The 56,116-nt window shown below is 64.9% G+C and carries 57 protein-coding genes and 2 pseudogenes (2 of these 59 only partly in view); 35 read left to right on the forward strand and 24 right to left on the reverse strand.

Annotation, left to right across the window (positions count from 1 at the left end):
* From G7044_RS14495 to G7044_RS14525, 7 genes are all read left to right on the forward strand, one after another.
* Positions 1-54, forward strand: the final stretch of a protein-coding gene (locus G7044_RS14495) for a siderophore ABC transporter substrate-binding protein (protein WP_166330108.1). Its footprint begins 846 nt before the window's first position; the window shows 54 of its 900 coding nt (coding positions 847-900); its start codon lies beyond the left edge, outside the window; its stop codon occupies positions 52-54.
* Positions 51-1,007, forward strand: coding sequence for an ABC transporter permease (locus tag G7044_RS14500; RefSeq protein WP_328803861.1), 957 nt, complete (start codon positions 51-53; stop codon positions 1,005-1,007). The genes G7044_RS14495 and G7044_RS14500 overlap by 4 nt, the downstream gene beginning before the upstream one ends.
* Positions 1,000-2,010 (forward strand): iron chelate uptake ABC transporter family permease subunit, encoded by a 1,011-nt coding sequence (locus G7044_RS14505; protein WP_407947412.1) that lies wholly within the window; start codon positions 1,000-1,002, stop codon positions 2,008-2,010. Before G7044_RS14500 ends, G7044_RS14505 begins: the two co-directional genes overlap by 8 nt.
* On the forward strand, positions 2,007-2,762 hold the full coding sequence (locus G7044_RS14510) for an iron ABC transporter ATP-binding protein (RefSeq protein WP_166330110.1): 756 nt from the start codon (positions 2,007-2,009) through the stop codon (positions 2,760-2,762). Before G7044_RS14505 ends, G7044_RS14510 begins: the two co-directional genes overlap by 4 nt.
* Positions 2,763-2,877: 115 nt before the next feature.
* Positions 2,878-3,987, forward strand: coding sequence for an ABC transporter ATP-binding protein (locus tag G7044_RS14515; RefSeq protein ID WP_235931328.1), 1,110 nt, complete (start codon positions 2,878-2,880; stop codon positions 3,985-3,987).
* 74 nt (positions 3,988-4,061) lie between these two features.
* On the forward strand, positions 4,062-5,084 hold the full coding sequence (locus G7044_RS14520; protein ID WP_166330112.1) for a Fe(3+) ABC transporter substrate-binding protein: 1,023 nt from the start codon (positions 4,062-4,064) through the stop codon (positions 5,082-5,084).
* 39 nt (positions 5,085-5,123) lie between these two features.
* Positions 5,124-6,809, forward strand: a complete 1,686-nt coding sequence (locus G7044_RS14525) for an ABC transporter permease (protein ID WP_166330114.1) — start codon at positions 5,124-5,126, stop codon at positions 6,807-6,809.
* On the opposite strand, the gene G7044_RS14530 is transcribed toward G7044_RS14525, so the two are convergent.
* Together G7044_RS14530 and G7044_RS14535 are read right to left on the reverse strand one after the other, a co-directional pair.
* The gene (locus G7044_RS14530; protein WP_166330116.1) at positions 6,806-7,174 is read right to left on the reverse strand and encodes an HAD-IA family hydrolase; all 369 of its coding nucleotides are present in this window, start codon (positions 7,172-7,174) and stop codon (positions 6,806-6,808) included. The genes G7044_RS14525 and G7044_RS14530 overlap by 4 nt on opposite strands.
* 2 nt (positions 7,175-7,176) lie before the next feature.
* The gene (locus tag G7044_RS14535) at positions 7,177-7,410 is read right to left on the reverse strand and encodes an HAD family hydrolase (RefSeq protein WP_166330118.1); all 234 of its coding nucleotides are present in this window, start codon (positions 7,408-7,410) and stop codon (positions 7,177-7,179) included.
* Positions 7,411-7,557: 147 nt separating this feature from the next.
* On the opposite strand from G7044_RS14535, the gene G7044_RS14540 reads away from it, so the two are divergent.
* Positions 7,558-9,636: an FAD-dependent oxidoreductase gene (locus tag G7044_RS14540; protein ID WP_166330120.1), complete on the forward strand. Its 2,079-nt coding sequence runs from the start codon at positions 7,558-7,560 to the stop codon at positions 9,634-9,636.
* A gap of 26 nt (positions 9,637-9,662) precedes the next feature.
* On the opposite strand, the gene G7044_RS14545 is transcribed toward G7044_RS14540, so the two are convergent.
* From G7044_RS14545 to maiA, 8 genes and pseudogenes are all read right to left on the reverse strand, one after another.
* The gene (locus G7044_RS14545; RefSeq protein ID WP_166330122.1) at positions 9,663-10,397 is read right to left on the reverse strand and encodes a sulfite exporter TauE/SafE family protein; all 735 of its coding nucleotides are present in this window, start codon (positions 10,395-10,397) and stop codon (positions 9,663-9,665) included.
* Positions 10,398-10,591: 194 nt separating this feature from the next.
* Positions 10,592-11,256: pseudogene (locus G7044_RS14550) on the reverse strand (3-keto-5-aminohexanoate cleavage protein).
* 239 nt (positions 11,257-11,495) lie between these two features.
* Complete coding sequence (locus tag G7044_RS18045) at positions 11,496-11,780, reverse strand: peptidase associated/transthyretin-like domain-containing protein (RefSeq protein ID WP_235931329.1); 285 nt, start codon at positions 11,778-11,780, stop codon at positions 11,496-11,498.
* Positions 11,728-12,015: a hypothetical protein gene (locus tag G7044_RS18050; RefSeq protein WP_235931330.1), complete on the reverse strand. Its 288-nt coding sequence runs from the start codon at positions 12,013-12,015 to the stop codon at positions 11,728-11,730. The genes G7044_RS18045 and G7044_RS18050 overlap by 53 nt, the downstream gene beginning before the upstream one ends.
* 20 nt (positions 12,016-12,035) lie before the next feature.
* Positions 12,036-12,161, reverse strand: a pseudogene (locus G7044_RS18055) (IS3 family transposase); the annotation flags it as partial.
* 295 nt (positions 12,162-12,456) lie between these two features.
* A complete protein-coding gene (locus G7044_RS18210; RefSeq protein ID WP_328803863.1) occupies positions 12,457-12,642 on the reverse strand; it encodes an FAD-dependent monooxygenase in 186 nt (61 codons plus the stop codon).
* Positions 12,643-12,652: 10 nt separating this feature from the next.
* Positions 12,653-12,829 (reverse strand): hypothetical protein, encoded by a 177-nt coding sequence (locus tag G7044_RS18065; protein ID WP_235931331.1) that lies wholly within the window; start codon positions 12,827-12,829, stop codon positions 12,653-12,655.
* Between the two features lie 272 nt (positions 12,830-13,101).
* Positions 13,102-13,743 carry a maleylacetoacetate isomerase gene (gene maiA, locus G7044_RS14565; protein ID WP_166330124.1) on the reverse strand — a complete coding sequence of 214 codons (642 nt, stop codon included), beginning with the start codon at positions 13,741-13,743 and terminating at the stop codon, positions 13,102-13,104.
* 193 nt (positions 13,744-13,936) lie between these two features.
* Between maiA and G7044_RS14570 the strand changes: the two genes are divergently transcribed.
* Positions 13,937-14,566, forward strand: a complete 630-nt coding sequence (locus G7044_RS14570) for a glutathione S-transferase family protein (RefSeq protein WP_166330126.1) — start codon at positions 13,937-13,939, stop codon at positions 14,564-14,566.
* Positions 14,563-16,098, forward strand: a complete 1,536-nt coding sequence (locus G7044_RS14575; RefSeq protein ID WP_166330128.1) for a VOC family protein — start codon at positions 14,563-14,565, stop codon at positions 16,096-16,098. The genes G7044_RS14570 and G7044_RS14575 overlap by 4 nt, the downstream gene beginning before the upstream one ends.
* Before the next feature lie 248 nt (positions 16,099-16,346).
* On the opposite strand, the gene G7044_RS14580 is transcribed toward G7044_RS14575, so the two are convergent.
* The 3 genes from G7044_RS14580 to G7044_RS14590 form a co-directional block, all read right to left on the reverse strand.
* Positions 16,347-16,886: an NADPH-dependent FMN reductase gene (locus G7044_RS14580; protein ID WP_166330130.1), complete on the reverse strand. Its 540-nt coding sequence runs from the start codon at positions 16,884-16,886 to the stop codon at positions 16,347-16,349.
* Between the two features lie 154 nt (positions 16,887-17,040).
* Positions 17,041-18,231, reverse strand: coding sequence for an MFS transporter (locus G7044_RS14585; RefSeq protein ID WP_166330132.1), 1,191 nt, complete (start codon positions 18,229-18,231; stop codon positions 17,041-17,043).
* 31 nt (positions 18,232-18,262) lie between these two features.
* A complete protein-coding gene (locus tag G7044_RS14590; RefSeq protein ID WP_166330134.1) occupies positions 18,263-19,087 on the reverse strand; it encodes an aldo/keto reductase in 825 nt (274 codons plus the stop codon).
* A 130-nt stretch (positions 19,088-19,217) separates the two neighbouring features.
* On the opposite strand from G7044_RS14590, the gene G7044_RS14595 reads away from it, so the two are divergent.
* On the forward strand, positions 19,218-20,120 hold the full coding sequence (locus G7044_RS14595; protein WP_166330136.1) for a LysR family transcriptional regulator: 903 nt from the start codon (positions 19,218-19,220) through the stop codon (positions 20,118-20,120).
* A 184-nt stretch (positions 20,121-20,304) separates the two neighbouring features.
* On the opposite strand, the gene G7044_RS14600 is transcribed toward G7044_RS14595, so the two are convergent.
* Both G7044_RS14600 and G7044_RS14605 read right to left on the reverse strand, forming a co-directional pair.
* A complete protein-coding gene (locus tag G7044_RS14600; RefSeq protein WP_166330138.1) occupies positions 20,305-20,967 on the reverse strand; it encodes a YggS family pyridoxal phosphate-dependent enzyme in 663 nt (220 codons plus the stop codon).
* Between the two features lie 68 nt (positions 20,968-21,035).
* Positions 21,036-22,094 (reverse strand): porin, encoded by a 1,059-nt coding sequence (locus G7044_RS14605; RefSeq protein WP_166330140.1) that lies wholly within the window; start codon positions 22,092-22,094, stop codon positions 21,036-21,038.
* Between the two features lie 311 nt (positions 22,095-22,405).
* Here G7044_RS14605 and G7044_RS14610 point away from each other — a divergent pair, with 311 nt between their 5' ends.
* The 5 genes from G7044_RS14610 to G7044_RS14630 all read left to right on the forward strand — a co-directional run bounded on the left by G7044_RS14610 (position 22,406) and on the right by G7044_RS14630 (position 28,211).
* Positions 22,406-22,888 (forward strand): DUF3576 domain-containing protein, encoded by a 483-nt coding sequence (locus G7044_RS14610; RefSeq protein WP_166330142.1) that lies wholly within the window; start codon positions 22,406-22,408, stop codon positions 22,886-22,888.
* 63 nt (positions 22,889-22,951) lie between these two features.
* Positions 22,952-25,492 (forward strand): leucine--tRNA ligase, encoded by a 2,541-nt coding sequence (gene leuS, locus G7044_RS14615; RefSeq protein WP_328803864.1) that lies wholly within the window; start codon positions 22,952-22,954, stop codon positions 25,490-25,492.
* The gene (lptE, locus tag G7044_RS14620) at positions 25,479-25,961 is read left to right on the forward strand and encodes an LPS assembly lipoprotein LptE (protein ID WP_166330146.1); all 483 of its coding nucleotides are present in this window, start codon (positions 25,479-25,481) and stop codon (positions 25,959-25,961) included. The genes leuS and lptE overlap by 14 nt, the downstream gene beginning before the upstream one ends.
* Positions 25,958-26,986 (forward strand): DNA polymerase III subunit delta, encoded by a 1,029-nt coding sequence (gene holA, locus G7044_RS14625; protein WP_166330148.1) that lies wholly within the window; start codon positions 25,958-25,960, stop codon positions 26,984-26,986. The genes lptE and holA overlap by 4 nt, the downstream gene beginning before the upstream one ends.
* 10 nt (positions 26,987-26,996) lie before the next feature.
* Positions 26,997-28,211: a BaiN/RdsA family NAD(P)/FAD-dependent oxidoreductase gene (locus G7044_RS14630; protein WP_166330150.1), complete on the forward strand. Its 1,215-nt coding sequence runs from the start codon at positions 26,997-26,999 to the stop codon at positions 28,209-28,211.
* On the opposite strand, the gene G7044_RS14635 is transcribed toward G7044_RS14630, so the two are convergent.
* A complete protein-coding gene (locus tag G7044_RS14635) occupies positions 28,184-28,774 on the reverse strand; it encodes a glutathione S-transferase family protein (protein WP_166330152.1) in 591 nt (196 codons plus the stop codon). The two genes, G7044_RS14630 and G7044_RS14635, sit on opposite strands and share 28 nt — an antisense overlap.
* 137 nt (positions 28,775-28,911) lie before the next feature.
* Here G7044_RS14635 and G7044_RS14640 point away from each other — a divergent pair, with 137 nt between their 5' ends.
* Positions 28,912-30,159, forward strand: coding sequence for an MFS transporter (locus G7044_RS14640; RefSeq protein WP_166330154.1), 1,248 nt, complete (start codon positions 28,912-28,914; stop codon positions 30,157-30,159).
* Between the two features lie 85 nt (positions 30,160-30,244).
* Here G7044_RS14640 and G7044_RS14645 read toward each other — a convergent pair whose 3' ends face one another.
* Complete coding sequence (locus G7044_RS14645; protein WP_166330156.1) at positions 30,245-30,679, reverse strand: PaaI family thioesterase; 435 nt, start codon at positions 30,677-30,679, stop codon at positions 30,245-30,247.
* Between the two features lie 117 nt (positions 30,680-30,796).
* Between G7044_RS14645 and G7044_RS14650 the strand changes: the two genes are divergently transcribed.
* From G7044_RS14650 to G7044_RS14680, 7 genes are all read left to right on the forward strand, one after another.
* A complete protein-coding gene (locus tag G7044_RS14650; protein WP_166330158.1) occupies positions 30,797-31,423 on the forward strand; it encodes a LysE family translocator in 627 nt (208 codons plus the stop codon).
* Positions 31,420-32,067: an RluA family pseudouridine synthase gene (locus G7044_RS14655; protein ID WP_166330160.1), complete on the forward strand. Its 648-nt coding sequence runs from the start codon at positions 31,420-31,422 to the stop codon at positions 32,065-32,067. The genes G7044_RS14650 and G7044_RS14655 overlap by 4 nt, the downstream gene beginning before the upstream one ends.
* A gap of 227 nt (positions 32,068-32,294) precedes the next feature.
* Positions 32,295-33,674, forward strand: a complete 1,380-nt coding sequence (locus G7044_RS14660) for an L-serine ammonia-lyase (RefSeq protein ID WP_166330162.1) — start codon at positions 32,295-32,297, stop codon at positions 33,672-33,674.
* Positions 33,675-33,881: 207 nt separating this feature from the next.
* On the forward strand, positions 33,882-34,667 hold the full coding sequence (gene lepB, locus G7044_RS14665) for a signal peptidase I (RefSeq protein ID WP_166330222.1): 786 nt from the start codon (positions 33,882-33,884) through the stop codon (positions 34,665-34,667).
* 10 nt (positions 34,668-34,677) lie between these two features.
* Entirely contained in the window at positions 34,678-35,361 is a 684-nt protein-coding gene (gene rnc, locus G7044_RS14670) for a ribonuclease III (protein WP_166330223.1), read from the forward strand.
* Positions 35,362-35,443: 82 nt separating this feature from the next.
* Positions 35,444-36,361, forward strand: a complete 918-nt coding sequence (gene era / locus G7044_RS14675) for a GTPase Era (RefSeq protein ID WP_166330164.1) — start codon at positions 35,444-35,446, stop codon at positions 36,359-36,361.
* 4 nt (positions 36,362-36,365) lie between these two features.
* Positions 36,366-36,698 carry a DUF1491 family protein gene (locus tag G7044_RS14680; RefSeq protein WP_166330166.1) on the forward strand — a complete coding sequence of 111 codons (333 nt, stop codon included), beginning with the start codon at positions 36,366-36,368 and terminating at the stop codon, positions 36,696-36,698.
* Positions 36,699-36,802: 104 nt separating this feature from the next.
* On the opposite strand, the gene pheS is transcribed toward G7044_RS14680, so the two are convergent.
* The 5 genes from pheS to G7044_RS14705 form a co-directional block, all read right to left on the reverse strand.
* Positions 36,803-37,885: a phenylalanine--tRNA ligase subunit alpha gene (gene pheS / locus G7044_RS14685; protein ID WP_166330168.1), complete on the reverse strand. Its 1,083-nt coding sequence runs from the start codon at positions 37,883-37,885 to the stop codon at positions 36,803-36,805.
* A 114-nt stretch (positions 37,886-37,999) separates the two neighbouring features.
* Entirely contained in the window at positions 38,000-39,415 is a 1,416-nt protein-coding gene (locus tag G7044_RS14690) for an alanine/glycine:cation symporter family protein (protein WP_207630310.1), read from the reverse strand.
* A 96-nt stretch (positions 39,416-39,511) separates the two neighbouring features.
* Positions 39,512-40,333 carry a hypothetical protein gene (locus G7044_RS14695; RefSeq protein WP_166330170.1) on the reverse strand — a complete coding sequence of 274 codons (822 nt, stop codon included), beginning with the start codon at positions 40,331-40,333 and terminating at the stop codon, positions 39,512-39,514.
* Positions 40,334-40,422: 89 nt separating this feature from the next.
* The gene (locus tag G7044_RS14700; RefSeq protein WP_166330172.1) at positions 40,423-41,526 is read right to left on the reverse strand and encodes a pyridoxal phosphate-dependent aminotransferase; all 1,104 of its coding nucleotides are present in this window, start codon (positions 41,524-41,526) and stop codon (positions 40,423-40,425) included.
* Positions 41,523-42,536, reverse strand: a complete 1,014-nt coding sequence (locus G7044_RS14705) for a zinc-ribbon domain-containing protein (RefSeq protein ID WP_166330174.1) — start codon at positions 42,534-42,536, stop codon at positions 41,523-41,525. Before G7044_RS14705 ends, G7044_RS14700 begins: the two co-directional genes overlap by 4 nt.
* A gap of 124 nt (positions 42,537-42,660) precedes the next feature.
* On the opposite strand from G7044_RS14705, the gene G7044_RS14710 reads away from it, so the two are divergent.
* The 4 genes from G7044_RS14710 to G7044_RS14725 all read left to right on the forward strand — a co-directional run bounded on the left by G7044_RS14710 (position 42,661) and on the right by G7044_RS14725 (position 45,466).
* A complete protein-coding gene (locus G7044_RS14710) occupies positions 42,661-43,338 on the forward strand; it encodes a cell division ATP-binding protein FtsE (protein WP_166330176.1) in 678 nt (225 codons plus the stop codon).
* On the forward strand, positions 43,335-44,261 hold the full coding sequence (locus G7044_RS14715) for a cell division protein FtsX (RefSeq protein ID WP_166330178.1): 927 nt from the start codon (positions 43,335-43,337) through the stop codon (positions 44,259-44,261). Before G7044_RS14710 ends, G7044_RS14715 begins: the two co-directional genes overlap by 4 nt.
* Complete coding sequence (locus G7044_RS14720) at positions 44,258-45,091, forward strand: lysophospholipid acyltransferase family protein (protein ID WP_166330180.1); 834 nt, start codon at positions 44,258-44,260, stop codon at positions 45,089-45,091. Before G7044_RS14715 ends, G7044_RS14720 begins: the two co-directional genes overlap by 4 nt.
* A gap of 90 nt (positions 45,092-45,181) precedes the next feature.
* The gene (locus tag G7044_RS14725; protein ID WP_166330182.1) at positions 45,182-45,466 is read left to right on the forward strand and encodes a hypothetical protein; all 285 of its coding nucleotides are present in this window, start codon (positions 45,182-45,184) and stop codon (positions 45,464-45,466) included.
* A 168-nt stretch (positions 45,467-45,634) separates the two neighbouring features.
* Here the strand turns inward: G7044_RS14725 and metH are convergent, their stop codons facing one another.
* Entirely contained in the window at positions 45,635-49,369 is a 3,735-nt protein-coding gene (metH, locus tag G7044_RS14730; protein WP_166330184.1) for a methionine synthase, read from the reverse strand.
* A 127-nt stretch (positions 49,370-49,496) separates the two neighbouring features.
* Positions 49,497-49,754, reverse strand: a complete 258-nt coding sequence (locus G7044_RS14735) for a hypothetical protein (protein WP_166330186.1) — start codon at positions 49,752-49,754, stop codon at positions 49,497-49,499.
* 159 nt (positions 49,755-49,913) lie between these two features.
* On the opposite strand from G7044_RS14735, the gene metG reads away from it, so the two are divergent.
* The 7 genes from metG to G7044_RS14770 all read left to right on the forward strand — a co-directional run.
* Positions 49,914-51,620, forward strand: coding sequence for a methionine--tRNA ligase (metG, locus tag G7044_RS14740; RefSeq protein WP_166330188.1), 1,707 nt, complete (start codon positions 49,914-49,916; stop codon positions 51,618-51,620).
* A 3-nt stretch (positions 51,621-51,623) separates the two neighbouring features.
* Positions 51,624-52,382 carry a sulfite exporter TauE/SafE family protein gene (locus tag G7044_RS14745; RefSeq protein ID WP_166330190.1) on the forward strand — a complete coding sequence of 253 codons (759 nt, stop codon included), beginning with the start codon at positions 51,624-51,626 and terminating at the stop codon, positions 52,380-52,382.
* Between the two features lie 60 nt (positions 52,383-52,442).
* On the forward strand, positions 52,443-53,363 hold the full coding sequence (rocF, locus tag G7044_RS14750; RefSeq protein WP_166330191.1) for an arginase: 921 nt from the start codon (positions 52,443-52,445) through the stop codon (positions 53,361-53,363).
* Positions 53,364-53,518: 155 nt separating this feature from the next.
* A complete protein-coding gene (locus tag G7044_RS14755) occupies positions 53,519-54,478 on the forward strand; it encodes a 5-bromo-4-chloroindolyl phosphate hydrolysis family protein (RefSeq protein WP_166330193.1) in 960 nt (319 codons plus the stop codon).
* On the forward strand, positions 54,478-55,254 hold the full coding sequence (truA, locus tag G7044_RS14760) for a tRNA pseudouridine(38-40) synthase TruA (protein ID WP_166330195.1): 777 nt from the start codon (positions 54,478-54,480) through the stop codon (positions 55,252-55,254). The genes G7044_RS14755 and truA overlap by 1 nt, the downstream gene beginning before the upstream one ends.
* A 125-nt stretch (positions 55,255-55,379) precedes the next feature.
* Positions 55,380-55,880: a BrnA antitoxin family protein gene (locus G7044_RS17890; RefSeq protein ID WP_207630311.1), complete on the forward strand. Its 501-nt coding sequence runs from the start codon at positions 55,380-55,382 to the stop codon at positions 55,878-55,880.
* Between the two features lie 207 nt (positions 55,881-56,087).
* On the forward strand, positions 56,088-56,116 hold the 5' portion of the coding sequence (locus G7044_RS14770) for a PIN-like domain-containing protein (protein WP_166330196.1). Its footprint extends 1,414 nt past the window's final position; 29 of the gene's 1,443 nt are visible here — the first part of the coding sequence; it begins with the start codon at positions 56,088-56,090; its stop codon lies beyond the right edge, outside the window.

The raw sequence follows: 56,116 nt of genomic DNA on the forward strand, positions 1-56,116 counted from the left end.
TATGGCTCGTTGGTCGCTGTGGTCGACACCCTGACCGAGGCGCTGTCGAAGTGAAACACCCGCTCGGCGTGACGGTGGCGGCCCTGGTGCCGCTGACGCTGGCCAGTCTGATGACCGGGGCCGCCAGCATCGACGTCTTCGCCGCGCCGAGCGACCCATGGGCCATGCTGGTCCTGATGGAATCGCGCCTGCCGCGTACGCTTGCGGTGCTGCTGACCGGCGCGGCGCTTGGCGTCGCGGGTATGCTGTTGCAGGCGTTGGTGCGCAACCGTTTCGTCGGCCCCGACACCGTCGGCACCGGCGAAAGCGCGGCACTCGGCCTGCTGGCGATCACGCTGCTGGCACCCGCCGCGCCGATCTGGCTGAAGATCCTGACCGCCGCCGCCGCCGCCATGGCCGGCACGGCGCTGTTCGTCGCGGTGATCCGCCGCCTGCCCCCGCGCGAGGTCATGCTGGTCCCGATCACCGGCATCGTGCTGGCCGGGGTGATCGGATCCATCGTGACCTATATCGCCTGGCAGACCGACCTGATCCAGCTGATCACCACCTGGCTGATGACGGGCGAGTTTTCCGGCGTCATCGCCGGACGCTATGAGGTGCTGTGGATCGCCGGGGCGGCAGCCGGGCTGGCATGGTTTGCCGCCGACCGCTTCGCCATTCTGGGTCTGGGCGAGGAGGTTGCGACGGGGCTTGGCCTCGGCACAAAGGGCATCATGCGGCTGGGCTTGGCGGTGGTGTCGCTGGTCACCGCGATGGTCGTCACCACGGTCGGCATGATCCCCTTTATCGGGCTGGTGGTGCCCAACATCATCTCGCGGATCATGGGCGACAATCTGCGCCAGTCGCTGCCCATGGTCGCCGCCGCCGGTGCGGCGCTGCTGATGGCCTGCGACCTGATCGGGCGGCTGGTGCGTTACCCGTTCGAGATTCCCGTCGGCACCATCATGGGCTTTGTCGGCGCCGGTATCTTCCTGATCCTTCTGTATCGCAAGCCCGCCCATGGCTGACACGGCGCTGCATCTGACCGCGATGCCCGCAGGCCGCCGCAAGACGCGGATGCTGCTGGCGCTGTCGGTCCTGCTGGCGGCAGCTTCGGCGCTGTGGCTGTTTCAGGGTCTGGGCGAGGGCAACCGCGCCTTCATCCTGCAATTGCGCGCGGTCAAGCTGGGCGCGCTGCTTGTGGTGGCGGCGGCGGTGGCTGTGTCCACGATGCTGTTTCAGACGGTAGCGGCAAACCGGGTGCTGACGCCGTCGATCATGGGCTTCGATTCGCTGTATGTGCTGCTTCAGACAGCCATGGTCGCCGGGCTGGGTGTCGCAGGATTTGCTGCGATCCCGCAGCTGACGAAATTCCTGGCCGAGCTGGTGCTGATGTGCGGCCTTGCGGTGCTGCTGTTCGGCACGCTGCTGGGGCGCGGAACCCGCGACATTGGCCGGACCATCCTGACCGGGGTGATCCTGGGTATCATGTTCCGATCTGCCGCCGGCCTGCTGGCGCGGCTGATCGACCCCAATGAATATGCCGTGGTGCAGGCTGCCAGCACCGTCAGCTTTACCCGCGCCGACCCGGTGCTGCTTCCGATCGGGGCCGGGTTGACGGCGGCGGCGATCGGCGTCGCGCTGTGGCTGGCGCCGCGGCTGGATGTGCTGGCACTTGGCCGCGATACCGCCGTGTCGCTGGGGCTGCGCCATGGCCGCATGGTGGTGGTGACACTGGCGCTGGTGGCGCTGCTGGTATCCGTCGCAACGGCGCTGGTAGGGCCCCTGTCTGTCTTCGGCTCACCCGCGTTTTTCGGGCTGGTTATCGCCGGTCTGGCCCATGCGCTGGCGCGCAGCCATCGCCATGACGTGCTGCTGCCCGCGGCGGTGCTGATCGCGGCGAATATCCTTGTGATCGGACAAATGGTGTTCGAGCGCCTGCTGGGCCAGCAGGCGGCGCTGTCGGTGGTGATCGAGTTCGCCGGCGGGCTGTTCTTCCTGTATCTTCTGTTGAAGGGTCGCATCCGATGATCCAGCTGTCCGGCATCAGTCACCGCATCGGCGGCGCTCCGATCCTGAACGACATCACGGCCGAGCTGCCGCGCGGCAAGCTGACCGCACTGATCGGGCCGAATGGCGCGGGCAAGTCCACCCTGCTGCGCCTGATCGGCCGGTTGGAGCCGTTGCAGCAGGGCAGTATCCACATCGACGAGATGGACCTGACGCGGACGCCCTCGGTCGATCTGGCGCGACGGCTGGCGGTGTTGGGCCAGCAGACCCAGATCGCCAGCCGGCTGCGCCTGTCGGATCTGGTCGCCTTCGGCCGCTGGCCCCATCATCAGGGCCGCGCCACCGCGCGCGACCGCAAGATTACCGCTGAGGCACTGGAAACATTCGGACTGGGTGATCTGTCGCACCGCTTTCTGGACGAAGTATCGGGCGGGCAGGCGCAGCGGGCCTATCTGGCGATGACCTTCGCGCAGGATACCGACTGGTTACTGCTGGACGAGCCGCTGAACAATCTGGACATGTCACATGCCCGCGGGCTGATGTCGCGGCTGTCCGGGCTGGTCGGCAGCGCCGGCAAAAGCGTGGTGGTGGTGGTTCACGAGGTGAATTATGCCGCCGCCTGGGCCGATCACATCGTGGCGCTGAAGGATGGCCGCATCGCCGCCACCGGTACCCCAGACGAGGTTTTGAACGCAGGCACCCTCAGCGCGCTTTACGACACCGAGATCGAGGTTGCCCGCCATCAGGGCCGCCCCCTTGTGCTGCATCACTAAGGGCCGCCGCGCGCGCTTTGAGGGCCGAAGCTAGGGGCGGGATCGGACGGCTCGACTGGACGCTGGGGCCAGCGTTTATTAACTGCAAGATCACGGGGCCGCCGAAAGGATGGTCATGCAACGGATGAAAGCGGGGAAAATGTCGGCCAGCCAACCAATCGCGCTGCAACTCGACCGGGTGTCGCGCCGCTTTGGCCGGCACGAGGTTCTGTCGGACATCTCGCTTGTGGTGCCGCATGGCGGGATCACCTGCCTGCTGGGCGAATCGGGTTGCGGCAAATCAACGCTTCTGGGGCTGATTTCAGGCATCGACCGCCCTGACGGTGGCAGCATCGCCATGGCCGGCCAGCAGGTCGCGGGTCCCCAGGCCTTCGTCGCGCCCGAGGCCCGCAATGTCGGTTTCATGTTTCAGGACTACGCGCTGTTCCCGCATCTCAGCGTCGCCGACAATCTGGCCTTCGGGCTGCGCGGACTGCCAAAGGCCGAACAGCAGGCCCGCATCGCCGAAATGGCGCAGCGCATCGGCATTGCCCATCTGCTTGGGCGCTATCCTCATGCGCTGTCGGGCGGCGAACAGCAGCGCGTGGCGCTGGCGCGGGCATTGGCGCCCGAACCCGGTATCCTGCTGATGGACGAACCTTTTTCGAACCTCGATCAGGGCCTGCGCGAGCGGGTCCGCCGTGAAACCGTCGAGATCCTGAAATCGCTGGACGCCACCGCGATCATCGTCACCCATGATCCGCAGGAGGCCATGGCGGTGGGCGATCAGGTGGTGCTGATGCGACATGGCCGGGTGGAACAGACCGGCTCTCCCTATGACATCTATGATCGGCCGGTATCGTCCTATGCGGCCGAGTTCATGGGGCCTTGCAACCGCCTGACCGGGATCTGGGCCAAGGGCCATATCGAAACCCCCATCGGCAACTTCGCGGCCGATCTCGACCTGCCGGACGGGGCGCTGGCGGTGGCCTGCATCCGCCCGCAAACGCTGGCAGTGATGCGCGACGGCGACGGAATCGCAGCGCGGATCACCGGCAAGTTCTTCCTCGGCGAAAGCGAGCAGATGGATATCAGCGTCCACCCGCTGGCCCAGCCCCTGCGCATCCACAGCCATACCCGCAGCCCCATGGCCATCGGCGAGCAGGTAAAGCTGAACCTCAACGGCGCGCAGGTCCATGTTTTCGCCGAAGCAGATACCCCGTTGCCGCCAAAAAAACTTGACTAAAATCATAAGCCTCTATAGCGCCAAGCCTGAACCTTCGGCCGAAAACCGGCCCTTACCTTTACAGGAGGCTGACCATGACGATTTCCACCAAGACCCGCCTGGCGCTGTGCACTGCAACGCTGGCCCTTCTGGGCACCAGTGTCGCAGCGCAGGAACTGAACCTTTATACCTCGCGCGAACCGGGGCTGGTTGAACCACTGCTGGCGGCCTTCACCGAGGAAACCGGCATCAAGGTGAACACCGTCTTCCTGAAGGACGGGATGGCCGAACGCGTTGCGTCGGAAGGGGAATCCTCGCCCGCCGACCTGCTGATGGCGGTCGATGCCGGCAACCTGGCCGATCTGGTCGACAAGGGGCTGACCCAGCCGGTCGAATCCGAGGTACTGACCGCCGCGGTCCCCGAAAACCTGCGCGATCCGGGCAACCAGTGGTTCGCGCTGTCGACGCGCGCCCGCGTTGTCTATGCCGCCAAGGACCTGGAACTGGACAGCATCACCTATGAACAGCTGGCCGATCCGGCATGGAAGGGCAAGCTGTGCATCCGTTCCGGCCAGCACCCCTATAACACCGGCCTGATCTCGGCCTATCTGTCCCATCACGGTGCCGAAGCGACCGAGGCATGGCTGAACGGCATGAAGGCCAACCTGGCCCGTCAGGCCGGCGGCGGCGACCGCGACGGGGCCAAGGACATTCTGGGCGGCATCTGCGACATCGCGGTGGCGAACTCCTACTATGTCGGGCTGATGCGGTCGGGCAAGGGTGGCGACGAACAGCGCGCCTGGGGTGATGCGATCAAGGTGATCCAGCCCACCTTCGAAGATGGTGGCACCCATGTGAACATCAGCGGCGCTGCCGTCGCCAAGAACGCGCCGAACAAGGACGAAGCGGTCAAGCTGCTGGAATTCCTGGTCTCGGACGAAGCGCAGAAGATCTATGGCTCGGCAAACTACGAACATCCGGTCAAACCCGGTGCTGACGTCGACCCGATTGTCGCCTCGTTCGGCGAACTGAATGTCGATGCGACGCCGCTGACCGACATCGTCAAGAACCGCGCCGAGGCGAGCGCGCTTGTCGACAAGGTCGGCTTCGACAACTAAGACCAAGGGGCCGGGCAGCACTCTGCCCGGCCATTTTTCATGACCGATACCGCAGAAGCCACCGCCACTGCCCCGAGTTCTCGCCGCCGCGCCAGCCTTGGCGCGGGCTGGGTGGTGGCTTCTGCGGTGATCGCGGCGCTTGTCCTGGCGCCCGTGGGCGCGCTGATCTGGCAGGCCGCGCAGGGATCAGAGGGGCTTTGGCAGCACCTCGCGGCCTATGTCCTGCCCCATGCGCTTGGCCAGACAGCGATGCTGATGGGGGGCGTTGGGCTGCTGGTGGTGCTGATTGGCACCGGCACTGCCTGGTTGGTCACGGCTTACGACTTTCCCGGCCGCCGAGTGCTGGAATGGGCGCTGCTGCTGCCGCTGGCGGTGCCGACTTACATCGTCGCCTATGCCTATCTTGATCTGCTGCACCCGCTGGGTCCGGTGCAATCGCTGGTCCGCGACCTGCTGGGCTATGACAGCCCGCGCGAATTTCGCCTGCCCGATATACGGTCGATGACCGGGGCCATCCTGCTGCTGGGGTTGGTGCTTTACCCTTACGTCTACCTGCCGACTCGGGCGATGTTCATGACCCAGGCCGCCAGTCTGGTCGAGGTGTCGCGCACCCTGGGCACCAGCCCGCGCCAGATCTTCTGGCGCGTCGCGCTGCCGCTTGCGCGCCCGGCCATCGCCGTCGGTACCAGCCTGGCCCTGATGGAGACGCTGAACGATATCGGCGCGTCCGAGTTTCTGGGCGTCCGGTCGCTGACGATCTCGATTTATACGACATGGGTGACGCGGTCGGACCTGCCCGGCGCGGCGCAGATCTCACTGGCGCTGATCCTGCTGGTGGTGGCGCTGGTGTCGCTGGAACGTTGGGCGCGGCGGCGGCAGCAATATACCACCGGGGCACGGCGCGCGCGTCGCTTCCGACCGCAGCAGCTGAAGGGTGGTCGCGCCGCAGCCGCGCTGGCGCTTGGGCTTATGCCGGTGCTGCTGGGCTTTCTGGTTCCGGCCCTGTTTCTTGCCGTCGAGGCCTGGAAGCGCTTTCAATTCGCCGGCCTCTCGGACCGTCTGCTTACCGAGGCGCGCAACACCTTCCTGCTGTCCGCCGGCGCGACGCTGGCGGTGCTGATCTGCGGGCTGGTCATCGCCTATGCGGCCCGCGTCCTGCCCCATCGCGGCATGGCGGTGCTTGGGCGCATCGCCTCGCTTGGCTATGCGATGCCGGGGACGGTGCTGGGGCTGGGGGTGCTGATCGTCGCCGCCAATCTGGACCGGCTGGTCGACCGCACGGCGCAGGAGTGGTTTGGCGTGTCGACCGGGCTGATCCTGATCGGCTCGGGGCTGGCGCTTGGCTATGCTTATCTCGCGCGCTTCCTGGCCATCTCCATCGGCTCTATCGAGGCCGGGTTCAGCCGCATCCCGCGCAGCTATGACAATGCCGCCCGCACGCTGGGCCACGGATCGGGGGCGACGCTGCGCCGCATCCACCTGCCGCTGTCGCGCACCGCAATTGCAGCGGCGGGGCTGCTGGTCTTTGTCGACTGCATGAAGGAGCTGTCCGCCACACTGATGCTGCGGCCGCTAAATTTCGAAACCCTCGCCACCCATCTTTACGGCGAGGCCGCCCGCGGCACCTATGAGGAGGCCGCCCTTGCAGCGCTTGCCATCGTCATCGTGGGGGTGCTGCCGGTCATCCTGCTGGCCCGCGTCCGCCACGACGATCCGGGTGCCTAGCCTGCGGGCAGCAGCCCCCGCGCGATCAGCGCTGCCTCCAGTGCTGCCGGGGTGGTGAAATGCACCGCCTGCATGCCGATGCTTTCGGCACCGGCGCAGTTCGCTGCGCTGTCGTCGATGAACAGGCAATCCTGCGGCGCGAGGTCGGCACGGTCGCAGAACAACCGGAAGATCGCCGGGTCGGGCTTGACCATCCCCACCTGCCCCGAAACGACCACCGTATCGAAGGCCGTGCCCAGCCGCGGATGCGCCCAGATCCCCTCGGGCCAGGTTTCCGCCGACCAGTTTGTGATGGTATGGACCGGCCAACCCGACTGCCGCAGCCGGTCCAGCAATGCCCAGCTGCCCGCGATTGCCTCGGTCACGGTCAGCGCAAAGCGCGCAGGATAACCGGCCAGCAGCGCCCGTCGGCGGGATCGGACAACTCGGCCGCCAATTCTGCAAAAGCGGTCCCGCCATCGGCCCGCAGATTGCGCGCGCCAAATTCGGTCCGCGCCATGAAATCGGCCACCCGCGCAGTGCTGCCCAGCTCTGGCAGGAATGCGGGCACCGGATCCCAGCGGACCAGCACATTGCCAATATCGAATACGACTGCCTTCATCCGTCCCTTCCCTCATCGCCCGCCACCGGTAACCCGACCGATCGGTCAATAAATTGATAGCCGCAGGCCGATCATCTGTTATAGCTTTGCTGCATCGCGACATGCGACCTTGGGTAACCCGCCATCGACGCGCAGAAAGGCCTGACCGTGACTGACCTCGTGAAACGCGAATACCGTGACACCGCCCTGATCCTGACCATCGACAACCCGCCGGTCAACGTCATCTCGCAAGCCGTCCGCGCCGCGCTGCTGGATGCATGTGCCGAGGCGAAGGCGGCGCTGGATGCGGGCCGGATCGACCGCGTGGTGGTCACCGGTGCCGGGCGCAGCTTCGTCGCCGGTGCGGATGCCAGGGAATTCGACGGCCCGGCGCTGGAACCGCACCTGCCCGATGTCCTGTTGGCGCTGATGCAACTGCCAGCCATCGCCGCCATCAACGGCGTGGCCCTTGGCGGCGGCTATGAAATCGCGCTTGCCTGCCGCTATCGCATCGCCGCCCCCGCCGCGCTGATCGGCCTGCCAGAGGTGACGCTGGGTGTGGTCCCCGGATCCGGCGGGACGCAACGGCTGCCGCGCCTGATCGGGCTGGCGCGGGCGCTGCCGCTGGTCAGCACCGGGACCACGCTGAAGGCCAAGGCGGCGCTGGCAGAGGGTATGGTCGACGCGCTGGCGGATGACCCGCTGGCCACCGCGCTGACGCTGGATCTGTCGCAGCTTGGTCCCGCAACCGACAACCTGCCCGCGCCCGAGGCCGCGCCCGAGGCCGCCCAGGCCGCCCGCGCCAATGCCGCCAAGCGCCTGCGCGGCCAGACCGCACCGCTGAAAGCCATCGAACTGATGGAAGCCACCGCGTCACTGCCGCTGGCCGAAGGCATGGCCGCCGAACGCGCCGCCTTCCTGGACCTGCGGAAAGGCGCGCAGGCCCGCGCGCTGCGCCACATCTTCTTCGCGGAACGCGGGGCGGGGGCCTCGGCGGCGCTGAAGAAGCTGGAGCCCGCGCCGATTGATCACGTGCTGGTGGCGGGCGGCGGCACCATGGGCGCGGCCATCGCATATGCGCTGAACAACGCCGGCATCCGCATCACCCTGTTGGAAAACGACGCCGAGGCAGAGGCCCGCGCCCGCGCCAATCTGGGCAAGCTGTTCGACGAGGCCGTCAGCCGGGGCAAGCTGGACGCAGCCGAATCCGCACGGCGCCAGTCCGACACCATCGCTTTTATCCATGGCCCAGACACCCCCCTGCCCGCCGTCGACATGGTGATCGAGGCGGTGTTCGAAAATCTCGACGTCAAGCGCGCCTTGTTCGAACGCCTCGGCCGCGACCTTCCCGAAGACACCATTCTGGCCACCAATACCTCTTATCTCGACGTGAACCGCATTGCCGAGGTAGTGCCGAACCCCCAGCGTTTCCTGGGCCTGCATTTCTTCGCCCCCGCCCATCTGATGAAGCTGGTCGAGGTGATCCGGGCGGCAGATACCTCGGCGCAGACATTGGCCACCACCTTTGCGCTGACCAAGAGGCTGGGCAAGATCGCGGTCGAGGCCGGCGTATGCGATGGTTTCATCGGCAACCGCATCCTGACCCGTTATCGCCAAACTGCCGATGTGGCGCTGCTGGAAGGGGCGCTGCCCGCGCAGGTGGATGCCGCGATGGTGGGCTTTGGTATGGCGATGGGCCCGTATGAGGTGCAGGACCTCTCGGGCCTCGACATCGCCTATGCCAACCGCAAGCGCAAACGCGACGCGGGCGAGGTGTTCAAGGGCCGCTATGTTCCCGTCGCCGACCGCATGGTCGGGGATCTGGAACGGCTGGGCCGCAAGACCAAGGCGGGCTGGTACGATTACGACAGCGGCAAGCCCACCCCGTCGCAGGTGGTGGACGATCAGGTCCGCCGCGCCTCGGCCGAGGCCGGGGTGACGCGCCGCGACTTTACGGATGAAGAGCTGTCGCGCCGACTGGCCCTGTCGATGATCGCCGAAGGGGCTGACATCATCGAAGAAGGCATCGCCAATCGCCCGGCGGATGTCGATCTGGTGCTGGTCCATGGCTACGGCTTCCCGCGCTGGCGCGGCGGGCCGATGCGACTGGCCGATGAATGGGGACTGCCCGCCCTGCTGGCCGAATACGAGGCATTGGCGGCTGAAGATCCGAAAAGCTGGGCCGTTCCGGCGCTGATCCGCCGCCTTGTCGCCAAAGGCCGCAGCTTCGCCGACCTGAACGCCTGATCTTCGGGGCGGGGCCTCGTCCCGCCTTAAACCGACTCGGCGATCAGCATGACCGCGATCACCAGCAACAGCACCATAATGGTGCGGTCGAAGGCTTTGGCACCAAAGCGCCGCACCAGCGCCGCACCTATGGGCATGCCCAGAAACAGCGGCACACAGGCCAGCAGACTGAGCCAAAGGATCTGCCAGGACATGATCCCGACGCCGATCAGCGAGGGCAGTTGAATCAGCGCCATCGCCGCGAACAGCGCCGAGATGGTTGGGATGAAGCGCTCTCGCGGCAGCTGCATCGCGTGCAGATAGGTGACCGAGATCGGCGCCGAAATCCCCGCCGCGCCCTGCAATATCCCGGCCAGCAGGCCCGCCGGGACGGCAAGGCTGCGGGCGAATGCGTAGTTCAGCGCCCAATCAGGCTTCGCCATGCGGAAGCCGACATAGAACAGCGCAAGCAGCCCCACCGTGATCGACAGCCAGTGCGAAGGCAGCGCCGCCAGCAGCAGCGTCCCTAATAGCGCCCCGATTCCCGCCGCCACGACCAGCCGCAGCACAAAGCTGCGATCGGACAGATGGCGGCGAAAGCTCCACCCCTGCCAGAGGTTCGACACCAGCGCCGGCAGGGCGAAGACCGCCACGGCGAAGGGGACATCGAAATAGATGGACATGAGCGGGATGACGATCACCGGTGTGCCCGCACCAATGGCCCCTTTCAGGATGCCACCCAGAAGAAAGGCCAGCATGGCGACCAGAATGGCCTCGGTCATGGTTATAGGTCTCCGGTATGCATCGTGACGGCCAGCACTTCCTGCAGATTTCTGCCCGGTTCCAGCAGTCTTGACCAGTCGCGGCCCGGTGACAGCGCAGCTTCCGCACGCAGCATGGCAGCAATCGCGGCCCCACCCCCATTAGCGCAGCCAACTCGGCATCCCCAGCAGGTGGCTATACAGCACAGAAACCATCAGGCTGCCCGCAGCCTAAGGATCTGCCGCGCCTGCTGCCAGGTCGCGTTGGGGCAGTCGTATCTGGCGCAGATCTCAACCATGCTCTTCACCAGCGCAGCGTTGGAAGATGCCAAACGGTCACGGTCGAGTCGGGCATTGTCCTCCACTCCGACCCGCGCATGGCCGCCCGTAGAAATCGCCCAGTCGTTCAGCACGACCTTGTTTAGCCCGATCCCCGCTTTCGCGCACCAAGATGCATCTTCGCCGAACAGCCGCTTCACTGTGTGTATGTAGTAGTTGAAGACCTTATGATCGGCGTGCATGGCGTTCTGCACCTCCATGACGAATTGCACTTAGGGCGCATCGCGGATCTTGCCCGCCTTGTGCATCGCCGCTGCATGCAGGATGTGGGACAGATCAGAAACCTCAATTTCCGGCTTTACGTCGTATTTCAGCATTTCCGATGCAAGCCAGTCGACCAGCTTTGGCGCATTTTCATAAACCCCGCAGAGAAATTATTCGACCCAACCAACAGGCTGGCCATATCGGGCGCCAACGACAGCATCCCGCCCCGTACCCGACCGACACAGGAGCGCCCGCCGGTCGAGAGCTGCACGATCATGCCAGGGCAATGCTTGCCTATCCCATGGTTCAGCTCTGCGAAACGGTCGGGGTCACTGATCGGCCTGTCTTCATCGTCACGAGTATGACAGTCGCGATGGTGGCGCCGGACTCAAATGCTTCCTGGGTGGATTCGCTCTACTCGGCCAGAGTAATCGCCACGCAGATGATGCAGTGTTTTAATCAAACATCAAAAAACACCGTTCCATTTTCGCCCTGACGGCGGATTTCAAAGTGATAGACAGGCACACCGTCGCGGCCGCCGGCCCGTTTCGCGATCAACGCCGCCCGCCAGCTTTCTCATTCGATCAGGTTCTGCACCGGGTCGGGCGGGGTGCTGACCCGTTCCGAGATGTCCAAGACCAGCTTGACCCGCGCCACAACCTTCCCCGGTTTGAAGGTATGGAAATCCCATTCGCCGGTCTGGAAATCGGTGATGACCCGACCCCAGCCCCGAAATCCTTCCTCGACCTCGACGCCGCCTTCGGGGCGGGCATAGTAGCCGATGGCATTGGCCTGCTGCCTGCCGGACCTAGACCAGCGTATTCGGGGCGGGTCGCGCTTTCTCGTCCAGCATCCGACCATGGACGATGATCCGTTCGCCGGTGGGATCGCTGGGCTTGGCGCAATTCTTGATCAGCTCATCGTTGATCAGGTCAATGTCGCCTTGAACAAAGGTCGGTCCGGTAATCTCCGACACGGATTGTTGCAGCGAGATCATTGAATAGCACGGCGAACGCACAACCGTGGTATTGTAATCCGGCGTCAGCGCCGGTTGCTGACAGCAGAGGTCGCGCTGGTAGTATTTGGCGGGCCTCATTGGCTCCCCTCCATTTCGACATAGGTCTGTTCGACAACTCCGATCCGCCTGATCGCGTCAAGACGGGACATCCCTTGCCCCATCAAGACCTCAACCTGCCGCAGCTTCGATACAATCTCTTCCAGCTTTGGTCGCTTGTTTGCCATTTCTGATCCTCCGTTTCCTAAACATAACGGCAGGCCACCCAAGTGGGGGAGGATCAGGACCGCAGCGGAGCAATGGCTTTTTCGATGGTCGCGCCGATTTGCAGCGCCTCGTAAACGCCTTTAGGGATGCGGCGCTTCAATTCGGTCCAGAAGGCATGTCGGTCCAGCCCTCGGGCTGATCGGACAGCGCGCATTGGATACAATAGCGCGACAGATTGCGCGTTCCGCATCGAACGCAGCGCAAAGCCGCGCTCAGAATTGGCATAGATCAGCTCATCATGGACGGGGGCGTTTCCTACCGCACGCCCAGCCAGCCGAAGGGACAGGTCTTTTCATATTCGCGCAGCATGTTCAGCGGGATCGCCTGCCGGCTGACGCCGTGGAACCCGTCACAACCGGCGATGAAATCGCAGTCGATGCGCTGTTGTTGGCCGTGCTGCTCATAAGTGACATCAGGCCCATCGGTATCGGCGCCGTGGATGGCGACATGATCAGCTCAAACTCCGTTCTCGGGCTCGCGCCTTCGCGGGCGCGTACAGGTCGCGCGGCATCGCGGTCTGGCAATAAACGATAACCGGGGTGCCGGTCAGGGCCTTGAAATCAATGTGAAACATCTGCCCTTCCACGGCAATCTGGGTGCCGTCATGGACGAAGCCGTCGCGGTACATCAGCTGCCCCAGAAGCAGACCCGGTGACAGCCGCCGATGATGACAACCTGTATGCGCATGAATACCCTTTCCTCCGGGCCTTCCCATACGCGCAAGACTGCATATTGAAATCCGCATGGAGATTGCAGTCGCAACGTCTGCTGGTTCCCAAATCTGGCAAAGCATGGACCGCCGGATCAAGCTACGCCAATGCCGCATTCGTCAAAATCGTCCGGCCACGCAGCCTGTCTGTTCGGGCAAGGGCAGTGGGGGACCGGTTGACCCGGTGCGCCTTAGCTGACCCAGTCCGGCTGGCGCGCGGGATGGGCGTCGGCAAAGGCCGGCAGCGCCTCGGCAGCGGCGCGAATGGCGTTGAGGTGCGGGAAGGGGCTGAGGTCCAGATGAAATCGTTCGGCCGAAAACATCTGCGGAATCAGAAGGATATCGGCAAGGCCGGGGCTGTCGCCGAAAGCGAACGCACCGCCATGGCTCTGCGCCGCAGCCATCGCCTCGCATGCGGCCAGCCCCGGCGCGATCCAGTTGCGACACCATTCGTCCAACCCGTCCTGATCCTGCCCGAAATTGCCTTTCAGGTGTTTCAGCACGCGCAAGTTCTGCAGCGGGTGGATGTCGCAGGCGACGATCTGGGCAAAGGCGCGGGCATGGGCGCGGTCGGCGGGGTCGGCCGGCAGCAAGGGCGGCGCGGGATGGGTCTCATCCAGCCATTCGATTATCGCCATGGATTGCGTCAGCCGCGTGGTTCCGGTGTCCAGCATCGGCACCAGCCCCTGCGGATTCAGATCCTGGAAGGCAGCTGCTTTCTGGTCGCCCGTGCGCAGGTTTACGGCAACGAATTCGGGCTGAATCCCCTTGAGGTTGAAGGCGATGCGGCAGCGATAGGCCGCTGAGGACCGGAAATAACCGTAGAATTTCATTGCACCCCCCATGCGTGGACGCAGCCAAGGCTATGCCGCGCGGTCCGGGCAGGCAAGCGCCGCGATGCCGGGACACGCCGGGCCGTTCCGTTTCCCGCAACCCGGCGTTCTGCCCCGGCAAGATTGACTCTGGCCCGGGATTCACTTCGTTCTGTCAGGACTATGACCGACACGAAATTTTGCGGAGGCTACTATGACGACGCTTTATTATGCCCTCGGCGCATGTTCGCTTGCGCCGCATATCGTGCTGGAATGGATCGGTGCGCCCTACGAGGCGGTGAAGGTTCAATACGGCTCAAAGGAGCTGCTGGCGGTGAACCCGGCCGGGGCCGTGCCCACCCTGCGCGAGGATGACGGCTGGTTGCTGACCCAAGCCGGGGCAATTCTGGAATATCTGGCGGAAAAACACCCCGAGGCCGGGCTGTCCGGCGGCGACACCCTGCGCCAGAAGGCCGAGGCGCATCGCTGGTCGTCGTTCTTCACCAGCGACATGCATGCGGCCTTCTGGCCGATCTTCATGCCCTTTCGCTATACCACCGACAGCAGCGATGCCGCGAAGCAGGAGGTCGTGGCGGCTGGGCAGAAGCTGGTGCAAAAGCAGTTGGGCCTGCTGAACGAACATCTGGAAGGCCGCGACTGGGTGCTGGGCGACGGGCGCGGCACGCGTTCGGTCATCGACGCCTATGCCTTCCCGATGATCCGCTGGGCGATGAAAGTCCTGCCCGAAGGCATCCAGGCCTATCCCCATGTGCAGGCACTGCATGACCGGCTGGCGGCCGATCAGGGCGTGCAGGCGGTGTTGGCGCGCGAGGCGGCCGCATGACCACCGGCATCCATCACGTCACCGCCATAACCCGGCGGGTGCAGGCCAATGTGGATTTCTACGTGGGCTTTCTGGGCCTGCGGCTGGTCAAGCAGACCGGCGGATACGAGGACGCCGAACAGCTGCACCTGATCTATGGCGATGCCGCCGGCAGCCCGGGCAGCCTCGTCACCTTTCTGGTATGGGAAGACGGGGCATCGGGCCGCACCGGGCTGGGCCAGGTGTCGGAAATCGCCTTTGCCGTGCCGCCCGACAGCATCGGCGACTGGCTGCAGCGCGCGATGGCCGCGCGCGTCCCGGTCGAGGGGCCATCGCGCGAATTTGGTGAAACCGTGCTGCGGTTGAAGGACCCCGACGGGATCATCGTCAAGCTGGTGGGCGTGGATATGCCCGCCACGGCGCCCTTGCCAGACCCGAGCGCCCCCACCCGCATCCGCGGGGTCACGCTGCTGACCGACAATCCCGATGCCACCCGCGACTTCACGGCCCGCTTCGGCTATCGCCCCGACCGGGCCGAGGGGAACACCCATCGCATGGTCTCGGATCGGGACGCAGTCGATGTGCGTGACGCGCGCGGCTATTTCCCCGGCATTCCGGGGGCTTCGATCTTCGATCACGTCGCTTTCCGTGCGCCGGACGTGGACGCGGTACGCCAGATGCGGTTGTCGCTGAAGGATGCGGACAGCATCACCAATGTTCACGACCGCAAATATTTCATGTCCCTCTATGTGCGCGAGCCGGGCGGGACGCTGTTCGAATACGCAACCGACGCCCCCGGCGTGACCGTCGACGAGCCGCTGGAACATCTGGGCGAGACATTGTTCTTCCCGCCCGGAAACGAAGCCCGCGCCGCCGATCTGGCGGTGATGCTGCCGCAATTCGCCCTGCCGGGCGAGGAAAGGATGCCGATGCGCGACCTGCCCTTCATCCACCGCTTCCACACGCCCGAAAACCCCGACGGCAGCACCATCGTGCTGCTGCACGGCACCGGCGGGAATGAAACCGACCTGATGCCGCTGGCCGCACGCCTGAACCCGCGCGCGACGCTGTTGGGGGTGCGCGGCCGCTCGACCGAGGAAGGCATAAACCGCTGGTTCCGCCGCTTTGACGCGGTGACCTATGACCAAGCCGACATCGCCGCGGAATCCGAGGCTTTTGCCGCTTTCGTCGACGGCGCGATCCGGGGTTACGGCCTCGACCGCGACAAGCTGGTCTTCCTTGGTTATTCCAACGGCGCCAACCTGCTGGGAGCGATCATGCAGCTGCATCCGGGCGTGGTCACCCGCGCGTTGCTGCTGCGCGGCGTGCAGGTGCTGGAAGATCCGCCGGGAGCCGAACTGGCCGGCACCCACGTTATGATGCTGAACGGTGCCCGCGACCCGTTCAGCCGTATGGCCCCGGCACTGGAAACGGCGCTCATGGCCGGCGGCGCGGAGGTCGACGCCCGCACCATCGAGGCGGGGCACGAGCTCTCTGCCCAGGATCTGGCCCTTGGGTCGGAGTGGTTGGACGAACACGGGGCGAGCGTTTGATCGCGGCGGCGCGAACCGGCAGAAGATCTGGCCCCTTGCCGGCGCGGCTTGCCAATCACAGCCGCCGAGAGCCGGGATGCGTGGATTATGGATATTTCCGCCAGAGTGAAGAGTTCACCGTGATCGCGCATTCGGCCACCCCCGAGGCCGAGGCGGCACGCAATGACACAGCTTGCCTGCGCGCGATCCTGCCACTTCCGGACCGCCGCAGTCAGGCCTCCCGATGGCGGCGGATCGCTTGAGCGCGCTTACAGCGTCGCCGAAAAGCCGCTGACGAAGTCGCGCAGCGCCGCCTTGGTGCGGTCGTCGGTCAGGTCGCCGTTTTCGTCGAACAGCTTGCCCGCGCCCGAGACCATCATCCGACCTTCCGACCAGAGCCGCGACTTGAGCGTGCGCAGCACCGGCAGCCAGCCATTCTGCGCCAGGACCGTGCCAAAGCCGCCCGGCGATGCCCCCAGAACCGCGACCGGCTTGCCGACGAAATAGGCCAGCCCCGGCCCGCGCGACATCCAGTCGATGGCGTTCTTGAATACGCCCGGAATGCCGTTGTTGTATTCCGGCGTTACCAGCAGCAGCCCATCTGCCGCCTGCAGCTGCGCCTGAAGTCGCTCGACCGAGGCCGGGAGGCCGTGGGCCGCTTCCTCATCGGCATTGTACAAAGGCACGTCCCGAATTGATCCGATCTCGATCTCGGTCCCATCGGGTGCGAGGTCGCGGGCGGCACGCAGCAACCCTGCATTGAAGGAACCTTTGCGGAGGCTACCGGACAGTCCAAGAATCTGAGGCATCGCACTCTCCTGCACAGGGGCTTTGCCCCGTATGTTACTGACTGGGCGGGAAAAATTTATCGCGCGCGGACGGGCAAGCTTTTGGGCCTGCCCGCCGGAAACATATCGCCGCCGGAGAGTTTCCGACGGCGCACTCGTTACTTGGTCACGGGGTTCAAGCGCTGTAGCAGCCCTTTGGTTCCACCTGCTGCCTGCGGGCAAGTGCGACAAGTGACAGTGCCGCAACAGCCAGAAGCCCCCCGGCCACAGGTACCGACGCATAGCCATAGCCAAGGGCGATGACCGCACCACCGACCGCCGCGCCGATGGCGTTGCCCAGGTTGAACGCGCCGATATTGATTGAGGAGGCGAGGCCAGGCGCCTCGGCTGCGGCCTGCATAACGCGCATCTGCACCGGCGGTACGATGGCAAAGGCGGCGGCCCCCCAGACCAGCAGCGTGATCGCGGCCAGTATCTTGCTGGTTAGAAGTACCGGCATGGCCAGCATGATCAGCGCCATCACCGAAAGGATGATGACCGCGGCGCCTTCAGGCGACCAATCGGCCAGCTTGCCGCCCAGCCAGTTGCCGATGGTGAATCCGATACCGATCAGCGCCAGCGCCAGCGTCACGAAACTGCCCGAGGCGCCGATCATCTGCTCTAGCAGTGGTGCCACATAGGTATACAGCGCGAATGTCCCGCTGAATCCGACCATGGTGATAAGAATCCAGATCACCACCTGCGGGCGCGCCAACACGCCCAGCTCGCGCCGGACATCGACCCGTTGGCCCGGTGCGCCCTTGGGCAGCGCAAACCACAGCGCGGCAATGGCCAGCAGCCCCAACAGGGCGGTGCCTGCAAAGGCCGCGCGCCAGCCGATCTGCTGGCCGATCCAGGTCGCCGCCGGAACCCCGCCGATATTGGCGATGGTCAGCCCCATGAACATGGTCGCCACCGCGCTTGCCTGTTTTTCCTTCGGCACTGCGCTGGCGGCGACCACCGCCCCAAGTCCGAAGAATGCGCCGTGGTTCAGGCTGGTGACCACTCGCGCGGCCAGCAATGTCCAGTAATCGGGCGCGACAGCCGACAGCAGGTTGCCGATGGTGAAGATCCCCATCAGCGCCATCAGCGCCGTACGCTTGCCGAAGCGGCTGAACAGCAGCGTCATGACGGGCGCGCCGATCATCACCCCGATGGCATAGGCGCTGACCAGCATCCCGGCAGAGGGGATCGACACATCCACCCCTTCCGCAATCACCGGCAGCAGCCCCATGGGCGAAAATTCGGTTGTCCCAATCCCAAAGGCGCCGATGGCCAATGCCAGCAACGCCCAGCCCCCGCGGGGGCTGGTTGCATCATTCGTCATCTTTCAAACTCCAGTAAAAACCCGGCGGCGCTTAGGCGGTCCAATCCGGGGCCAGCCCGTCGGGGCTGACGATACGTCCATCGGGGTGGCTGAGACCGGCAATAGCCGCCATGTCCTCAGCGCTGAGCGTGAAGTCGAAAATATCGAAATTCTCGGGCACGCGTGCGTGATTGGCGGTTTTCGAAAGCGCGATGTAACCCTGCTGGATCAGCCAGCGCAGGGCCACCTGCGCGGCGGTCTTGCCGTGTTGCGCGCCGATCTTTTGCAGCAGCGCGTCCTGCGGCACCGCCCCATCGGCCATGCCGTAATAGGCGGTGATCGACACGCCCAGGTCATTTGCTGCCGCCGCCATCGTCGATTGGTCGAGATAGGGGTGGACCTCGATCTGGTTGGTCACGATTGGCGCCGGGCTGACCGCCACGCTTTCACGCAGCTGCGAGACGTTCTGATTGCTGACCCCGATAAAGCGTGTGCGACCGGCGGCCTGCACCTCGTTGATCAGCGCCACCTGTTCGGCGACGGGCACCTTGTCCCCCGGCCAGTGCAGCAGCAACAGATCGACCTGATCGACGCCCAGCTTGTCCAGGCTTTCATCGACCGAGGCCGCGAACGGACCCTTGGCATATTTGTCGACCCAGACCTTGGTGGTCAGGAACAGGTCCTCGCGTCGGGCACCTGCGGCGTTCAGCGCCCGCCCCAAGGCTGCCTCGTTGCCATAGATCTGCGCGGTGTCGAAATGACGAAAGCCTGCCTCCAGTGCGGCGGGGACGATGGCCTCGACCTCGGCATCGGTCATGCGAAACACACCGAAGCCAAGCGCAGGGATCGTCGCACCATGAGCGTTAACATATTCCATTCTGCGTTTCCTTTCCGTCCGGCCTTTACGTGGCCTTTGCATGGACCGACAAATACGCATCCGAAGCAAGCTTGATAATCGCCCCGAAAGCCACATTATCTGTGAAACCAATTCACAGATCGGATGAGCGATGGATAATCGGGCGGGCGAGATGCAGGTCTTTTTGCGCGTGGTCGATGCCGGCAGCTTTTCCGAAGCCGCGCGCCTGCTGCTGATGACGCCCTCGACGGTCAGCAAGCTGATCAGCCGGATCGAGGCGCGTCTGGGGGTGCGGCTGCTGGAACGGTCGACCCGGCGGCTGTCGCTGACCGACGAGGGCCAGGTCTATTACGACCGCAGCCAGGCTCTGCTGGCCGAGATGGAGGAGATCGAGCGCGATCTGTCCCAAGGCGCGGCGCAGATGGGCGGGACGGTGCGCGTCAGCGCCTCGGTCGGGTTCGGCATGGTCGCGCTAGAGCCGCTGCTTCCCGAATTCTGGCAGGCCTATCCCAATGTCGCGATCGACCTGTCGCTGTCGGATGAGATCGTCGATCTGTATCTGGATCGCACCGATGTGGCCTTTCGCGTCGGTGCCCTGCCCAATTCCAGCCTGAGGGCGGTCAAGCTGGGGACGGCACCACGCAAGATCGTGGCAACATCCGATTATCTGGCCCGCTGCGGCACGCCAACCACATTGGACGATCTTGCCGGACACGAGGTGTTGGGCTTCAGCTTCCGCCGCTCGACCCCGATGGCACCGGGGCGCGACAGCAGTCGCAGCATCGACCGGCGCGGCACCCTGCGGCTGACCGCGAATAACGGTGAATCGGTGCGCCGCATGGCAGTTGCCGGCATGGGCCTTGCCCGCATGGGAGAGTTTCACATCCGCGACGATCTTGCCGCAGGCCGCCTGGTCGAGATCCTGCCCGAGGCGACCCTTGGCGATACCGAGGATATTCACGCGATCTTCCCCGGCGGCCGGCATGTCCCGCACAGCGTCCGCGCCTTTCTGGATATCATGACTCCGCGTCTGCGCGCCTTTCTGGACGGCTAGGCTGAACGTTCCAGCGCCCCGCGCGCGTCGTGAACCAGCCCCGGCCCGGAAATCCGCGACCACCAGCACCCGCCCCCCCCCGATGTCGCCCTGTGCGGCAGAGCCTTCGACAAAAGCCGCTACCGCCTGCTCCAGCAGCACGGCGCCGTCGTCAGTCAGCCGATAGCCCGTCTGATGGCGCCAGCTACGGCTTTGCTGCGTAATCCCGCGCGCCGAAAATCGCGCTACCGACCCGCACATGGGTCGCACCTTCGGCGATGGCGGCTTCGAAATCGGCGCTCATCCCCATCGACAGGCCAGTCAGGCCCGCATCTTCGGCCAGTCGGCGCAGCAGGCGGAAATGCGGGGCCGGGTCTTCGGATTCCGGCGGAATGCACATTAGCCCCTGCGGATTAAGTCCCATCGCGCGGACCTGCTCCAGAAAGCCGGGCAATTCATCGGCAAGAATGCCGGCCTTTTGCGGCTCATCCCCGGTATTGACCTGCACGAACAGTTCCGGCGCATGGCCTTGCGCCTCGACCGCCTGCGCCAGTTTGCGGGCCAGCGACGTCCTGTCCAGCGTGTGAATAGCGTCGAAAAGCCCCACCGCCACCTTGGCCTTGTTCGATTGCAGCGGCCCGATCATGTGCAGTTGCACACCCGGCCAGCGGTCGCGCCAGCCTGGCCATTTCCCCTGCGCCTCCTGCACGTAATTCTCGCCGAAAACGCGCTGCCCCTGATCCAGCACCGCGGTGACGCGATCATCCGGCTGCACCTTGCTGACCGCGATCAACGTCACCGATCCGGGCGCGCGCCCGGCCTTTTCCTCTGCCGCAGTGATGCGGCGCCTGATGTCATCAAGTCCCATGGCGCGAAACTCACAAAAGAAAAGAGCGGGCGCAAGGCCCGCTCTTTCCGTAAGACGTTCAGGTTCGATTAGAACTTGAAGCGGATACCGATGTCGGCAACCGTGTCTTCAGCCCAGTCGGTGTCGACGATACCGCCGGCCAGGACAGCGCCGCCGCCCAGGTCGTAGTCAGCACCGATACCGAACGAGTCGTACTCGCGGTCACCCACGCCAGCCACGAGCGAGTTCAGCTCGTCACGGCGCCAGTAGCCTTTCACGACGACCGAGTTGAACTCATAGCCCAGCGAGAAGCCGTAGGCTTTGTCGTACTCGAAGTTGGCGCCCGACAGGGTGACGTCCGGCTCACCGTCCATTTGGAAGGTGATGCTGTCGCGGTCGCTGTAGTCGGCATAGATGGCTTTGGCCATGAATGCACCCGACTTCACTTCACCGCCCAGGACGATTTCTTCGGCTTCGTCATGCTTGCCATAGCCCAAGCCGACCGACCAGGTGCCGTTGGCCAGTTGGCCTTCGTAGGCAGCACCAACCGACCATGCCAGGTCAGTGTCGGTGTCGTTGGTTTCGGGGTCGAACACGCCGGTGACTTCGTTGAAGTCCGGGTTGTCCGCACCAGCAGCACCACTCCAGGCGTTGTCGCTGGCATCGCTGGCCGACGCGAACAGGTTGAAGCCGCTGATGCTGTACGAATACAGGATGTTCGGGCCCTGGTCCAGGTTGTTGCCGTCGCCGGTCAGGTAGGAGAATTCTTCCAGATCGCCGCCGAAGGCACCTTCGGTGTAACCGACTTCGTACAGGTCGCCGATCGCAGCTTCCGAAGCCGAAACGACGTCGCCCATTTCCAGCTTGCCGTAGGTGCCCGAAATCCAGACCGAACCAGCGGTACCGTCCGAAGCTTTGCCGCCGGAGTTGTCCTGGTGGTCAACGCGGAACGAAGCGCCGAACGACAGACCTGCATCGCTTTCACCGGTCATGGTGAAACGGACGCGGGCGCGGCTGCCGAACTGAGCGTCGTTGCCGTCATAGATCAGACCCATACGGGCGTCGCCGGTCACGGCGACTTCGGCGACTGCAACGCCAGCGGTCATCGACATGACGAGCGCGGTGGTCGCAAACAGAACCTTTTTCATGATGTTCCCTCTTGTCTCTCGGTGTATCCCCCAATGGCGAATAGTTGCCGTTGGGTATGGTCGATGTGTCGCGCTTTCACTTGCCCAATGCAATGAAAACGCCCAGCTTCGTCGGGATTGCCGCATCTGTGGTGCTTATTGGTCACACTTAGGTGAGCGCCCCCGGCACTCATCTTTGCAGCGTTTCGCGTATGGCGACATCTTACCCCGCGAAGGGCCGGCAGCTTTCGGGAAATGCTTGTCCGCACGCCCCTATCCGCGCTAAGTGGGCGGCAAGGCCGAAAAGGCGACAGCTATATAAGGACAGTGCCATGACCCGTTTTGCGCTTCGCTCCGTCGCGATTCTTGCGCTCTGCACGTCGCTGGTGGCCTGCAGCAGGGGTGGCAGCACCCCTCAGCCGAACATGCCGCAGGAAATGCTGGACGAGCAGCGGACCCGCGAGAACGAATCGTCGGTCTGGGACCTGTTCTCGAACCGGCAGAACGCCAACAACGCCGTGGCGGTCAACAAGTACCTGTGGAATGCCAGCCTTGAGGTGCTGAACTTCCTGCCGATCCAGTCGATTGACCCGTTCACCGGGGTGATCGTCACCGGTTACGGCACCCCGCCGGGCGGCGGGCGCAGCTATCGCGCCACGATCAATGTCACCGATCCGGCACTTGATGCCCGTTCGCTGAAGGTATCGTTGCAGGGCTCTGGCGGCGGCGCCGTCGCGCCCGACACCGTTCGCGCGGTGGAAGACGCCATCCTGACCCGCGCCCGTCAATTGCGCATGGCCGACGGCAGGCTGTAAGCCCCTTCTGGACCAACCGGCGCAGCAGCGCTAAACCCTCCGGGCAATCATACGCCCGGAGTCATCATGTCCTATACCCCCGCGACCAGCGAACCGCATTGGCAGAAGGCCTGGGCCGATGCCGAAAGCTTCCGCGCCGTGCGGGACGAGCGGCCGAAATATTACGTGCTGGAGATGTTCCCCTATCCCTCGGGGCGCATCCATATGGGCCATGTGCGCAACTATGCGATGGGCGACGTGGTGGCGCGGTTCAAACGCGCGCAAGGCTTCAGCGTGCTGCACCCGATGGGCTGGGACGCCTTCGGGATGCCAGCCGAAAACGCAGCCATGGAACAGGGCGGCCACCCGCGCGACTGGACCTATGCCAATATCGCCACGATGAAGGACCAGCTGAAGCCGCTGGGCCTGTCCATCGACTGGAGCCGCGAATTCGCAACCTGCGACGACGATTATGTCGCCCAGCAGCAGGCATTGTTTCTGGACATGCTGGAAGCCGGGCTGATTACCCGCAAATCCGCGCAGGTGAACTGGGACCCGGTCGACATGACCGTGCTGGCGAATGAACAGGTCATCGACGGCAAGGGCTGGCGGTCAGGCGCTGCGGTCGAGCGCAAGGAGCTGACGCAATGGTTTTTCCGCATCTCTGAATACTCGGAAGAACTTCTCAGCGCGCTCGACGGGCTGAGCGGCTGGCCGGAAAAGGTCCGGCTGATGCAGCAAAACTGGATTGGCAAATCGCGCGGGTTGCAGTTCCGCTTTGCCACAGTCGGCAGCCCTGAAGGCATCGACCAGATCGAGGTCTACAGCACCCGGCCCGACACGCTGTTGGGGGCCAGCTTCGTCGCCCTGTCGCCCGATCATCCGCTGGTGAAATCCCTGGCAGAACATGACGGCCGCGTCGCCGAATTCGTCGAGGAATGCCGCCGCATCGGCACCACCGAGGAAGCCATCGAAACCGCCCCGAAAATGGGTTTCGACACCGGACTGAAGGTGACGCATCCGCTTGATTCGGCATGGGAATTGCCGATCTGGGTTGCAAACTTCGTGCTGATGGATTACGGCACCGGCGCCATTTTCGGCAGCCCCGCCCATGACGAGCGCGACCACGAATTCGCGCTGAAATACGGCCTGCCGATTCGCGCCACCTTCGGCGAGCCGGGGATGGATCTGGCCCAGGCCGACGCGCTGGTGGCCAAGGCCCCCTATGTGCCGATGAAGTCCGAAACCGTCGCCTATGTGCGCGGCTTTGCAGGCCAGCCCGATCAGACCGGCGAAGACGCCGTGACCGCTGCCATCGCGGTTGCCGAACAGCAGGGCTGGGGCGAGGGCGTGACGAAGTTCCGCCTGCGTGACTGGGGCATCTCGCGCCAGCGCTATTGGGGCTGCCCGATCCCGGTTGTTCATTGCGAGACCCACGGCTCTGTCCCCGAGGCCAAGGAAAACCTGCCGGTGCTGCTGCCGCGCGATGTTACCTTCGACGTGCCCGGCAACCCGCTGGACCGTCACGCGACCTGGCGCCAGGCCACCTGCCCCGTTTGCGGCGGCCCTGCGCTGCGCGAAACCGACACGATGGACACCTTTGTCGACAGCAGCTGGTACTATGCCCGCTTCACCTCGCCCCATGCGGCGACGCCGACGACCCGCGCGGATGCCGATTACTGGATGAATGTCGACCAGTATATCGGCGGGATCGAACACGCGATTCTTCACCTGCTGTATTCGCGCTTCTTCGCCCGCGCGATGGCGAAAACCGGGCATCTGCCGGAAACCGCGATCGAGCCGTTCAATGCGCTGTTCACGCAGGGCATGGTGACGCATGAGATCTACATGACCCGCGATGACAAGGGCCGCCCCGTCTATCACCTGCCCGAGAACGTGACGGACGGCAAACTGGCCGACGGCACCCCGGTCGAGGTGATCCCTTCGGCCAAGATGTCAAAGTCGAAGAAGAACGTCGTCGACCCGGTCAATATCATCGCCGATTTCGGCGCCGATACCGCGCGCTGGTTCATGCTGTCCGACAGCCCGCCCGAACGCGACGTGGAATGGACCGCCGCCGGCGCCGAGGCTGCGAACAAGTTCCTCGCCCGGGTCTGGCGCCTGGCCGACGAATCGCCGGAAGGCGGGGACGATCCCGACCTGACCCGCGCCGCGCATCGCGCCATTGCCGATGTCACCCGCGCCATCGAGGGCTTTTCCTTCAACAAGGCGGTGGCGAAGCTGTACGAACTGGCCAACGCCATCGGCAAGTCCAAGGCAGGCGGCGCGCCGCGCCGCGCCGCGCTGCGGATCCTGGCCCAGCTGCTGGCCCCGATGGTCCCGCATCTGGCCGAGGAGGTCTGGGCGAAATCCGGCGGCGAAGGTCTGGTCATCGACGCACCCTGGCCGGTGGCTGATCCGGCCATGCTGGTCGATGACAGCGTCACCCTGCCGATTCAGATCAACGGCAAGCGCCGGGGCGAGATCACCGTGCCCGCCGATTCGACCAAGGAGTTCATCGAGGCCGCCGTCATGGCCGATGACACGGTGCTGAAATTCCTTGATGGTGCGGTGCCAAAGAAGCTGATCGTGGTGCCGGGAAGGATCGTCAATGTGGTTGCGTAAACTTCTGCCCCTCGCCGCGCTGGCGCTTGCGGCCTGCGCCATGACCCCGGCTTACGGCCCGGGCGGCACCGGCACCGCGCTGCAGGGCCGCGTCGCCCTGATCGAGCCGCAGGATGTCGACAGCTTTTCGCTGAACCGGCGGCTGGAGGAGCGGCTGGGTCTGGTCGAGGCGGCGCAATGGAAGCTGGATTACCGGCTGACCACCGCCGTTGTGGCGCAGGGCATCACGCCCGATGACGTGACCACCCGCTATTCGCTGAACGGCACCGTCGATTTCGCACTGACCGACATCGCCACCGGCGCCCCGGTCTCGCAGGGCCGGGTGTCCAGCTTTACCAGCTATTCGGCGACCGGGACGACGATCGCGACGCTGTCCTCGGAACGCGACGCGCATGAGCGGCTGATGGTCATGCTGGCCGACCAGATCGTCACCCGCCTGCTGGCGACCGGCCCCAAACCGACGCAATGATTCTTAAAGGCGCCGAGATCAGCCGCTATCTTTCCCGGCCAGACCCGACCCGGCCGGCGCTGCTGATTTACGGGCAGGACGCGATGCGCGTGGCGTTGAAGCGGGCCGAGGCGGTGGCCGCGCTGACCGGCCCCAGTGCTGACGAGGAAATGCGCCTGACCCGAATGCCCGGCGCGGACCTGCGCAAGGATCCGGCGCTGCTTCTGGACGCGATCAAGGAAGTGGGCTTCTTCCCCGGACAGCGCGTGGTTCTGGTCGAGGACACCCCCGACGCCGCCGCCCCGGCGGTGGCCGCCGCGGTTGCCGAATGGGCACATGGCGATGCGGTGATCGTGGTAACGGCGGGCGGGCTGACCAAGGCCTCGGCCCTGCGCAAGATCTTCGAGCCGCATCCGGCGGCCGTCACAGCCCCCATCTATGACGACCCTCCTGGCGAGGAGGAGATCACCCGCTGGCTGAAAGATGCCGGATTGACCGAGGTGCCGCAGGTGGCCATGCGCGATCTGGTCTCACTGTCGCGGGCACTGGATCCCGGCGATTTCCGCCAGACGGTCGAAAAGATCGCGCTGTATAAGCATGGCGACACCGAACCGCTGACACCGGCCGAGATCGCCCTGATGGCACCGGCCACCATCGAGACCGAGGTGGACGAGCTGATCGAGGTGGTCGCGGACGGCAAATCCGACGCCTTCGGTGCGGTGATGCGCCGGATCGAGGCGCAGGGCATCGCCCCGGTCACCATCTGCATCTCAGCTTTGCGCCATTTCCGCGCCCTGCACGCCGCGGCCTCTGATCCGGGGGGCCCGCAGGCCGGGCTATCGCGAATGCGGCCGCCGGTTTTCGGCCCTCGACGTGACCGGATGGCCCGGCAGGCGCAATCCTGGGGGATGCGCAATCTGGAGGAAGCCATCCATCACCTGCTGGACACCGACCTGCAGCTGCGCAGCTCGACCAAGGCACCGGCGATGGCGCTGATCGAGCGGGCGCTTATCCGGCTGGCGATGATGCCGCGCGGATCGCGGTGAAGGGCGCGGCATGAAAGGCGCGCTTGTCATCGGCGCCGGCCCGGCCGGGCTGATGGCCGCCGAGGAAATCGCCCGGGCTGGTCATCCGGTGGTGGTGGCCGAGGCCATGCCGACGCCTGCGCGAAAATTCCTGATGGCCGGTAAGTCGGGGTTGAACCTGACCCGCGACGAACCAGCCGAGGCGTTCGCACGCAACATGACACTGGGAACCGGGGGCCGTCTGCCCCCGGACCCCCGAGGATATTTTGGCCAGACTGAAACTGGCTTTGGCCCGGCAGAGGTCATGGACTGGGCGCGGGGGCTGGGGATAGCGCTGTTCACCGGATCCACCGGGCGGGTGTTTCCGGTGGGGATGAAGGCCTCGCCGCTGCTGCGGGCCTGGCTGGCGCGGCTGGCCGGCATGGGCGTCGACCTGCGCAGCCGTTGGCGATGGCAGGGGTTCGAGGGTGACGGGCTGGTCTTCGATACGCCATCCGGGCGGCAGGTGTTGCATCCCGACGCGTCGGTCCTTGCGCTTGGCGGGGCAAGCTGGCCGCGGCTGGGATCGGATGCGGCCTGGGTGCCGTGGCTGGCAGAGAAGGGTGTGGCGGTTGCGCCGTTCCGACCGGCAAACATGGGACTGCGGGTCGATTGGTCGCCCGCCATGACGCGGCATTTCGGCCAGCCGGTCAAGGGCGTGGCCATCCATGCCGGCGGGCAGCTCAGCCGGGGCGAGTGGGTGATCTCGCGCCACGGAATCGAGGGCGGCGGGATCTATGCGGTGGCTGCCGCGATCCGGGACGGGGCGGAAGCGGTGCTGGATCTGGCACCCGATCTGGATGCCGAAGCGCTGGCGGTGCGGTTTGCGAAGCCACGCGGCAAGCTGTCCATTGGCAACTGGCTGCGCAGGGTGCTGGGCGATCCCGTGCGCGCGGCGCTGCTGCTGGAATGGGGGCGTCCCCTGCCCGCCGATCCGCGCGGCTGGGCGCTGCGCGCGAAGGCCCTGCCCCTGCGCCATCAGGGTCCAGCGGGTTTGGACCGTGCGATCTCATCTGCCGGCGGGATCCGTCTGGACGGCCTGACCGCCGGGCTGGAACTGCGCACCCTGCCCGGCATCTTTGCCGCCGGCGAGATGCTGGATTGGGAGGCGCCAACGGGGGGCTATCTGCTGACCCACAGCCTTGGCAGCGGGCGATGGGCCGGTCGGGCGGTGGCGGATTACCTGCGGGAGTCGGCGCGCAGATAGGCCGGGCGGGCGCGCATCTTCACCAGATAGTTCTGGTCCCAGCAATCCATCAGCGGAAAGCGCGCCGCATGCGCCCAGCCGAGGCAATGGCTTAGAATGACGTCGGGCACGGTCATCACCTCGCCCATCAGGAAGGGGCCGTTGCCGGCGCGTTGCTTCAGAATCTGCTGACTGCGCTGAAACTCCCAACGCAGGGTATCCTTGATGGCCGAGACGCGCAGTTCTTCGGGCAAGACGAAGGTGTGGCGCGCGGCGGTCCACAGCACGGCGTCGAATTCGTCCAGCAGGAACTGTGTCAGGCTGTCCTGGCGGGCGCGTTCGATGGTGCCGGCCTTGTGGGTCAGCGTGCCGTGACGGTCGGCAAGATACTGGATGATCGCGGTCGAATCTGTAATAGGCGTGCCGTCGTCGATCAGCACCGGCACCTTGCCCGAGGGGTTGAACGCCACCACCCCTTCCGACTGCGGTGCGGCGGCCACATGGTCGTAAGGCTGGCCCAGTTCCTCTAGCATCCACATGACACGGAAGGCCCGCGTATTGGCTGTGCCGAGGACTCGATACATGGGGTTCTCCTGCCGGTTGAACAACTACGGTCGTCGGCACGCTAGGCTGGACCGGCGCCCACGGCAAGCCATTGCCTGCGGCGACTTGACGCATCGCCGGACCTGCGCCAATGCTGCGTCGAAGCCCGGAGTGTCCAATGTCGTCATCCTCAAAGCTCATGACGCCGATACTGATCGGCGGTTGCATCATCCTGCTGATCAACTTCTCGCTGCGGGCGAGTTTCGGGATGTTCCAGATCCCCGTGCAGGATACGTTTGGCTGGCCCCGGGCGGAATTTTCGCTGGCCATCGCCATCCAGAACCTCGCCTGGGGGATCGGTCAGCCGATCTTCGGGGCCCTGGCGGAACGCTGGGGGGATCGGTGGTCAATCATTATCGGAGCGGCGCTGTATGCGTTGGGTCTGGTCATGTCGACCATGGTCACCACGCCCGAGGCCATGCAGCTTTGGGAAGTTGCCGTGGGCTTTGGCATTGCCGGGACCGGCTTTGGCGTGATCCTGGCGGTCGTGGGCCGCGCCGCCAGCGATGAAAACCGCAGCCTTGCCCTGGGCATCGCCACCGCTGCCGGCTCGGCCGGGCAGGTCGTGGGCGCGCCGCTGGCGGCGGGTCTGCTGACCATCATGCCCTGGCAGAGCGTCTTTCTGGTCTTTGCCGGCATCGCGCTGACGATGATCCTGTTCATCCCCATGCTGGGCCGCGGTAAGCCCGCCTCGCCCTCGACGCTGGAAGAAAGCATGGGCTCGGTGCTGAAGCGCGCCTTTCGCGACCCGTCCTATCTGATGATCTTTGCGGGCTTCTTTTCCTGCGGCTATCAGCTGGCATTCATCACCGCCCACTTCCCCGCCATGGTGGCCCAGATGTGCAGCCCGATCCCGCCGGGCAGCCTGCTGGCATCGCTGGGGATCACCACCACCTCGACCCTCGGGGCCTGGGCGATCGCGGTGATCGGGGCGGCGAATATCGGGGGCTCGATCCTGGCCGGGTGGCTGGGCAAGCGCTACAAGAAGAAATACCTGCTGGTCATTGTCTATACGCTGCGCACCATCGCCGCAGCCTGGTTCATCCTGAGCCCGATCACGCCCACCTCGGTGCTGATTTTCAGCGTCGCAATGGGGGCGCTTTGGCTGGCCACGGTGCCGCTGACTTCGGGTCTGGTCGCCTATATCTACGGGCTGCGCTATATGGGGACGCTGTATGGTTTCGTCTTCCTGTCGCACCAGCTGGGGTCTTTCCTGGGGGTCTGGCTGGGCGGGGTGATGTATGACGCTTACGGCAACTATAACGCGGTCTGGTGGGTCGGCGTGGGCATCGGCGCGTTCTCGGCGCTGATCCATCTGCCCATCCGCGAGGAGCCGTCTCGGCTGCCCGCGCCCATTCCCGCCTGAGGCACGCCCGAAGGCCGCGCGTCAAACCGCCGCGCGCATTCCCCGCGGCGGTTCTTTCGTCGACCGAAGCAGGCTTGCGTTGGGATCAGCCCTTGCTGACGGGTGCCGGGTCCTTCCAGGCGATCGTCATCTGCGTCTGGGTTACTTTTGCAGCCAGCTTGCCGTCGCCACGCGTGACCGCGATGTCCCAGATCTGCGTGGTTCCGCCGATATGCACCGGCGTTGCGGTGGCCCGTGCCACATCGCCGATACGGATCGGGCGCAGGAAATTCACCTTGGATTCGATCGTCACCGTGTTCTGGCCCGGCTTGAGGTTCAACGACGATGCGGTGCCGCCGATATTGTCGGTCAGCCCAAGGATCGCGCCGCCATGCATGACGCCGTTGCGGTTCGACAGGGCCTCTGTCACCGGCAGGTCCATGACCACACGGTCGGGGCCGCCCTCGATCAGGCGGATACCCAGCAGCTTGGCGAATTCGGGCTGGTGATTGGCGATCTCGCGAAGACGGTCGTCGTTCATGGCATTCCCCTTCGGTCCTGTTTCGCCTTCTAACTCGGCCAGCGGACTGGCAATGGCAAGATGCCTCGCCAAGGGATGCACGCTGCGTTAATCAGGCTGGACGATCCGGGGGCGATAATGATCTGGGACACGATTTCGAACATTCCGACAGCCAGCCTGCTGACCTTCATCAGCGGCGGCCTGTTGTTGAACCTTGCGCCCGGACAGGACGTGATGTTCGCCACCGCCTGCGGCATCAAGGGCGGCCCGCGTGCAGGTGCGCTGGCGGGCTTGGGCGTTGGTATCGGCGTGCTGTTTCACCTGGCCCTGGCCACCGTCGGCCTGGGCGCCATCGCCGCCCGCCACCCCGAGGTGCTGACGGTGGTAAAGTATCTTGGCGCGGCCTATCTGCTGCTGCTGGCATGGCAAAGCTGGCACGCCGAACCCCACGCCCCCGCCACCCGCACCCCCGAAAGCAGTTGGCGGATCGTGCGGCGCGGGGCGCTGTCCAATATCCTCAACCCCAAGCCGGTGCTGTTCCTGCTGGCCTTCCTGCCGCAATTCACCAATCCCGCCTACGGGCCGATCTGGCAGCAGATCCTTGGCCTCGGGCTGATCTTCACCATCACCGGCACCATCATCACCATGGGCTACGGCATCCTCGCGGGTCTGCTGGGGATGCGGCTGGGCAAGCATATGGGCATTCTGAACAAGGTGGCCGGGGTGATATTCGCGGGGCTGGCCGTGCGACTGGTGGCGAAATGAACTTTACATATGCCCCGCCACCCGATCCGCCGGTGATCCTGCATCACGACCATGAAATCGTGATCGTGGACAAGCAGTCGGGTATCCTTTCCGTGCCGGGCCGGGGCGAGGACAAGGCCGATTCCCTGATCAACCGGCTGCGCGGCGTCTTTCCGACCGTGCTGTTGGTGCACCGACTGGATCAGGACACGTCCGGGGTGATGGTCTTTGCGCTTACACCTCACGCACAGCGCAACCTGTCGAAGCAATTCGAGGAGCGGAAGACCAAGAAGACCTACCTTGCCCGCGTGGCCGGCCGGGTGGCGGAAAAGACCGGGACCGTCGATCTGCCGCTGATCGTCGACTGGCCCAACCGCCCGCGCCAGAAGGTCGACCACGCCGAGGGCCGCCCCGCCGTCACCGACTGGCGCGTCGTCCGCGCCGAGGAACAGGAAACCCGTATCCGGTTGATGCCCCTGACCGGCCGCAGCCACCAGTTGCGCGTCCATATGGCCGAAATCGGCCACCCCATTCTGGGCGATCCGCTTTACGCGACCGGCTGGGCCACCGATTTCCCGCGGCTGATGCTGCATGCCGAATCGCTGCGGTTCAAGCACCCGGAAACCGGGATCCCGGTCAAATTCACCGCCAAGTCCCCTTTCTGAAGGCAAGCCCCGAGCAAGCCCAGTTTTCTGCCTATGTTCGACAGCCAATAGACACTGCGGTCGGTTTCCGGGCGCGTGCTTCAGGCAGACTACGGAAACCGCCGGAACGGCGGCATCCTTCGCGCATTGTCTGGCGATCCCGGCCGAACATCTTTCCGGCTAAGGCTTGTGGCAATCCACGCAGGCGGCAATATTGGGGACAATATTCCTTACCTCAGCAGGCCCTGATGTTTTTGTCCGTATTCGACCTGTTCAAGATCGGCATCGGTCCGTCCAGTTCGCACACCATGGGGCCGATGACCGCCGCGGCAATGTTTCTGGACGACATCGCCGCGCAGGGCCTGACGCCCGACCATCTGCATGCCAGCCTGCACGGCTCGCTGGCCTTTACGGGGGTCGGCCACGCCTCGGACCGGGCGGTGATTCTGGGGATGACCGGGCAGCGGCCCGACACCGTCGATCCCGACCGGATGGATGCCATCGTGGCTGAGGTCAACGCCACTGGCCGCGTCCAGCCGCCGGGCCATCCCGGCTATCGCTTTGCCCCGGATCAGGACCTGGTCCTCGACCGCAAGACTATCCTTCCCGGCCATCCGAACGGCATGATCTTCTGCGCCTATCGCGGCGATGAATTGCTGCTGCGCCGCGTCTATTACTCGATCGGCGGCGGTTTTGTCGTCGCTGAGGAAGATCTGGACGCACGCGCGAAGCTGGCCCCCATCGCCCACCATCAGCCCGTTCCTTACCCATTCCAGACCGCGCAAGAGATGCTGCGCATGGCTGCCACCAGCGGCCTGTCGCTGACCGAGATGAAGCGCGCGAATGAGGCCATCTTCATGTCGCCGGCCGAGCTGGATGCCGGTCTGGACCAGGTGGACCGGGTGATGAATGGCTGTATCGACCGGGGCCTGTCGCAGGACGGCATCCTGCCCGGCGGGCTGAAGGTGCCGCGCCGCGCCCGTTTCCTGCATGACCGCCTGATCGAAGACAGCCAGCTGAACCGGCCCAACCCCCTGCTGGCCAATGACTGGCTGGCGGTCTACGCAATGGCCGTGAACGAAGAAAACGCCGCCGGTGGTCGCGTCGTCACCGCCCCCACCAATGGCGCAGCGGGGGTCATCCCGGCGGTCATGCGCTATATCACCAAGTTCCTGCCTGATATTGGCCCGGGCGCGCATCGCGAATTCCTGCTTGCCGCCGCCGCCATTGGCGGGATCATCAAGCACAATGCCTCGATTTCCGGGGCCGAAGTCGGCTGTCAGGGCGAAATCGGGTCGGCCTCGGCGATGGCGGCGGCGGGGCTGGCGGCAGTGATGGGCGGCACGCCCGAGCAGATCGAAAACGCCGCCGAAATCGCGCTGGAGCATCATCTGGGCATGACCTGCGACCCGATCGGCGGGCTGGTGCAGGTGCCCTGTATCGAACGCAATGCCTTTGGCGCCGTCAAGGCGGTGACCGCGGCCTCCATGGCCTGCAAATCCGACGGCCACCATTTTGTCCCGCTGGATGCCTGTATCAAGACCATGCGCCAGACCGGCATCGACATGGGCGAGAAATACAAGGAAACCAGCCTCGGCGGCTTGGCGGTCAGCCTGCCAGAGTGCTGAGGCGCATGGGCGTCAGCCGCCTGCGGCGCTGGCGGCGGCCTCAAGCCAGATTGTCAACTGGGCGTGAGAAAGCCGCATGATCGGCCGGCGGCCGTCAAACCTGCCCTCACGCCCGTCCCGCTCCGGGCCAGATAACTTGACTTTCAGCCCCCCCCGCACCATTCACCCCAAGGAACGCTAGCCCAAGGATCCAACATGGCGCGCAACATGGCGAAGGCTGAAAAGAAGGAAGGCATCTGGGAAACGGTCAAGACCGTGTTCTGGGCGCTGGTGATCGCGGGTATTTTCCGCACCCTGTTCTTCCAGCCGTTCTGGATCCCCTCGGGCTCGATGAAGGACACGCTGCTGATCGGCGATTTCCTGTTCGTCAACAAGATGGCCTACGGCTATGCGTCCGTGTCCTGCCCCTTCTCGGTCTGCCCGATTTCGGGCCGGATCCTCGGCTCTGACCCCGAGCGCGGTGATGTCGTGGTCTTCCGCCACCCGACGCGCGGGGTCGATTTCATCAAGCGCGTGATCGGACTGCCCGGCGACAGGCTGCAGATGGTCGAGGGCAAGCTGATCTTGAACGGCGAGCCGGTGAAATACGAAGCCCGGCCCGATTTCGTCGAGGTCAAGGCACCCCAGGGCAGCCAGCAGCTGATGCCGCGCTGCGTGAACGACCCTGTCCCACAAGGTGACGATTGCGCCAAGGGTCGCATGACCGAGATCCTGCCAAATGGCGTCAGCCATGACGTGCTGAACATCACCGATGGCTGGATGGCCGACAACACGCCGGTCTTCACCGTGCCCGAAGGCCATTACTTCTTCATGGGCGACAACCGCGACAATTCCGAAGATTCGCGCTTCCCCGCCGTGACCGGAGGGCTGGGCTTTGTTCCCGCCGAATACCTGATCGGGCGCGCCGACCGGATCATGTTCTCGTCCGCCGGGAAATCGCTGCTGTATTTCTGGACCTGGCGGCCGGACCGCTTCTTCAAGGCTGTTGACTGAAGGCATGGCGGTGAAGATCGGGGCAGATTTGCAGGCATTCATGAGCCGTCTGGGCCATGATTTCGCACATCCCGAATTGCTGCTCCGCGCGCTGACGCATGGATCGGTCGCCTCGCCCACGCGGCCTGACAATCAGCGGCTGGAATTTCTGGGCGACCGCGTCCTTGGCCTGACCATTGCCGAGGCGCTGTTTCGTGCCGACAAGACCGCATCCGAAGGCCAGCTTGCGCCGCGCTATAACGCGCTGGTACGCGGCGAAACCTGCGCCGAAATCGCGCGCGAGATCGGTCTGGGCGATGTCCTGAAGCTGGGCCGGTCCGAAATGATGTCGGGCGGGCGGCGCAAGGAAGCCCTGCTGGCCGACGCGATGGAAGCCGTGCTGGCCGCGATCTATCTCGATGCCGGCTTCGAGGTTGCGCAGAAGGTCGTCCTGCGGCTCTGGGCCGCGCGGCTGGACAATGTCGAGGAAGACGCCCGCGACGCCAAGACCGCGCTTCAGGAATGGGCGCAGGCCAAGGGCATGACGCCCCCGAAATACGAGGTGACCGGCCGCGACGGGCCCGACCACGCGCCGGAATTCCAAATCACCGTGACGCTGGATAATGGCCACCACGCCACCGCGCGCGGCAAGGGCACCAAGCGCAGCATCGAACAGGCCGCTGCCGCCGCCCTGCTGAAGGATCTCGGCGCTTGAGCGGCGCAGTTTCCCGCCGCGCCTCGCCACAATTTGTTATGCTGCGCCAAGCGCATCGCCCCATCCGCCATAGGACATCCGCATGAACGACACCCCTGAAACCCGCGCCGGCTTCGTCGCACTGATCGGCGAGCCCAACGCCGGCAAGTCCACGCTGTTGAACCGGATGGTGGGGGCCAAGGTCTCGATCGTGACGCATAAGGTGCAGACCACCCGCGCCCGCATTCGCGGCATCGCGATGGAAGGCGATGCGCAGATCATCTTTGTCGACACGCCCGGCATCTTCCGCCCGCGCCGCCGGCTGGACCGGTCCATGGTCGCCGCCGCCTGGGGCGGCGCCGCCGATGCCGATATCATCGTCCTGCTGATAGAGGCCCATCGCGGGCTGACCGAAGGCGTCAAGGGCATCATCGAACAGCTGTCCCGCAGCGCAGGCGACCGCCCGGTCGCGCTGGCGATCAACAAGATCGACCGGGTGAAGGCCGAAACCTTGCTGGCCCTGTCAGCCGAGATGAACGCGGCCTATCCCTTCGCCAAGACCTTCATGATCTCGGCCGAAAAGGGTTATGGCACCGACGACCTGCGCGAATGGCTGGCCGAGATGGTCCCGCCCGGCCCCTGGCTGTACCCCGAAGACCAGATTGCGGACCTGCCCATGCGTATGATCGCGGCGGAAATCACCCGCGAAAAGCTGACCCTGCGCCTGCACGAGGAACTGCCCTATCAGCTGACGGTGGAAACCGAGAGTTGGGAAGACCGTAAGGACGGCAGCGCCAAAATCGACCAGATCATCTATGTCGCCCGCGACGGCCACAAGGGCATCGTCTTGGGCCACAAGGGCGAAGCGATCCGCGCCGTCGGCAAGGCCGCGCGCGAGGAGTTGTCGGAATTCCTCGACCGCCCGGTGCACCTGTTCCTGACCGTGAAGGTCCGCGAGAACTGGCTGGACGAGGCCGAACGTTTCCGCGAGATGGGCCTCGACTTCAACGACGGCAACTAAGCCCGTGTCCGCACGTCTGGCCGCGCATGTCTGGGTCGGCGCCTATCTGCGCCGGCTGGCCCTGGCCGATATCCCCGCCTATGTCACTCGCCACGGGGATGACACGGCAGGCGCGGTGCTGGTCAAATGCGCGATGCTGGACGGCAACGCGACGCTGTGGCGCCGGGAATGGGATTTCGAAACCGACCTGCGCCCCTGGACCCAGATCGCAGCCGGCCCGGAACGCGAGATTGACGACACCACCCGCCGCGAAGCCGGATTTGACCCCGACCTGTGGGTGATCGAGATCGAAAGCCGCAGCGGCGAGACCCTTCTGGATAGCGACGGGCTGGCCTGACGCCTTCAGCCGCCAGCCCTCCCCGGGGCCTAACTGCAACCCAATCAAACGGACAAGGGCCGGGCAAGCGCCCGGCCCTGTCCGTAATCTGCGCAGGTCGCGGCTTAGCGCGACAGGCCACCCGCCACGCTGGGCACGTCGCCTGCGGCAAAGCCGTAATGCCGCAGCCAGCGCAGGTCGCTTTCGAAGAAGGCGCGCAGATCGGGAATGCCGTATTTCAGCATCGCGATCCGGTCGATGCCCATGCCAAAGGCGAAGCCCTGCCATTTCGCCGGGTCCACACCCGCCGCCGCCAGCACCTTCGGATGCACCATGCCGGAGCCGAGGATTTCAAGCCAGCTGTCGCCCTGCCCGATCTTCAGCGTGCCACCTTCCCAGCTGCAACGGATATCGACCTCGGCTGAGGGCTCGGTAAAGGGGAAGTGGCTGGCACGGAAGCGCAGCTCGACCTCGTCCACCTCGAAGAAGGCGCGGCAGAATTCCTCCAGCGTCCATTTCAGGTTGGCCATGGAAATGTCCTGACCGATGGCCAGCCCCTCGACCTGGTGGAACATCGGGGTGTGGGTCTGGTCCATGTCCATGCGGTAGACGCGGCCGGGCGCGATCACACGGATCGGTGCGCCCTGGTCCTGCATCGCGCGGATCTGCACCGGCGAGGTATGGGTGCGCAGCACGTGCGGCGGACGCAGGTCGCCTTCGGCGCGGGCCATGAAGAAGGTGTCATGTTCCTGGCGGGCCGGATGCTCGGGCGGGATGTTCAGCGCGTCGAAATTGAACCAGTCGCTTTCGACCTGCGGTCCTTCGGCAACGGCGAAACCCATATCGGCGAAAATCGCGGTCACTTCCTCGGTCACCTGGCTGACCGGGTGGATGGTGCCAGCGGGGCGTGGGCGACCCGGAAGGGTCACGTCCAGCCATTCCCCGCGCAGGCGGGCATCAAGGGCCGCATCTTCCAGCGCCACTTTCTTGCCGCGCAGCGCCGCATCGATTTCGTCGCGCAGACGGTTCAGGGCGGCGCCGGTGGTCTGGCGCTGCTCGGGCGACATCTGGCCCAACTCGCGCATCTTCAGGCTGATCTCACCCTTCTTGCCAAGGGCGGCAAGGCGCACATCCTCCAGCGCGTTGGCATCAGAGGCGTCGGCCACGCGGGCCAGGTAGGTAGAGCGAAGCGTGTCGAGATCGGTCATCGGCGGTCATCCTGCGTTATGCGGGCGGCTTAGCATGGGATTGCCGGTGGCGAAAGTGGGGCGCATGCAAAGGCCCGCGCCGGTCGGGCGCGGGCCTTAATTGTCAGGATGCGATTATTTCCAGATTTCGCGGTTCACGCCCGGCGCGATGTCCGGGTGATCCTCGATATGGAAACGCGGCTCGACCCCGGCCTTGCGTTGGGACAGGTAGTCGCGGGTCAGCACGACCACGGTCCCAGACAACAGCACGATCGCCACAAGGTTGATCGTTGCCATCAGCCCCATCGAGGCATCGGCGAAGTTGAAGACCGTGGCCACCGCCTGCATCGCGCCCCAGATCACCATCGCCATGACCGCGACCCGCAGCGCCAGAATGCCGCCCTTACCGCCCCCCAGATAGACGACCGCGTTTTCAGCATAGGAATAGTTCCCGATGATCGAGGTGAAGGCGAAGAAGAAGATCGCAATCGCCACGAAATTGGTGCCGAACTGGCCGAAATGGTCCTGCAGCGCCGCCTGGGTCAGGTTCACCCCGGTCAGCTGCTCCGACGGCATCACATCCGCCAGCAGGATCATGACCGCCGTCGCGGTACAGACCAGCAGGGTGTCAATGAACACACCCAGCGCCTGCACGAAGCCCTGACTGGAGGGGTGGTGCGGCGCAGGCGTTGCCACCGCCGCGATATTGGGGGCCGAACCCATGCCGGCCTCGTTGGAAAACAGGCCGCGCTTGATCCCGTTCAGCATCGCTGCCGTCACCGAACCGGCGACCCCGCCCACGGTTTCCTGCAAGCCAAAGGCGTTCAGCACGATCCCGCTGAGAATACCCGGCACCCGGTCGATGTTCAGGATCATCACGACAATCGCCGCCAGCAGGTAAGCACCGGCCATGAAGGGCACGACATATTCGGCCACGCGCGCGATCTGCGGGATGCCGCCGAAGATGATGACGCCTGTCAGTACCGCCACGGCAAGGCCGATGAACATCTTGTCGATGCCGATGGCGGTGGCCGCAGCCTCGGCGATCGAGTTCGCCTGCACCGCGTTGAAGACCAGACCGAAGGCGATAATCAGCGCGATCGAAAAGATCGCGGCCAGCCAGGGCAGCCCCAGCCCGCGCGAGATATAGGCCGCAGGCCCGCCGCGATACATGCCGTCAGGTCCATGGGTCTTGTAAAGCTGCGCCAGCGTCGATTCCGCATAGGCGGTGGCCATGCCGACCAAGGCCACCATCCACATCCAGAAGATCGCGCCCGGCCCGCCCAGCGTCAGCGCCACGGCAACGCCCGCGATATTGCCGGTGCCGACCCGGCTGGCCAGCGACACGGTCAATGCCTGGAAGGGTGAAATCCCGTCCTTGTCAGTCTTGTCCGACCCCGAAACGGCGCGCAGCATCTCTCGGAAATGGACGATCTGGATGAAGCCCAGCCGGATGGTGAAATAAATCCCGACGGCCAACAGGCCATAGATCAGGACGTATCCCCAGAAAATATTGTTCAGGAAGCCAATTACTTGGTCCAGAATATCCATGGTGCCCCCTTGGTCACGCTAGGTCGTGCGAATGTGACACCAAGGATAACATTCCCGTGATTGGCAGCAAGGGCCGAAGGTAGGCTGCAAGGGCAACTATTCGCCGGTTGCTTGCGACGTCGAGGGCAAGGGCATGTCCAGCCCCTCCATCGCCCATTCATAGACGCGGGTATCGGTGCGAAAGCTCCAGATCCGGGCCGATCCGATGTCGACGATTTCCGTCACCACCGCGCACCAAAGCACCGACAGCACCAGCCCCGGCGCACGGCCCCGTCGCCCTGTCAGCCCGAATTGATAGCCGACAGCGGCGATGCCAAGCTGGCTCATGACCAGCAACAGCCAGATCACCTGCGCCGGCATTCGGTATTCCATCGCCAGCTGCATCGCGGTCGACGAATCGAAAGCCGCGTTCATTGAGCTCATCAATTCGCTGACCGGGTCGGTCGGGCTTTCACGGATGCGTTCGGTCATCTGTGCCCACAGCTCGCGCTGAAGCGCATTGGTTTCCGCGCCGATGCGGGCAAATTCAGGCGAATCACGACCCGCCTGGATATACAGATAGCGCAGTTCCATATAGTCGCGCAGGTTGGCGACCATGCCCGCGGCCTGATCGCCGCCGACCGCCTCGGCCTGCAGCAATGCCGTGCCGATGGCGTTGACCTCTTGCAGGGTCGATTCGACCCGTCGCTCGAACCGAGAGGTCGCGTTGGACAGGTTCAGCGCCAACACGAATGCCAGCAGGCCAAGGATGCTGCCGACAACAAGCGCCGCGCCCTCGTCCGCACGTTCACCGATACGGGCCCGCCGGTGGCCGCCGATACGCAGCCCGATTTCCAGCGCCAGTACCAGCGCCAGAAACATGATGACGAGAAACAGGAGACGGTGGTGAAAAAGCAGGTCGGAAAAAGCGGCACCCATGGCCTGCCCCCCACAGCAGAAGCCCCGCCATTGGCGGGAGTTTCCGAAGCATATTCAAAGCGGGCCGGGGGACAAGGGGGTGTGCGCCCTCAGCTGGTGTGGGCGGCAGCCAGGGCTTCGGGCAGGACGGCTGCGAGGGCGTCCAGCTCATCGGCGGGCCCGCAAGAGATACGAATGCAGCGGTCCATCGGCGCCACGCCGGGCATGCGGGCAAAGATACCGGCGCGGTCCAGCCCCGCCAGCACGGCGCGCGCGAACGCGCCATCCTGGCCGCAGTCGACAGCGACGAAATTCGTGGCCGAGGGCAACGCCACCAGTCCGTTTTCGGCGGCGGTCTTGCCGATGCGGTCGCGCGCAGCCGCCACCTCTGCGCGGATATGGGCCAGCCAATCGTGATCCGCCAGCGCCGCCACCGCGCCCGCTTGCGCCACGCTGTTGACGCCGAAATGGTTGCGGATGCGGTCGAACCCCGCGATCAGCGGAGCAGAGCCAAGCGCATAGCCGATCCGCGCGCCTGCCATGCCGTAAGCCTTTGAAAAGGTGCGCAGGCGAATGACCCGAGGATCGGCCGCGTCGATCCGGGGGATGGCATCATCGGGGGCAAATTCGGCATAGGCCTCGTCCAGCACCAGCAGCGCACCGTCGGGGATGCGGTCCAGCATCGCCTCGATCGTGGCGCCCGAATGCCAGCTGCCCATCGGGTTGTCGGGATTGGCCAGATAGATCAGCCGCGCCTGCGTCTCGGCGGCGCGCGCAAGCAGCGCGTCGGGATCTTCACGGTCGTCGCGGTAAGGCACCTTGGCCAGCACCCCGCCAAAGCCCGCGACGTGATAGTTGAAGGTCGGATAGGCCCCGTCAGACGTCACCACCGCCTCGCCCGGCGCCACCATAAGCCGCACCAGCAGGCCCAAAATGCCGTCGATCCCTTCACCGATCAGGATCTGGTCGGGGGCAACGCCGTGATGCGCTGCAAGCGCCTGACGCAGATCGTGGCTGTCAGGATCGCCATATTTCCAGGCGTCGGCGGCGGCGCGAGCCATCGCCTCGACAGCGCGAGGGGACGGGCCGAAGCCGTTCTCATTCGCACCCAACCGCGCGACGAAGGGGGCACCGCGGCGGCGCTCCAGCGTTTCGGGGCCGGTGAAGGGCACGGTTGGCGGCAGCGATTCGGGGATCGGGGCAAAGCGCATCATTCAGCATCCTCGTTCCGACCGACCAGCGATCGCGCCGCATCCTGAAGCCCTGCGCGTGCGGCGTCGATCCCGGCCACGGCCGAGACCACCGGCGCCGGTGCCGCACCGGTGCCGACCCAGACCGCGCCCGCGACATAGGCCGCCAACAGCGCAGCCGCCACCGACAAGGCCCGCACGAACCCGGCGCGATATCCGTCCGGCGCGCTCTGCGTTGCGGTGGCCGCCTGTGCTTCGGGCAGATCAGAGGCAGGAGGCGCCTGGGTTTGCAACGTCGCCGCCAGCCGTTCCGCATCGGGCAGCATCTTGACGACGCGCCGGCGCGGCATGGGTGGCAGTGCCGGATCTGGCGCAATCGTGACCTCCGGCGCGCTCTGGGGGGCCGGATCATCGGCTGAGGTCGCCGCAAGCCCGTCCTCGGCCAGCCTGCGCGCCGGCGCGGCGGCCAGGATCGGCATCGGGCGCAGATCCCGGGCCGGTGACGGGATGGCCGGTTGGCGGCGGGTAATGACGCGCGGCTGCGAATCGTCTGGCGCGGTCACCGTGGTTGCCGGCCAGTCGGTCGCCTCTGGCGGCTCGACCACGACGCGCGCCGGTTTGGCGGGTTTCGGCGCAGGGGCGGGTGTCGCGGTGGGCGTCGGGGCAAGGACCGCAGGCGGCTCCGGCGGCGGCGAATCAGTGGCGGTGCCGGGACGCGGCAGCGGATCCTCCAGCCGGACACCGCGCCGAGCGGACAGCTCGCGGGCGGTTTCCTCGCGCAGAATCGACAAGACGTCATCGGGCAGCGGTCGGCGCAGCGCCGGGGCCGCGCCCAGATCGGCGGCGTCCGGCGCGGGTGCAGGTTTCGCCGCTGGCGCGCGCAGATCGCTGGCCAGCCCCCGCATTTCGCGCATATCCGCTGGCTGATGCCAGACATGCCCGCAAGCGGAACACTCGACCTCGCGCCCTTCGGTCGGGATCATCTCGCTGGAGACGTCATACAGCGCGTTGCATTGGGGGCAAATCAGCCGCATGTGAGGTCCTGTCAAAAGCTGTGCCGTTTCTGGCATTCCTGCGCGGGCTGTTCTATCAACGCAACGCCCGGCTTCCAAGCGTCGCGGCACGACAGATACCAAGACCGACCCCGTGGAGGCCGCTTTGATCGAAATGCAGGACGTGTCCTTTGGCTATCGTGGCGGCGGTGCCTTGCTGTCGAATATCACGCTTGGTCTGCCTGCGGGGTCGTTCCATTTCCTGACCGGGCCGTCCGGGTCGGGCAAGACGACTTTCCTGCGGCTGTGCTATGCCGACCTGCTGCCCAGCGGCGGCCGGCTGACGGCCTTCGGGCACGATGTGGCGGGCCTGTCGCGTGACGGCATCGCCATGCTGCGCCGCAAGGTCGGCGTGCTGCATCAGGACGCGCAGTTTCTGGACCACTTACCGGTGGCAGAGAACATCGCGCTGCCGCTGACCGTGGCCGGCCAGCCCGTCGACATGAAGGCGCTGAAAGAGCTGCTGGGCTGGGTCAGCATGACCAACCACGCCCGCGCCCTGCCGCCCTCGTTGTCCGGGGGGGAACGCCAGCGCGCCGCACTTGCCCGCGCGGTCATCATGTCGCCCGATTTCGTGCTGGCCGATGAACCGACCGGCAACCTCGACTGGGACATGTCGATGCGCCTGCTGCAATTGCTGGTCGAGCTGAACCGCTCGGGCAAGACGATCCTCATCGCGACGCATGACATGGACCTGATCCGCACCGCCCGCCAGCTGGAGGTTCAGGCGCGGGTTCTGCGGATTTCCGGGCGGCGCGTGCAACTGGCGGGGGCAGATCTATGAAAGTCGATCTTCGGCATGTGGACTGGCGCAGCCTGTGGCGCGGGCTGATCGGACGCGATGGCAGCGTGGCGGGGCGGATCGTCCCTTCGACCGGGTTCACCGCCCAGCTGACGATGTTGACGGCGGGGGCGATGGCGTTTCTGGCCGTGTTCGCGCTTGCCCTGTCCTTCGCGACGGGACGGCTGGCGGAACGCTGGTCGCAATCGCTGGCGCAAACGGTCACGGTGCGGGTGTCCGCACCGGCTGATGAAATCGAAACCCAGACCGGGACGGTCATGGCCATCCTGCAACAGACGCCGGGCATCGCACAGGCGCGGATGCTGCCTGAGGACGAGGTCGAATCGCTGCTGACCCCGTGGTTTGGCCCCGATGTCCCGATCGAGGCGCTGCCGATTCCGCGCCTGATCGAGATCACCGAAGGCGGCGACGGCTTCGATGCCGAAGGGCTTGGCCTGCGCCTTGCAGCCGAGGCCCCCGGCGCGGTGCTGGACGATCACACCCGCTGGCGTAAGCCGCTGATAACCGCCGCAAGCCGGCTGCGTTTCCTTGGCATCGTCTCGTTGGCGCTGATCGCGGCGGCGGGCGGGGCGATGATGGCGCTGGCGGCGCAAAGCTCGCTTGCGGCAAACGGGCAGGTCATCCGGGTGCTGCGCCTGATCGGTGCGCGCGACGTGACCATCGCACAGGCCTTTGTCCGCCGCTTTACCCGCCGGGCGGCGGCTGGCTCGCTTGCTGGCACTGCGCTGGGGATGCTGGCCATCGCGCTGCTGCCCAACATGGACGAAGCCGGCGGCTTCCTGACCGGGCTGGGCTTTCAGGGCTGGGGCTGGCTATGGCCGCTGCTGATCCCGCTGGTGGCCGCCGGCGTCGGCTTTTTCGCAACCCGTTGGGCCGCCCTGCGCATGCTGAGGGCAGTGCCATGACCGGGCCTTTGCTGAACTCTGCCGAAGCCGCCCGCCTGTCGCCCAAGCCGGGCCGGACAGGGCTGTTCAGCTATATTCGGGCGATCACCTATTACGTCCATATCGCGCTGGCGACGGTGATTATCGGGCTGTGGGGCCTGACCCAGCGCAGCATGGGCCGCAAGGGGGCGAACCGGGTCGCGACCATCTGGATCGCCTATATGCTGCGCGCCGCGCGCTGGCATATGGGCGTCGCGGTCGAACTGCGCGGCACCCCGCCCGCACGCGGCACAGATGCGCTGATCGCCGCCAAGCATCAGAGCTTCCTGGACATTCTGGCGATCGCCTGCGCCGCCGGACGGCGCAACTTCGTGATGAAACGCGAGGTCATGCGGGTGCCGATCATGGGCTGGTATGCGCGCGAAGTCGGCTCGATCCCGATCGACCGCGCGCGCGGACGCGACGCCATGGGGCAGATCGTCTCGACCGTCAGAACACGGATGGAGTCGCCGGACGGCTTGGGCCACCTGATCGTCTACCCGGAAGGCACCCGCATGAAACCCGGCGAGCACCGCCCCTATAAGCACGGCATCGGCACCATCCACGCCGAAACCGGCCTGCCGGTCTGGCCCGTGGCTGTGAATTGCGGGCTGTTCTGGCCCAAGCGCGGGATGCCCATCGCCAGCGGCCGCGCCGTGATCGAGTTCCTGCCCCCGATGCAGGCCGAACCCGACGAGAGCCGCGATGCCTTCATCGCCCGCCTGCGTGACGCAATCGAGACCCGCAGCGACGCCCTGATGGCAGAGGCCGGTTTCGGCCCCGCCGAAACAAGTATCTCGAATATACCTTAATCAAGGTTTGCGGGCCGGATTTCCTAGTCTTATCATGGCCTTCTCGCGAACTTTGATTCGCGGCCCATTCTGAACTCAGGAACGAGTTAGATGTATATCAAACTTACCCTCGCCATCGCCGCAGTTGCCACCCTCTCAGCCTGTTCGCTGAACCCCAAGGATTACGAAAGCGCGCCGATCCTTGCGGATTCGGCAATGGGTCCGGTGACCTGCCAGATCTACACTGAAGGACAGGTAACCTGGGACCGTTCGATCAATCGCCCGGATGGGATGAGCGTCGAGACGGCCGACAATCTGTGCCGGGCCGAGGGCAAGCGGATCATGGACGGGGGCGAACCCCAATACGCCCCCACGACGGCGGCCGCGTCGGCCTGACACCGCCCCCTTTAGCTGGGATCGAGATATGCCGGGAATGGGCCGCAGCACCGAGCTGCGGCCCGCCCCTAGGGTCCTGTCTTGGAAGAGCATTCACCGGACGCCGAGCCATCGTCGGCGCGCGGGATATGCGTTGCTGAATCCCCGCAGAAGAGTGGAACGGCAGGATTATTCCGCCGCTACTACCTGTCCGGGAACATAATTCAGGATCGGCGCCAGCCAGCGTTCGGCATCGGCCAGATCCATACCTTTGCGGGCCGCGTAGTCGGCGACCTGATCGGCCTCGACCTTGGCGACGCCGAAATAATAGGCGTCCGGATGGCCGATATAGATGCCAGACACGGATGAGCCGGGCCACATCGCCATGGATTCGGTCAATTCCACACCGGTCGCCTCGGTTGCGTTCAGCAGATCGAACAGCGTTACCTTTTCAGTATGGTCAGGCTGGGCAGGATAGCCGGGCGCAGGACGGATACCGGCATAGCCTTCGGCGACCAGCTCGGCATTCGACAGCGCTTCATCTGGCGCATAGCCCCAATGATCGCGGCGGACGCGTTCGTGGACCAGTTCGGCGAGCGCCTCGGCGAAGCGGTCGGACAGCGCCTGAACCATGATCGCGGAATAGTCGTCGCCCTCGGCCTTGAAGCGGGCAGCGATCTCGTGGTCCTGCGGGCCCGAGGTCACCACGAAGCCGCCGACATAATCGGGCTGCCCCTCTGGCGCGACGAAATCCGACAGCGCCACATTGGGGCGGCCTTCGCGCTTTTCGACCTGCTGGCGCAAGGTGTGGAAGGTGGCGAGGTTTTCGGCACGGCTTTCGTCGGTGAACAGGCGAATGTCGTCACCCACACGGTTTGCCGGCCAGAAGCCCACCACCGCGCGCGGCTTGAACCAATCCTCGACCACGATCTTCACCAGCATCGCCTGCGCATCGGCGAACAGCGCCCGCGCCGCCTCGCCCTGCTTTTCGTCGTCGAGGATGCGCGGATAGACGCCCTTCATCTCCCATGTCTGGAAGAAGGGGGTCCAGTCGATATAGCGGGCGATCTCGGCCAGATCGAAATCGTCGATGATGCGGGGGCCGGTGAATTTCGGTGCCGTGGCTTGCCAGTTGGCGAAATCGATCTTCACCGCATTGTCGCGCGCGGCCTGCAGCGACAGGCGCGGCTTGTCCTTGTCGCCGCGATTATAGCGTTCGGCCACGTCGACATATTCGGCGCGGATATTGGCGGCATATTCCGCCTTCTGATCCGACAGCAGCGAGGATACCACGCCCACCGCCCGGCTGGCATCGGTGACATAGACGGTCTGGCCCTTGTTGTAGCGCGGGTTGATCTTGACCGCCGTATGCACGCGCGAGGTCGTCGCGCCGCCGATCAACAGCGGGATCTGGAAGCCCTCACGTTCCATCTCGGCGGCGACATGGACCATCTCGTCCAGCGACGGAGTAATCAGGCCGGACAGACCAATGATATCGACATTCTCGGCCTTCGCGACTTCAAGGATCTTCGTTGCCGGGACCATCACGCCCAGGTCGATGATCTCGTAATTGTTGCAGGCCAGTACGACGCCGACGATGTTCTTGCCGATGTCATGCACATCGCCCTTCACCGTCGCCATCAGCACCTTGCCCGCATTACTGGCGCCGCCGGTCGCGGCCTTTTCTTCCTCCATGAAGGGCAGCAGATAAGCCACCGCCTGCTTCATCACGCGCGCCGATTTCACCACCTGGGGCAGGAACATCTTGCCCGCCCCGAACAGGTCGCCGACCACGTTCATCCCCGACATCAGCGGGCCTTCGATGACATGAAGCGGGCGTTCGGCCTGCGCGCGGGCTTCTTCGGTGTCTTCCTCGATATATTCGGTGATGCCGTTCACCAGCGCATGCGCCAACCGCTCATTGACCGGCAATTCGCGCCAGCTGAGGTCCTTTTCGCGCGCCTTGGCCCCGCCTTCCCCGCGATAGCGTTCGGCGATTTCCAGCATGCGTTCGGTAGAATCCTCGCGGCGGTTCAGGACCACATCCTCGCAGGCCTCGCGCAGTTCCGCGTCGATCTGGTCATAGACCGCCAATTGGCCCGCGTTGACGATGCCCATATCCATGCCCGCCTGAATGGCATGATACAGGAACACGGCATGCATCGCCTCGCGCACAGGTTCGTTGCCGCGGAAGCTGAAGGACAGGTTCGAGACCCCGCCCGAGATATGGACATGCGGCAGGGTCTGGACGATCCGGCGGGTGGCGTTGATGAAATCGACGCCGTAATTGTCGTGCTCCTCGATCCCGGTCGCCACGGCGAAGATGTTCGGGTCGAAGATGATATCCTCAGGCGGGAAACCGACCTCGTTGACCAGAATGTCATAGGCGCGGGTGCAGATTTCCACCTTGCGGTTTTCGGTATCGGCCTGTCCGGTCTCGTCAAAAGCCATGACCACCACCGCCGCCCCGTAAGCGCGGCACAGGCGGGCGTGATGCAGGAATGCCTCCTCGCCTTCCTTCAAGGAAATCGAGTTCACGACCGGCTTGCCCTGAATGCATTTCAGCCCGGCCTCGATCACCTCCCATTTCGATGAATCGACCATGATCGGCACCCGCGCGATATCGGGTTCCGAGGCGATCAGGTTCAGGTAGTCGACCATCGCCTTTTCGCTGTCGATCAGGCCCTCATCCATGTTGATATCGATGATCTGGGCGCCGTTTTCGACCTGATCGCGGGCCACATCCAGCGCCGCCGCGTAATCGCCATTGGTGACCAGTTTGCGGAAGCGGGCGGACCCGGTGACGTTGGTGCGTTCGCCCACGTTCACGAAGGGGATGGCGTCGGTCTTGGTGAACGGCTCCAGCCCGGACAGGCGCAGGGCGGGCGCGATTTCGGGGATCTTGCGGGGCGGGACGCCTTCGACGGCGCGGGCGATGGCGGCGATATGTTCGGGGGTGGAGCCGCAGCAGCCGCCGACGATATTGACCAACCCCTCAAGCGCGAAATCACGCACCTGAGCGGCCATCTGATCGGGGGTTTCGTCGTAAAGCCCCATCTCGTTCGGCAGGCCGGCATTGGGATAGGCGCAGACCAGCGTGTCGGCCACGTCCGAGATCTCGGCCAGATGCGGGCGCATGGCCTCTGCGCCAAGGGCGCAGTTCAGCCCGATGGTCAAAGGCTGGGCGTGGCGGATCGAGTGCCAGAAGGCGGTCGGCGTCTGCCCCGACAGGGTGCGGCCCGACAGGTCGGTGATCGTGCCCGAGATCATCACCGGCAGGCGCAGGTTCTTTTCGACAAAGACCTGTTCGCAGGCAAAAACAGCAGCCTTGGCGTTCAGCGTGTCGAAAATCGTCTCGATCAGGATCAGGTCCGTGCCGCCATCCATCAACCCACGGATCTGTTCGACATAGGCGGTGACCAGTTGATCAAACGTCACCGCCCGGAAGCCGGGATTGTTCACATCCGGGCTGATCGAGGCGGTGCGGTTCGTGGGCCCAAGCGCACCGGCGACAAAGCGGGGGCGCCCATCCTCGGCCGTGGCGCGATCCAGTGCCGCACGGGCCAGCCGCGCGCCCTCGACGTTCAGATCATAAACCTTGTCTTCCAGCCCGTAATCCGCCTGCGCGATAGAGGTTGAGGAAAACGTATTCGTTTCAACGATATCCGCCCCTGCCATCGCATAGCGGTAATGAATTTCCTCGATCGCGTCGGGGCGGGTCAGGTTCAGAAGGTCATTGTTGCCCTTCTGCGGGTGGTCCGAATGGATGTGACAGGCGCAGCCCGCGCCATGGCCGGTATAGTCTTCCTCGGATAGGCGCAGGTCCTGAATCTGCGTGCCCATCGCCCCGTCAAGGATCAGGATACGGTCCTGCGCCAGCCGGTGAAGCTGGTCGAATGCGGCAGAGCGGGGAAGTTCGGGCACGAGATCACCTGTCACGAATGGAATAGGCGCTTATAGCTGCGGCATCGACATTCTTCAAATTCGTGTTTCACAAGAAAATCATGTCTCGCGCTCATGTTGACCACGGGCGGGACCGCACAGGTGGCCGCTATTGCTTGGCCGCCGCGCCTTCGTCCGCCTGACGCATCCGTTCCGAGATCAGCTTGCCCGATGTCTCGTCATAGACCGTTTCAAGGATCAGCTTGTCGCGCCGGGCATGGACCTGCAACTGGCCGTCCTTGCGCGCAATCTCTATCCCCTCATAGCCTTGCGCGGCCAATTGAGCGCGAATTCCGTTTTCCAGATCGTCGGCGCGGGCAGTGCCTACCGTCAGTATCAGCAACAACCAAACAAGAGCAGCGCGCATGCTGACCCCCCATACTCGTATACAAAAAGTATATGAAATTTCGCTGGTCGCGTCTATCCTGCACAGCGCATTCGTGAACCGACCCTTCCCCAACCGCCACGACCCTTTCCAAGGCAGGCCGCAAAGGTTAAATACCGCGCGACATTTTCGGGAACGCATATGGCACGCCACCTCATCACCTCCGCCCTGCCTTATATCAACGGCATCAAGCATCTGGGCAATCTCGTCGGCAGCCAGCTGCCCGCCGATCTTTACGCACGTTATCTGCGCGGGCGCGGGCACGAGGTGATGTTCATCTGCGCCACCGACGAACATGGAACCCCGGCAGAGCTTGCCGCCGCCAAGACGGGCGAGCCGGTGGATGTCTATTGCGCGCGGATGCATGCGGAACAGTCGAAGCTGGCCGAGGGATTCGGGTTGAGCTTCGATCATTACGGGCGCTCATCCAGCGAACAGAACCGGCAGCTGACCCAGCATTTCGCCGGCAAGCTGGACGAGGCGGGACTGATCCGCGAAGTCAGCGAAAAGCAGGTCTATTCGATCGACGACGGCCGCTTCCTGCCCGACCGCTATATCGAAGGCACCTGCCCGAATTGCGGCTATGATCGCGCGCGCGGCGATCAATGCGAGAACTGCACCAAGCAGCTGGACCCAACCGACCTGATCGACCCGCGCAGCGCCATCAGCGGCAGCACCAATCTGGAAGTGCGCGAGACAAAGCACCTGTATCTGCGCCAGTCGGCCATGAGGGATCAGATCGCCGCCTGGATCGACAGCAAGACCGACTGGCCCGTGCTGACGACTTCGATCGCGAAGAAATGGCTGTTCGATGGCGACGGACTGCAGGACCGGGGGATCACCCGCGATCTCAGCTGGGGCGTGCCGGTGCAGAAGGGCGACCAGCCATGGCCGGGGATGGAGGGCAAGGTCTTCTATGTCTGGTTTGACGCGCCCATCGAGTATATCGGGGCAACGGCAGAGTGGGCCGATGCCAAGGGCGGCGACTGGGAACGCTGGTGGCGGACCGACAAGGGCGCCGATGACGTGACCTATACCCAGTTCATGGGCAAGGATAACGTCCCCTTCCACACGCTGGGTTTCCCGACCACGATCATGGGATCGGGCGAGCCGTGGAAGCTGGTCGATTACATCAAATCCTTCAACTACCTGACCTATGACGGCGGTCAGTTCTCGACCAGCCAGGGCCGGGGCGTGTTCATGGATGACGCGCTGTCGCTGCTGCCTGCCGATTACTGGCGCTGGTGGCTGCTGTCGCACGCCCCCGAATCCGGTGACAGCGAATTCACCTGGGAGAACTTCCAGCAATCGGTGAACAAGGATCTGGCCGATGTGCTGGGCAATTTCGTCAGCCGTATCACCAAGTTCTGCCGCTCCAAGTTCGGCGAGACAGTGCCGGAAGGCGGCGAATGGGGTGATGCGGAACGCGAATTGGCCGCAGCCCTGACGGCCCGCATCCGCGCTTACGCAGGCTTCATGGACCATATGGAGGCGCGGAAGGCTGCCGGAGAACTGCGCGCGATCTGGGTGCTTGGCAACGAATACCTGCAATCCGCAGCGCCTTGGGCGACCTTCAAGGAAGACCCGGAAAAGGCGGCGATGCAGGTTCGGCTGGGCCTGAACCTGATCGCACTTTACGCAAGCCTCTCGGCCCCGTTCATCCCCTTCACCGCCGACACCCTGCGCGCGGCGATGAACAGCAGCGCCGATTGGCCCAACGACGTGGAGGCAGCTCTGACCGCCCTGCCCCCCGGCCACGCCTTCACCGTGCCCGAAAACCTGTTCGCCAAGATTACCGATGAACAGCGCGAGGAATGGACCGAGCGGTTCAAGGGTACGCGAGGCTGAGCCATGCCTGATCCCGGCCTGATCATCTTCTGGTTGATCGCGGGAATGGGTGCGTGGATCCAGTCAACGACTGGCTTCGCGCTTGGGCTGATCCTGATGGGCGTGACTGGCGCGCTCGGGCTGATGCCGGTGCCGCAAGCGGCGGCGATCACCTCGATGCTGGTCATTCTGCATGGCAGTTTCGTCTTGCGCCGCAGCCTGCGAGAGGTTGATCGAGAGGCCCTGCTTCTGGTCCTGATGGGCGCCGTTCCCAGCCTGGTTGCGGGGTTCTTCCTGCTCAACTGGCTGGCGGGATCTGCGCTTGGGGTGCTGCAACTGCTGCTCGGTCTGGTGATCGCGGGCGCGGCGGTGCAGCTTGCGGCGCGCCCGACGCAGCGCGCGACGCGCTCGAAGCCGCTGACATTTTTCCTATCAGGACTGGCCGGGGGCGTGATGGGCGGGATGTTTTCGACGACCGGGCCGCCGGTGATCTGGCATCTTTACCGCCAGCCGATGCCGCTGTTCGCCGTTCGCGCAACGCTGCTTCTGCTTTTCTTCGTGACCCAGATCCTGCGTAGCGGTCTTGTCATCTCGACCGGCGGCTTCGACCGCGGGCTTTTGATCAGCGCTGCCGGCGCGGCACCTGCGGTGCTGCTGGGAACCTGGGTGGCGCGGCGCTTTCCTTCCCCGTTCGAACCGGCCACGATCCGCAAATTCGCGCTGGCTTTGTTGTTCCTGTCCGGCATCTCGCTGATCGTTTCGGCCATAGGCAAGCTCGGCTAGGGGTGGCGCGAAGGGCCCTTTCGCCCTATCTTGCCGCCGCAAACAGACCCAGAGGACCACATGACCCATTGCATCCTGATCGGCGCCCCTGTCGATGAAGGCCAGAAAGTTCCCGGCTGCATGATGGGACCTGCGGCTTACCGCGTGGCGGGGCTTGGCCGGGTGCTGGAATCGCTTGGCCACACGGTCGAGGATCGCGGCGATGTTGCCCTGCCCAAGCTGGGCGCGGAAACCCATGCCAACAAGGCGGTTCACCACCTGCCAGAGATGGTCGGCTGGACCAAGGCCCTGCGCGAAGCCGGCGAAGCAGCGATGCCGGACGGGATGCCGATCTTCATGGGCGGCGATCACGGGCTGGCGCTTGGCACCGTGGCGGGCGTTGCCGCCCATGCCGCCGCCGCCGGCCGGCCGCTTTTCGTCATCTGGCTGGATGCGCATAGCGATTTCCATACGCCTGCCACCACCACCTCGGGTAATCTGCACGGCACGCCCATGGCTTACGCGGCCGGGCGCGACGGCTTTGCGCCCTTCCCGCCTTTCCCCGCCCCGGTGCCTGCCGAAAACATCTGCATGTTCGGCATTCGCAGCGTCGACCCCGCCGAACATGCGGCGCTGGAAGAAACCGAGATCACCGTCAACGACATGCGCGTGCTGGATGAACGCGGCATCGTCGCCCCGTTGAGAGAGTTCCTCGACCGTGTTCGCGCCGCCAACGGCTTGCTGCATGTCTCGTTGGATGTCGACTTTCTCGACCCCGCAATCGCCCCTGCCGTCGGCACCACCGTTCCCGGCGGCGCCACCTTCCGCGAAGCCCATCTGGTCTGCGAAATCCTGCACGAATCCGGCCTCATGACCTCGCTGGATCTGGTCGAGCTGAACCCCTTCCTGGACGAACGGGGCCGGACGGCCAAGCTGATGGTTGACCTTGTCGGTTCGATGATGGGCCAAAAGGTCTTTGACCGCCGCACCCGCAGCTTCTGAACCGGTTGCAATCGGGGAACACGCGGCCCATCTGTTCGTTGATATCCAAACCGGAGTCCGCGATGTCTCAGAAAGCCATGCAACGGCTATCCTTCTACCTGCTGATCGGCCTGACGCTTTACGCGTCGCTGGCCGGCGCAGCGTAAGGGGGCATCATGGCTGAACGCTATCGCGGCCCTTACTCGCCGGGCGCGGGCGGGGCATCGCGCGCAGAGCCCCGCGCCGATATCCGTCACCGCTACGAATCCCGCACAAAGTGGATCACCATTGCGGCAATCCCCTTCCTGCTCAGCGCATTCTGGCAGGAACCGGTGGGCATGGTGGCCAATCTGGCCGCATTCGGCATCGTGGCGCTTGGATCGCGTCTGACCCGCGAGAGCCTGCAGGCCGAGGCCGCCTATGACGCCCGCCGCGTCGCCCGCCGCCCGGCATGGCCGCGCAAGCTGTTCGGCGGCGTCCTGACCGGGCTAGGGCTGGCCATCGGTGCGGCTGAACCCAGCGCGTTGATCCCGGCGATGTTGATCGGCTTTGCCGGTGCCATGCTGCATTACCTGGCCTTCGGTGCCGACCCCATGCGCGACAAGGGGATGGAGGGCGTCGACAGCTTCCAGCAGGATCGCGTTGCCCGCATTATCGCCGAAGGCGAGGCCTATCTGGCCGGGATGCAGGACGCCATCCGCCGCACCCGCGACCGCCGGCTGGAGGCCCGCGTAGCGCTGTTCGCGGAAACCGCGCGCGAACTGTTCCGCCGTGTCGAGCAGGATCCCGGCGACCTGACCGCCGCGCGGCGCTATCTGGGTGTCTATCTGATGGGTGCGCGTGACGCGACGGTCAAATTCGCCGATCTTTATGCCGAAACTCAGGACCCCGGCGCGCGCGGCGATTACGAGGCGCTGCTGACCGATCTGGAAGCCAATTTTGCCGCCCGCACCCGCGCATTGATCGAAAGCGGCCGCACCGATTTCGACATCGAATTGCAGGTGCTGCGCGACCGGCTGGCGCGCGAGGGCGTGCGCATGCCAGATCCCGCGCAGCCCGCGCTGGAAGACCGCAAGGGCGTCGACCTGACCGACCTTTTGCGCGCGACCACCAAGGCGGGGCGAAAGACCGACTGATGCCGCGCTATGCTTTCCGGGTCGAGTATGACGGCGCGCCGTTTGCGGGCTGGCAGGCGCAGGCTGGTCAGCCAAGTGTGCAGGGCGCGATCGAGGCGGCTTTGGGTAGGCTCGATCAGGGTTTTGCCGCAGGCGCGCGCATCGCCGCGGCGGGACGGACGGATGCCGGCGTGCATGCCTCGGGGCAGGTGTTTCACGCCGATTTAATCAAGGAATGGCAAGGGTTTAAGCTGGGAGAGGCGCTGAACTGGCACCTGAAGCCGGCGCCGGTTGCGGTGACGGCGGTGGCCTTGGTTTCGGATGATTTTCATGCCCGCTTTTCGGCGTTGGAGCGGCGTTATACCTTTCGGCTGGTGGCGCGGCGGGCGCCGGTTGTGGCGGACCGGGGGTGGGTCTGGCAGGTGCTGAAGCCGCTAGATATTGATGCGATGCAGCATGCGGCGCAATATCTTGTGGGGCGGCATGACTTTACCACCTTTCGTAGCACCATGTGCCAGTCGGCCAGTCCCATAAAGACGCTGGATGAGATCCGGATCGAGGGGCTGGATTACCCCGCCGGGCAGGAGGTCCGCTTTCACCTGCGCGCCAGAAGTTTCCTGCATAATCAAGTGCGTAGCATTGTCGGCACGCTGGAACGCGTGGGTGCCGGGGCGTGGGAGCCGGGGCGTGTCAGGGCGGCGTTGGAGGCGCGGGACAGGGCGGCTTGCGGGCCGGTTTGTCCGCCTCAGGGGTTGTCGCTGACCGGGGTGGGGTACGATCCCGACCCGTTTTCTTGACCCGCACAACCCGTACACCACGCGTACACAGCCCGTACACAACCGGTGCTGACGCAACGCGCGCAGCGTTTACCCCTTTTGGCGCGGTTTCCGGCAGGATGGCGGCAGCGGAAAAGGGGGCGATCATGGCGACGAAAACAGACGGCACGCGGCGTGCGAATTACCACTATATGGCCGATGCGATGCGGCGGCTGGAATGGGACCTGCATCAGCGCATCGTGACCGAGGGGCGCATCCCCGAGGCCTGGCACGACATCGCGGCGGAACGGGCCGGGACGGCGAAAACCCGCGTCACGATCCGGCTGGATGGCGACGTGGTGAAATTCTTTCGCGACATGGGGCCGGGCTGGCAGCCTCGGGTCAATGAGGTGCTGCGCAGCTTCATGCATGCGCGGCTGGCGGGGCTGCTGCGCGGGGCCGAGACGATGGATTACCTGAAACGCCGGGTCGAGGAAGGCCATGACGGCCAGAAACCCGGCTGGGGCGGCGTGCAGGCGGAGTATGAGGAGGCGCTTGGCGCGGAACTGGCGCAGGGGATGAGCGACGATGCGGGGGTGCCGATGGGCGATGAGCGCCGGGGCGAGCGGGCGGATCTGATGGCTTGGATGAAGGTAAGGGATGGGTAGGGTGCAGATAAAAGTGACAGTACCGAGTAAGATTTCGAATGGTTATGAACTTGGTGTTTCCCCGGCGCGAGGCCGCCGGGCCCTTAATCGAACCTTTGGGCTTACCGGCACGGCTCACAGCACTGGACAAAATAGTCTTCTGTGGTATTGGCACGGCATAGGAAGTATGAATAGCTACACCATTGTGACCAAGCAGGATTAGGCTTTATGCGTTCTGAGTTTAGCGAATTTTACCC

The sequence above is a fragment of the Paracoccus xiamenensis genome, assembly GCF_011308835.1.
Classification (GTDB): Bacteria; Pseudomonadota; Alphaproteobacteria; order Rhodobacterales; family Rhodobacteraceae; genus Paracoccus; species Paracoccus xiamenensis.

Excerpts from the sequence above, each read along its gene's own strand:
- G7044_RS18050 (WP_235931330.1), bottom strand. The coding sequence starts at position 12,015 with ATGAGGCCCGCCAAATACTACCAGCGCGACCTCTGCTGTCAGCAACCG.
- G7044_RS14660 (WP_166330162.1), top strand. The coding sequence starts at position 32,295 with ATGTTTTTGTCCGTATTCGACCTGTTCAAGATCGGCATCGGTCCGTCC.
- G7044_RS14575 (WP_166330128.1), top strand. The coding sequence starts at position 14,563 with ATGACCACCGGCATCCATCACGTCACCGCCATAACCCGGCGGGTGCAG.
- G7044_RS14700 (WP_166330172.1), bottom strand. The coding sequence starts at position 41,526 with ATGATGCGCTTTGCCCCGATCCCCGAATCGCTGCCGCCAACCGTGCCC.
- G7044_RS14600 (WP_166330138.1), bottom strand. The coding sequence starts at position 20,967 with ATGGGACTTGATGACATCAGGCGCCGCATCACTGCGGCAGAGGAAAAG.
- G7044_RS14515 (WP_235931328.1), top strand. The coding sequence starts at position 2,878 with ATGCAACGGATGAAAGCGGGGAAAATGTCGGCCAGCCAACCAATCGCG.
- G7044_RS14635 (WP_166330152.1), bottom strand. The coding sequence starts at position 28,774 with ATGTATCGAGTCCTCGGCACAGCCAATACGCGGGCCTTCCGTGTCATG.
- G7044_RS14525 (WP_166330114.1), top strand. The coding sequence starts at position 5,124 with ATGACCGATACCGCAGAAGCCACCGCCACTGCCCCGAGTTCTCGCCGC.
- G7044_RS14650 (WP_166330158.1), top strand. The coding sequence starts at position 30,797 with ATGATCTGGGACACGATTTCGAACATTCCGACAGCCAGCCTGCTGACC.
- G7044_RS18065 (WP_235931331.1), bottom strand. The coding sequence starts at position 12,829 with ATGTACCGCGACGGCTTCGTCCATGACGGCACCCAGATTGCCGTGGAA.
- G7044_RS14725 (WP_166330182.1), top strand. The coding sequence starts at position 45,182 with ATGTATATCAAACTTACCCTCGCCATCGCCGCAGTTGCCACCCTCTCA.
- G7044_RS14735 (WP_166330186.1), bottom strand. The coding sequence starts at position 49,754 with ATGCGCGCTGCTCTTGTTTGGTTGTTGCTGATACTGACGGTAGGCACT.
- G7044_RS17890 (WP_207630311.1), top strand. The coding sequence starts at position 55,380 with ATGGCGACGAAAACAGACGGCACGCGGCGTGCGAATTACCACTATATG.
- G7044_RS18045 (WP_235931329.1), bottom strand. The coding sequence starts at position 11,780 with ATGGTCGGATGCTGGACGAGAAAGCGCGACCCGCCCCGAATACGCTGG.
- G7044_RS14590 (WP_166330134.1), bottom strand. The coding sequence starts at position 19,087 with ATGGAATATGTTAACGCTCATGGTGCGACGATCCCTGCGCTTGGCTTC.
- lepB (WP_166330222.1), top strand. The coding sequence starts at position 33,882 with ATGGCGAAGGCTGAAAAGAAGGAAGGCATCTGGGAAACGGTCAAGACC.
- metG (WP_166330188.1), top strand. The coding sequence starts at position 49,914 with ATGGCACGCCACCTCATCACCTCCGCCCTGCCTTATATCAACGGCATC.
- G7044_RS14720 (WP_166330180.1), top strand. The coding sequence starts at position 44,258 with ATGACCGGGCCTTTGCTGAACTCTGCCGAAGCCGCCCGCCTGTCGCCC.
- G7044_RS14645 (WP_166330156.1), bottom strand. The coding sequence starts at position 30,679 with ATGAACGACGACCGTCTTCGCGAGATCGCCAATCACCAGCCCGAATTC.
- G7044_RS14640 (WP_166330154.1), top strand. The coding sequence starts at position 28,912 with ATGTCGTCATCCTCAAAGCTCATGACGCCGATACTGATCGGCGGTTGC.
- G7044_RS14580 (WP_166330130.1), bottom strand. The coding sequence starts at position 16,886 with ATGCCTCAGATTCTTGGACTGTCCGGTAGCCTCCGCAAAGGTTCCTTC.
- maiA (WP_166330124.1), bottom strand. The coding sequence starts at position 13,743 with ATGAAATTCTACGGTTATTTCCGGTCCTCAGCGGCCTATCGCTGCCGC.
- G7044_RS14520 (WP_166330112.1), top strand. The coding sequence starts at position 4,062 with ATGACGATTTCCACCAAGACCCGCCTGGCGCTGTGCACTGCAACGCTG.
- G7044_RS14605 (WP_166330140.1), bottom strand. The coding sequence starts at position 22,094 with ATGAAAAAGGTTCTGTTTGCGACCACCGCGCTCGTCATGTCGATGACC.
- G7044_RS14585 (WP_166330132.1), bottom strand. The coding sequence starts at position 18,231 with ATGACGAATGATGCAACCAGCCCCCGCGGGGGCTGGGCGTTGCTGGCA.
- G7044_RS14610 (WP_166330142.1), top strand. The coding sequence starts at position 22,406 with ATGACCCGTTTTGCGCTTCGCTCCGTCGCGATTCTTGCGCTCTGCACG.
- G7044_RS14705 (WP_166330174.1), bottom strand. The coding sequence starts at position 42,536 with ATGCGGCTGATTTGCCCCCAATGCAACGCGCTGTATGACGTCTCCAGC.
- G7044_RS14715 (WP_166330178.1), top strand. The coding sequence starts at position 43,335 with ATGAAAGTCGATCTTCGGCATGTGGACTGGCGCAGCCTGTGGCGCGGG.
- G7044_RS14535 (WP_166330118.1), bottom strand. The coding sequence starts at position 7,410 with ATGAAGGCAGTCGTATTCGATATTGGCAATGTGCTGGTCCGCTGGGAT.
- rocF (WP_166330191.1), top strand. The coding sequence starts at position 52,443 with ATGACCCATTGCATCCTGATCGGCGCCCCTGTCGATGAAGGCCAGAAA.
- pheS (WP_166330168.1), bottom strand. The coding sequence starts at position 37,885 with ATGACCGATCTCGACACGCTTCGCTCTACCTACCTGGCCCGCGTGGCC.
- G7044_RS14755 (WP_166330193.1), top strand. The coding sequence starts at position 53,519 with ATGGCTGAACGCTATCGCGGCCCTTACTCGCCGGGCGCGGGCGGGGCA.
- truA (WP_166330195.1), top strand. The coding sequence starts at position 54,478 with ATGCCGCGCTATGCTTTCCGGGTCGAGTATGACGGCGCGCCGTTTGCG.
- G7044_RS14695 (WP_166330170.1), bottom strand. The coding sequence starts at position 40,333 with ATGGGTGCCGCTTTTTCCGACCTGCTTTTTCACCACCGTCTCCTGTTT.
- G7044_RS14595 (WP_166330136.1), top strand. The coding sequence starts at position 19,218 with ATGGATAATCGGGCGGGCGAGATGCAGGTCTTTTTGCGCGTGGTCGAT.
- G7044_RS14630 (WP_166330150.1), top strand. The coding sequence starts at position 26,997 with ATGAAAGGCGCGCTTGTCATCGGCGCCGGCCCGGCCGGGCTGATGGCC.
- holA (WP_166330148.1), top strand. The coding sequence starts at position 25,958 with ATGATTCTTAAAGGCGCCGAGATCAGCCGCTATCTTTCCCGGCCAGAC.
- G7044_RS14510 (WP_166330110.1), top strand. The coding sequence starts at position 2,007 with ATGATCCAGCTGTCCGGCATCAGTCACCGCATCGGCGGCGCTCCGATC.
- G7044_RS14655 (WP_166330160.1), top strand. The coding sequence starts at position 31,420 with ATGAACTTTACATATGCCCCGCCACCCGATCCGCCGGTGATCCTGCAT.
- G7044_RS14690 (WP_207630310.1), bottom strand. The coding sequence starts at position 39,415 with ATGGATATTCTGGACCAAGTAATTGGCTTCCTGAACAATATTTTCTGG.
- G7044_RS14745 (WP_166330190.1), top strand. The coding sequence starts at position 51,624 with ATGCCTGATCCCGGCCTGATCATCTTCTGGTTGATCGCGGGAATGGGT.
- G7044_RS14505 (WP_407947412.1), top strand. The coding sequence starts at position 1,000 with ATGGCTGACACGGCGCTGCATCTGACCGCGATGCCCGCAGGCCGCCGC.
- G7044_RS14545 (WP_166330122.1), bottom strand. The coding sequence starts at position 10,397 with ATGACCGAGGCCATTCTGGTCGCCATGCTGGCCTTTCTTCTGGGTGGC.
- era (WP_166330164.1), top strand. The coding sequence starts at position 35,444 with ATGAACGACACCCCTGAAACCCGCGCCGGCTTCGTCGCACTGATCGGC.
- G7044_RS14570 (WP_166330126.1), top strand. The coding sequence starts at position 13,937 with ATGACGACGCTTTATTATGCCCTCGGCGCATGTTCGCTTGCGCCGCAT.
- lptE (WP_166330146.1), top strand. The coding sequence starts at position 25,479 with ATGTGGTTGCGTAAACTTCTGCCCCTCGCCGCGCTGGCGCTTGCGGCC.